Raw genomic sequence first — 57,289 nt, 5'->3', positions numbered from 1 at the left:
GCTTCGCCGGAAGATCTCCTTTCGACTTCCATCGAACTCGTGCTGCCTGCCTTGTGCCGAAAGGACATCATGTTCCGATCTGGTGACTTGCGGTGCCGATTATGTGGAGATGTCGATTACCAATCTGTTAATGGCACGGCATGGCTGTCATGCAGGCTTCCCACGACCGTTTTCGCTCCGTATGACAATGGAGGTGAGGTGCCCGACGCGCTGGCGGGTGGTTCCTTTTCCGGCGGGAGTGTGATGGATTGACCGGTGGTGATGACGGGCACGAGGCCGAAGCTCTCGTTGCGCTGGAGATCGAGGCGGCAGCAGCGCTGTTCTGTCAGTCGCGGGCCGCTGCCATTGCACTCGCTGCGGCTTCGCTGTCGCATGCCCCCACTGGCCATGGACATGGCGGGCATCGCCGTCATGTCGTGATGCTCAGGGCCCACGATCACGACCGCGGAGCACCCACGCGCAGCCTGTTGCGCCTCGGTGGAGGCGGGGTCAGGGAGGTGGGATCGCTGGACAGGGTCGGAAGGGACGAACTCGAAGGGGCGCTGGCCGATCGTTCTTCAATAGGACTCTATCTCACGACTGATAGTTTCGCCGAAGGGCGTTCGATACCTCCTGTCTATGAAATGATCCACGCTGCCCGCCGTCATGGCCTGCCGTCGATCGTCGATGTCCGTGGGCCCGCGGACGCGGTGGCGATGCTCGACGCCGGGGCCGGCCTGGTGATGACCGGAGTGGCGGGGGCGGCCGGCGTCATCGCCGGCGATGACGCGCGCATTGCCGCCTGCAGGGCGCTGTTCTCCGGCATCGGTGCCGTGATGACGGCGCACCCCGCAGGCGTCAGGCAGCTTCTGGACCAGTGGTTGCCGAGAACGGACGGCCAGCGCCCCACCTTGCGCTTCGTGCCGCTGGCCGTCCGGACCTACACGGCCCACGCCGATGGTACGCTGCTGTCGGCCTGCGAGCGCGGTTTCCTCGGGCCTGCGTCGTAGGACGCCCTATTCCAGGGTTTCCATCAAACGCTTCATCAATTGCATTCTGGGGACAATCGACGAGATGAGAAGGTGCTCATGGTAGGTATGTGCACCATCGCCATCGACGCCGATGCCATCCAGGACCGGCAGGCGGCCGGCAAGGAAGTTGCCGTCCGAACCGCCGCCGGACATGGTGTCGTCCAGTTCGAATCCCAGTTCGGCCGCAAGCACGCGCGCATGCTCGAACAGCGCGGCGGTGGCCGGGCTCTTCTCGTAGGGCGGCCGGTCGACGCCGCCCTCGATGCGGATCGAGACATCGGGGTCATGGCTGACGCGGTTCCTGACGGCGGCAAGCGCGGTGTTCATCGCCGCCTCGCTCGGAAAGCGCAGGTCGAGATCGAGCCGGGCCTGCTCGGGTATGGTGTTCACCGCCGTGCCACCGCTGACGATGCCGACATTGGTGGTGATGCCGACCTCGTAATCGGTGATGGCCTCCAGTTCGAGAATATGTCGGGCCATCTCGCGAATGGCACTTCGTCCGGCGGCGTGACGGGATCCGGAATGGGCCGGGCGGCCGGTGAAGTGGATCGCGTGGCGGGCCGTTCCCTTGCGTGCGGTGACGCATTTGCCGCCGTCGCGGCCGGGTTCCGTCACCAGCACGTACCGGGCCAGGTCTCCCGCCTTGCGGATATGATCCCGCGATGTAGGGCTTCCGACCTCCTCATCGGACGTGAACAGCCAGCGCAGGGGCAGCGGTGTCGGCTTGCCCTCGCGCACCAGTTCGCGAAAGGCGGCAAAGCCGAGGAATGCTCCGCCCTTCATGTCGTAGATGCCGGGGCCGTAGGCGCGGTCGCCTTCGATGCGGAAGGGCAGGCGGTCGGCCAGCGTACCGACCGGATGGACGGTGTCGAGGTGACTGAGGATGAGAATCCCGGGTCCGTCGCCGCCCCATGGGCTGCGGACCTCAAGGTGCTTGCCCCGGCCGTTGATGCCCTCGATCCAGGAAACCGGGGCTCCCAGCGTGGAAAAACCGGCCGCGACCCGGTCCATCAGTCGCTCGACGGCCTGCGGCGCGCTGGTCGGGGTCTCGATCTCGACCCAGGCCCTGATCTCTTCGAGAAGTTTCACGGCGTCTGGCATGGTCTTTCTTCCTCCCCGTCGGATGCCTGTCTGTCTCTCTCCACTCGTAGTGTCTTTTCCGTCCAGGTGGAACGGCCTGAACGGTCCGGAAATGCATCCGATCAGCGAACGGGATCGCATGTCGTTGCAACCGCGGCGCTTTTCGTGGCATAGGCAGGGCGACCAGCGTGGGTTCCGCAAGCAAGGGAACAGGATCCGATGAGCAAACAGCTTCTGCATCTCGTCTTCGGCGGCGAGGTGTCCGATCCGGGCAAGCTCGAATTCGCCGATCTCGACAAGCTCGATATCGTCGGCATCTATCCCAGTTACGCCAAGGCGGAAGCGGCGTGGCGGGCCCGGGCGCAGGCCACCGTCGACAATGCGCAGATGCGCTATGTGGTCGTTCATCTCCACCGCCTGCTCGATCCCGATGAGGAATCCGGGAAGGGCTAGTCGCGGCGGCCGTCAGGGCCGGGCGGTTGCCGATGGGCGAATTGTGCCGCATTGAGCCGGATACGGGTTTGCTGTAGATCACGGCCAATCGCCCCCGGATTGTCGTCCGGCAGATGGGTCCATTTGCCTGGATGAGACATTCCCAACCCAGCGGAAAGCCCATGTCAGGTCATTATCGTCACCTCTTCGCCCTTCCCGTGCTGGCCGTGGCCCTTGCCGCCTGCCAGGGCGACACCCAGCCGGACACGATGGCGCATTCGGTCACGGCTGCCAGCGTGCGTCAGGAAGATACTTCCAGCGCCACCATCACGGCCATCGATCCGGCCACCCGTGAAATCACGCTCCAGACGGAGGACGGCCGCCAGAACAGGATCGTCGCCGGCGACGACGTGCGCAATTTCGACGAACTGAGGGTCGGCGATGTCGTCCGCGCCAGCTATGAGTCAGCGGTCGTGGCGGTGCTTGCAGGTTCGGACGCCGAACTGTCGACGGATGCCGAAGCCAGGGTGATCACGGCACCGGAGGGGGCGATGCCCGCCGGGCTCGGCGGTACGGCCATCCACGAAGTCGTGCAGTTCGTGTCGTACGATGCCAAGGCCCACAACGTCACCATTCGCCGTGTCGACGGGTCTGTCTCGACCTTCACCCTGACCGACGCGAGCATGCAGAACTTTGCCGCCTCGCTGGTCGAGGGGGACAAGGTCGAGATCGGTTACACCGAGGCCATCGCGGTCACGGTCGAACCGCAAAGCTGAGGCAAGGGGCGGGCGGGCCTGCCGGCGATGGTGGTGGGCCATTCACGATGAACCGGGACGACCGGCCGGAAAAGTCGCTCGAATGCGGGGGTTTCCGGCCATGTCGCCATGCGATCCTGTCGTCCCGGACGATCAGGTCAGCGTCGCGCCGGTAAGCTGGCCGAACTGGCCGAGCACCGTCAGATTCGAGCCGTCGAGCGCCGAACGATAGAGTTTCCCGGAGATGTCGTTGACAAAGAGATAATTGTGCTCGCGGTCGATGACGAAGCCGATGGCTTCTCCAACCCCCTCGATCACGATTTCGGGCTTGCCGATGACCTTGCCGTCGGCGGAAACCGACGCGCGGGAAACGGAATTGCCGCCGGGCAGGTTGCCGCGATCCGACCAGTAGAGATAGCCGCCGACCAGTTCCAGGTCGATGGGCTCGGGAAGGTTGTCGAAGAGCACCTCGATATCGCTCCGGTCTTCGGGACTCTCCCCGCCGGGGAGGTCGAGGCCGGCGCGGCGGACGCTGCCCTTGCCGCCGTCGGCATCGCCCTTCTGGGTCCAGTAGACGAGCCGGTTGTCGAAATCGATGGCGATGCCGACGCACCAGCGGCTCTCGTCCCTTTCGTCATCCGGTACCTTGCCGGTGCTGACCAGGACTTCGAGGTCGCTGCCGTCGAGATTGGCGCGCTTGACCTTGAGCCCCTCACGGTCGCACCAGTACATCTTGCCGCCGTCAACATCGAGCTTGAGCTGCTTGGGCGTGCGGGTGCGGTCGCTGCCGACCAGTTCGATGAAGTCGGAACCGTCCATGTCCATCCGCCAGATCGATCCGTCGAAGCCGAACGATGTCCCGGTTTTCTGATCGTATTCACCCATGCGGGTCATGTAGATATGGCCGTTGGGGTGATCGATGCATACGCCGTCGGGAAACTTGTCGAGATCGTCGCGCAGGACCCGGATCACTTTTCCGTTTTCATCGCAACGCAGGATTTTCTTCGATCCGGGATCAAGGATGATCAGATCGTGACCTTGTGACATGAGATTGTCCCAGTCTGGGGTTGTCGGACAGCCGGCAGGAGTTTCCATCTTGCGGAAATCCATTGCCAGCGATGTGAAACCGTGCCGAGCAACAACGCCCCAGTCCGGGAGAGGGTTCCATGACCGTGGCCGGAGCGCGGGGGACCTCCGGGCCGGCTGTACTCCGCCTGGTCATCGTAAAACACCTTCCCAATCGGGAATGGTGCGGGCACGATGACGTCCATCGGATATCCAAGGTGGAGAAGGGAAACATGGGTTCGAACTGGACTCGACGGGCTTTGCTGGTGGCGGCGGCCGCCGTGGGAATGGCGAGCGCTTCGCTATCCCCCGCCTCGGCCGAACCGATCAGGGTTGCAGCCATCTACACCGTGCCGGTCGAACAGCAATGGGTCAGCCGCATTCACAAGGCGCTCAACGCGGCAGCCGAGCGAGGAGACATTGCCTACACCTACTCGGAAAATGTCAAGAACACCGACTATGAACGGGTGATGCGCGAATATGCCGAGGCGGGCAACCAGCTGATCATGGGCGAGGTCTTCGGGGTGGAACGCGCGGCGCGCCAGGTGGCCGGCGACTATCCCGGCACCTCCTTCCTGATGGGGTCGAGCTTCGAACCGCAGGCGCCCAATTTCTCGGTATTCGACAACTATATCCAGGAATGTTCCTATCTCACCGGGCTGGTGGCGGGAGCGAAGACCGCGAGCGGCCGGATCGGCATGGTCGGCGGCTATCCGATCCCCGAGGTCAACCGCCTCATGAACGCCTTCATGGACGGCGTGAGGGAGGTCCGGCCGGATGCCGAGTTCATGGTGACGTTCATCGGTTCGTGGTACGATCCGCCGAAGGCCAAGGAGGCGGCCTTCGCGATGATCGATGGCGGTGCGGACATGATGTACGCCGAGCGTTACGGTGTATCCGATGCCGCGAAGGAGCGCGGCGTGCTGGCCATCGGCAACGTCATCGATACACAGGAAGAATATCCCGGAACGGTGGTGGCCTCCGCTTTGTGGCACATGGAGCCCTCCGTCGATCATGCGATCGAGCGTATCAGGGCCGGCGAGTTCACCGCCGAGAATTACGGGCCGTACAGCAATCTCGGCGCGGGCGGGTGCTCGATAGCGCCGATGGACAAGGTTCTCGTGCCGGAAGACCTGCTGGCGCGGGTCGAAAAGGTGCAAGAGGACATCAGGTCGGGCAGTTTCAAGGTCGGGATCAACGACGAAGAGCCAAAGCCGACACGATGAGACTGCTGCCGCATTCAATGGAATCTGCGGGTGCGGCAGTTTCCCTGTTCGTTCCGGGAGCTTTTCATTGCGGGGAACAATGCCCCTGAATACCGTTCCCCATCTTGAGCTTCGGGGTGTGACCAAGCGCTTCGGCGCGCTGCTGGCCAATGATGCCATCGACCTCGCCCTGGACAGGGGCGAGGTGCTGGCTCTGCTGGGCGAGAACGGGGCCGGCAAGACCACACTCATGAGCATTCTCTTCGGGCATTATGTCGCCGATGAGGGAAGTGTGCTGCTTGACGGCATTCCGCTGATGCCGGGATCGCCCCGGGCTGCTCTCGCTGCCGGGATCGGCATGGTTCACCAGCATTTCACATTGGCGGACAATCTCAGTGTGATGGACAACATCATATTGGGAACAGAACCTCTTTTTGCTTTTCGCCAGAAACGGCGCGATGCCCGGGCGAGGATCGACGCACTGATCGCCGAGACCGGGTTGGAGGTGCCTGTGGACGAGATGGTCGGCCATCTGTCGATCGGCGAGCAGCAGCGGGTAGAGCTGCTCAAGGCCCTCTATCGCAATGCCAGCGTGCTGATCCTGGACGAGCCGACGGCGGTGCTCACCCCGCAGCAGGCCGATCGCCTGTTCGTCACCCTGCGCAAGCTGGCCGCAGGTGGCCTCGGGATCATCTTCATCAGCCACAAGCTCGACGAGGTCATGGCCCTGTCGAGCCGGGTGGCGGTTCTCAGGCACGGGCGCAAGGTGATGGAGGCGCGCACGGCCGATGTCACCAAGGCGGTTCTCGCACGTTCCATGGTTGATCGCGAGGTGGCGATGCCCCTGCCGATGTCGCGTGTGGCAGGCGCTCCGGTGCTGGAGATGCGCGGGGTCAGCATCGCATCGGCGCGTGAGCCCCTCGTCGAGGTCGATCTCGTCCTGCACTCGGGTCGTGTCCTCGGGATCGCGGGGGTATCCGGCAATGGCCAGCGGGCGTTGCAGGGGCTCGTGGGCGGTGCATTGCGGCCCGATCGGGGTATCATGCGGCTCGATGGCCGGGCGTGGCCCGGCGCCGATCCGCGGGCGCTCATGCGCAACGGGGTGGGCAGGATACCGGAGGACCGGCATGCCCAGGGCGTGGTTGGCGACATGGCCGTCTGGGAGAACATGGTCCTTGAAGACTATGATTCACCCAGGTGGCGCCGCTTCGGCCTGCTGAGGATCGCGGCGATGCGCGAACGGGCCGGTATGCTGGTGCAGACCTACGATGTGCGTTGCGACGGCATCGATACCCCGACCCGCCTGCTGTCCGGCGGTAACATGCAGAAACTGATCCTCGGCCGCGTGCTCGACCGTGCCCCGCAATTGATCCTCGCGGCTCAGCCGACGCGCGGACTCGATGTCGGTGCCGTGGCGCAGGTCCATGCGCATCTGCTGCAGGCGCGAGAACATGGTGCGGCCATCCTGCTCATTTCCGAGGATCTGGACGAGATCCTTGCCATCAGCGACGAGATTGCCGTCATCCACCGCGGCCGCTTGAGCCCGCCCGTCAGCCGGGAGGAGGCCGATCTCGGGAGACTGGGTCTGATGATGGCCGGAGCGGTCGACCATGCGGCTTGAGCCCCGGAGCCATGTTCCCTGGCCACTGGCCATCGGTGCGCCGGTTGCCGCCGCGGCGCTGGCACTGGCGCTGTGCGCCCTGCCTCTGGCACTTGCCGGAGCCGATGTGCCCGCCGCCTATCGCCTCATCTTCGAGGGTGCGGCGGGAACGCGCTTCGCCCTGAGCGAAACGCTGACCCGCGCCGCCCCGCTGATGCTGACCGGCCTTGCCGCGGCCGTCGCATTTCGTGCCCGGTTGTGGAACATCGGAGCCGAGGGGCAGCTCTACATGGGTGCGCTGGCGGCGACGGCGATCGGTACCGGGGTCGTCGACGTTCCCCCCATGTTGATGATGCCGCTCGTCCTGATCGCCGGGGCGCTGGCCGGTGCTCTGTGGATGCTGGGGCCGGCATGGCTGAAGGTAAGGCTGGGCGTGGACGAGGTGGTGACGACGTTGTTGCTGAATTTCGTCGTCCTGCTGCTGGTGGGAATGATGCTCGAAGGGCCGCTGCAGGACCCCATGAGCCTGGGCTGGCCGCAATCGCCGCCGATCGTCGAAACGGCGCTGTTGCCGCGACTGATCGAACGTACCCGATTGCATGCGGGACTGCTGCTCGCCGTGTTTCTCGCCCTGGCCATGTGGATTCTCGTCCAGCGCACGCGTACCGGCTTCGAATTGCGGGCCGTCGGTGCGAACGCCGATGCGGCCCGCCATGCGGGCATTCCGGTCGAGCGGGTGATGTTCAAGGTCGCCATCATCTCGGGAGCCCTTGCCGGACTTGCAGGGGTGGGCGAGGTGGCCGGTCTCAAGGGCTACCTTACCCAGGACCTGTCACCGGGCTACGGCTATGCGGGGATCGTCGTGGCGACCCTGGCGCAGCTGCATCCGCTCGGTGTCCTGGTTTCCGCGCTGTTCGTCGCCGGCATCTTCGTCGGGGCCGACAGCATGAGCCGGGCCATCGGCATTTCGAGCTACATTGCCAATCTCATTGTCGCGACCTCGTTGCTGACCATGCTGCTGGCCGGTCTTGTCACCCGCTACCGGATCCGCCGATGACCTCGTCTTCGATTCCATCGGCGACTGTCGCTGCCCCTCCCGCCCGGCCCGACAACATCAGGGGGGCCATGTTGATGGTGGGCTCGTCGGCGTTCTTCACCGCCAATGATGCCACGATCAAGTTCCTGAGTGACACCGTTCCCATCGGACAGCTTCTCGCCATGCGGGGATTTGTGGTGGTCGTGTTATTGTTCCTCATCATGCGCTGGCGCGGCGAGCGTCCGTGCCGCTCCGACCTGTTCGAGCGGGCCAACGTGCTGCGGGCCGTCATCGACCTTGCGGTGACGTTCGTCTTCCTGACCGCCATCATCCTGCTGCCGCTGGCCATAGCAACGGTGCTTGTCTTCACCACGCCCGTTTTCCTGACCATCATCGCGGCGCTTTTCCTCGGTGAACGGGTGGGGTTGCCGCGCTGGCTGGCGGTACTGGCGGGGTTTGCCGGCGTGGTCCTCGTCGCCGACCCGGGCGGCGATTTCGACCCGTTGATGCTGCTTCCCGTCGCCGGAGCCCTGATGATGGCCTGTCGGGACGTTGTCACCCGGATGATTCCGCCGCGACTGCCGGCAAGGGCGGTGGCCCTGACCTCGGCATTGTTCGTGGCTGTCGCCGGTCTCCTGACCGCGCCGCTGGGGGACTGGGTGGTGCCGACCGCCACCGACTGGATCGGCAGCGTGATCTGCGCCGGCTTCGTGGCGACAGCGCATACCCTGCTGGTGAGCTCCGTGCGGACCGGCGAGATATCCTTCGTCGCCGCCTTCCGCTACACGGCGATCCTGCTGGCACTGACGCTTGGCTATCTCGTCTGGGGGGATGTGCCGACGGTCAACGGGGTCGCCGGCGGTCTCGTCATCATTACCTCCGGTGTCGTCATCTTCTATCGTGAACATCGCCGGGCATCTCTTGTCCAGCCGGAGGGCGGCGCATGAACGAGGCGCTCGAGATCTTCCTGCAGGCGAGCTTCTGGGCGGCCACGCTGCGGATCGCCACCCCGCTCATCATGGGCACGCTGGGGGAGCTCATCTGCGAGCGGGCCGGTGTGCTCAATCTCGGTATCGAGGGGATCATGACCATCGGCGCCATGAGCGGCTGGCTGTTCGTCCACCTTGGCGCCGACCTGTGGACGGGGCTGCTCCTTGCCGCTCTCATCGGCATGGCCTTCGGTCTGCTGCACGGCCTGCTCACGGTGCCGCTCGGGCTGTCGCAACATGTCACCGGCATCGGCATCACCCTGCTGGCCTCGTCGACCGCCTATTTCACCTATCGCGTCGTGCTGCCCGACGTATCGAGCCCGCCGCGTATCGAGGCTTTCCAGCCCTGGACGTTCCTGTCGCCGATTCCCGTGATCGGCCCGGTGCTCGCCGAGCAGACCGCGTTGACCTTCCTCGCCCTGCTGCTGGTGCCGGTCATAGCCTTCGTCCTGTACCGGACGCCGCTTGGGCTCGCCATGCGCACGGTGGGCGAGAATCCGTCAGCGGTGGAGGCGCAGGGGCTCGACGTCTATCGGTTGCGCATCGGCGCGCTCATGGCCGGCAGCGCGCTCATGGCCATGAGCGGTGCGTTCCTCACCATGTCAGCCTTCAACGCCTTCTTCTTCGAGATGGTCAACGGCAGGGGATGGATCTGCATCGCCCTTGTCGTCTTCGCTTCATGGAATCCGGGAAAGGCGCTGCTCGGGGCCTTGCTGTTCGGCGCCTTCGATGCCTATCAGGTGCGCCTGCAACAGGTGGTGGGCGGCAATGTGCCCTACCAGCTTTTCCTGATGATGCCCTATCTTCTCAGCATTGCCGCACTGGTGTTGATGTCGCGCCGTGCAGCCTGTCCGCGTGCTCTCATGCGGGCCTATGTCAAGGGACAGAGGTAAGATGCAGCCCGATCTGGTCATCCGTCGTGCCAACCTTCCGAGCGGCGAAGTGGGGGTCGATCTCATCATATCGGACGGGCTGATCCAGGTGGTGGGGCCGGGCATCGAGGCACGGGGGACACGCGAGATCGACGCCGACGGCTGCCTCGTCAGCCCGCCTTTCGTCGACTGTCACTTCCACATGGATGCGACGCTTTCCCTCGGGCTGCCGCGGTTGAACCATTCAGGCACCTTGCTGGAGGGCATAGCCCTGTGGGGCGAGCTGAAGCCGCTCTTGACCCATGACGCGGTGATCGACCGGGCGCTGACCTACTGCGACATGGCGATCGCCCAGGGGATCCAGGCGATCCGCAGCCATGTCGATGTCTGTGACGACCGGTTGCTTGGGGTGGAGGCGCTGCTCGATGTCAGGGCACGCGTGGCGCCCTATATCGACCTCCAGCTCGTCGCCTTCCCGCAGGACGGGTTCTACCGCTCGCCGACCGCGCGGGCCAATCTCATGCGTGCGCTCGACATGGGTGTCGATGTGGTTGGCGGCATTCCCCATTTCGAGCGGACCATGGCCGACGGTGCGCGTTCGGTCACCGAATTGTGTGAAATCGCCGCAGAGCGCGGGCTGATGGTCGACATGCATTGCGACGAGACCGACGATCCGATGTCGCGGCATATCGAGACACTGGCGTTCGAGACGCAAAGGCTGGGTCTTGGCGGGCGTGTGGCGGGATCGCATCTGACCTCGATGCATTCGATGGACAATTACTACGTATCCAAGCTGATTCCGCTCATCGCCGAGGCGGGGGTGGCCGCGATCGCCAATCCGCTCATCAACATCTGCATTCAAGGACGCCATGACACCTATCCCAGGAGGCGCGGCCTTACCCGTATCGGGGAAATGCACGAGGCGGGAATTCCTGTCGCCTTCGGCCATGACTGCGTGATGGACCCATGGTACTCGCTCGGCTCCGGCGACATGCTCGAAGTCGCGCACATGGCCGTGCACGCGGCCCATCTGACGTCCATCGACGCCATGCACGACTGTTTCGATGCCGTCACGCGCATACCGGCCGCAATCATGGGCATTCCCGCCTATGGGCTGGAGCCGGGTTGTGCGGCCAATCTCGTCATCCTCGATGCGGCCGATCCGGTGGAGGCGATCCGTCTCAAGGCGACGCGGCTGGCGGTCCTGCGTGGCGGACGGGTCGTGGCCGAGACGCCGCGCCGCCAGACCCGCCTCGATCTCGAAGGGCGGCCCGCGTCGGTCGGCCTGCGACGGCGGCATGCCGGTTGACCGGATCGGCCTGTCGTCAACGGTTTGTTAACTCCTCGTGTCTACACTCCCTGATTGGACAGGAAAGGGGGGAGTGCGTCTGGTGGTTTCCAGGGCGAGGAGGAATCATGGGTTCGCTTGAAGACGACGAAGTGCATCGCAATCTGGCCAACGAAATCGCGTTGCGACGATTTGCATGGATATTCGGCATCATTCTCATGGTGGCACTAACCTTCCCTCAGGTACTTTTTGCGGCGACCATAAGTTCCTTCCTGAGTTTTGCTGCCGGAGTGATTGCAACGGTCGCCCTGTTCTCCCGCGAGCCGGTGCATATGTCGTACTTCACGTGGTGGGACGTTGCCGCAGCATTGTACATCACCAGCGCGTTCTCGGGATTCTTCGTCGACGTCGATGCCGTGCACACCTTCCTCATGGAACAGCAGGCCATGGGCTATTGATGCGGGCGAGCATTTTCGAGCCTTTCTGATCGGAATCGAAAATATCGGACGCATTGAGCGCGAAAACACGCTTGGCTTCATGAACATTCTCTGTCATGTAGCGAGATTGGTACGTGTGCGTATATGAAAACGCATCGACGTGCCGGCGAATGACAAACAAAAACTGTCCGAAGTGCTCTTGCCTGATGCTGCCATATAGTAGAACCGATCTGGAACGTCTCTTTGCCGAATCCATCTGGCGCAAAGCCGAGGGATTGGTGATGGACGGTGCTGTCCTCGACGTGAATGTCGAGCGCGACGGCAAATCGATCACGGGGCGTGTCCGCGGCCAGCGGAGAAACCCCTATCTCACGCGGATCAAGATCGCCAACGGCCGCGGTGGCCGGGTGCGGCTTTCGAGTACCTGCACCTGTCTCGTCTATTCCGAGTGCGAACACGCGGCGGCAACGCTGCTGGGCCTGCTCGACGAGACGGCCGCGCGCGATCCCGAGGACGGGACCGTGGCGATCGAGCCGGAACTTGAAGGCTGGATCGCCGCCGTCAACGGTGCCAACCGGTCCGATCAGGCTCCGGCGAGTTCGGATGTCGTCCTCTACCTGCTGGAACCGGCGCAGCGCTCGTGGCGCGAGGGCGGGCTTGCCCAGCCGATCTGCGTTTCGACCGTGCGGGCCAAGCGCATGCGGTCGAACATCTATGGCCGCGAGCATCCGGTCGCGATCGCCAATCTCGTCGGTGACGCCATTCCGCCTTATGTCGGCCTGGACGACCAGGTGATCGGCCGCATGCTCGGCGGTGCCAATGTTCCGGGCCGGCGGCTCGCGGGACTGGCCGATTCCGTTCTCCTCGAACACATGGTGGCAACGGGCCGCTGTCACTGGCGTAACGCCCAGGGCGACGCATTGCGGATGATCGAGTCGCGCCGCGGTCACTTCTCGTGGAAGTTCGACGGCGAGGGGCAGCAACGCATCGTCTGCGAACTCGACGACGACAGCGAGGAGACGATCATCGTCGGTCTCGGCGAACCGTGGTTCATCGACACCAGGAATGCCACCTGCGGTCGTGTGGATACCGGACTGAGCCAGTCCGTTGCCGGCCGCCTCGTGGATGCCCCGCCCGTGCCGCCGGCGGCTGCCACCATCGTGCGCCAGCGCCTGCAGCAAAGCGGCGACAAGCTTCCGCTTCCCGAGCCGCTTCGCCAGCGCGAGCGGCTCGAGGTCGTTCCGGTTCCGGTTCTCTACCTCCACTGTCCCTCGGTGACGGTGGTGCGTGGCACCGGCTGGCGGCGCGAGGAGAGCGAGATCGACCTGCCGCTGGCCCGGCTGAGCTTCAACTATGCCGGGGCCGTCGTCGGCTGGCAGAATGGCCGGACCGAGCTCAATCATGTCGCCGACAATCGCCTTCTCATCATCTCCCGCGATGCCTTGAACGAGGTTCAGGCCGTGGAGCGGCTGAACGCCCTTGGGCTCCAGCCGCTGGGGCCGACCGGCCTCGGGCGCTTTGCTGCCGAAGACGTGAGGCAGGACTTCACGTTCGAGGAAGACGATGACGATGACGTCAGTGTCCGCTGGGTCGAGTTCAACCAGATCGATCTTCCGGGGCTGGAAAAGGACGGCTGGCAGATCGAGATCAGCGAGTCCTACCCCTATCAGGTCGTCCGCGACCCGCCGCCATGGGATATCGAGATCAGCGATTCCGGTACGGGCTGGTTCGAACTCGACCTGGGAATCGAGATCGACGGCGAACGGGTTCCGTTGCTTCCGGTGCTGCTGGACCTGTTCGAACGCGCGCCGGAGGACATGACGCCGGCGGCGCTCGATTCCTATGGCGAGGAACTGGTCTACGGCACGCTGCCGGACGGGCGGCTGCTGCCGATCCCCGCCGCCCGGCTCAAGGCCATGCTGGAAGCGCTCTACGAGCAGTTCTCCCGGGGCAAGAAGCTCGACGAGGACGGACGCCTGCGGTTGCGCTCGGCCGATGTGTCGCGGCTGGCCATCATGGACAGTTCGCTCACCGAGGACGACGTGCGCTGGCACGGTGGCGACAAGCTGCTGGAACTGAGCCGCCGGCTGGCCAATCCTGACGGAATTGCCGAGGTGACGCCGCCCGGATCCCTCCAGGCGACGTTGCGGCCCTACCAGCTTCAGGGCGTGAGCTGGCTCCAGTTCCTGTCCGAGACGGGCTTTTCGGGTGTCCTCGCCGATGACATGGGGCTCGGCAAGACGCTGCAGACGCTCACCCATCTGCTGGCGCTCAAGGAGACCGGAAGGCTGGACAAGCCGGCACTGGTCGTCGCTCCCACCAGTCTCATTCCCACATGGCGCAACGAGGCCCGGCGCTTCGCGCCGAAGTTGCAGATCCTTGTATTGCACGGCAACAGCCGCGGGCATCTCTACAAGAAGCTCGACAACGCGGAAATCATCCTCACGAGCTACGCCCTCATGTTGCGCGACCGCGACGAGCTGATCAAGCGGTCCTACCGGGTGGTCATCCTCGACGAGGCCCAGGCCATCAAGAACCCCACGACCAAGCTGGCCAAGGTGGCCTGCGAACTCGAGGCCGACTATCGCCTCGCATTGTCCGGCACGCCCATGGAAAACCATCTGGGCGAACTCTGGTCGGTCTTCCACTATCTGATGCCGGGCTTCCTCGGCGAGCGCGAGTTCTTCCGCCGCACCTTCCGCAATCCGATCGAGAAGGATGCCGATGCCGACCGGCAGGCGTTGCTGGCCAGCAGGGTGCGTCCGTTCCTCATGCGCCGGACCAAGGAGCAGGTCGCCTCGGAACTGCCGCCCAAGAGCGAGTTCGTGCGCGAGATCGAACTCTCCGACGAGCAGCGCGATCTCTACGAGAGCGTGCGCCTCGCGATGCATACCCGCATCCGCGACGAGATCAAGGAGCGCGGACTGGCACGCAGCAACATCGCCATCCTCGAAGCCCTGCTGAAGCTCCGGCAGATCTGCTGCGATCCCCGCCTGCTGAAGGGCGATGACGGCGAGAAGGGCAGTGCCGGCCCCGGTGCCGATGTCAGTTCGGCGAAGTTCGACCTGCTGTTGTCGATGCTTGAGGGCATGGTCCAGAATGGCCGCCGGGTCATCATCTTCTCGCAGTTCGTCGAGATGCTCGAACTCGTCGAGGCGGGACTGAAGCAGCACAAGCTTGGCTACACCATGCTGACGGGCCGTACACGCGATCGTGAAACGCCGGTCAAGCGGTTCCAGGACGGCGAGGTGCCGATCTTCCTCATCAGCCTGAAGGCCGGCGGCACCGGCCTGACGCTGACCCGGGCGGACACGGTCATTCACTACGATCCGTGGTGGAATCCGGCCGTCGAGGCGCAGGCTACCGACCGCGCACACCGTATCGGGCAGGACAAGCAGGTATTCGTCTACAAGCTTGTCGCGAGCGGGACCGTCGAGGAGAAGATGCTCGAATTGCAGGAGCGCAAGAAGGCACTGGTGCAGGGCATCATGGGCGGGGTGAAGAGCAGCCTGAGCTTTACCGAGGAGGATGTCGAAGCGCTGTTTGCGCCCTTGCCGGGCTGAGGGTCACGGAATCGTGACCACGGTGCGCTACAGGAGGCGTGGCGGTTGTCCCGCCATCCTGCGAGGAGGCGGGCGTCAATGCCTGCTGCCTGCGGGAGTGGCCGGTCGTGACGGGATGCGAGGGTCTGGCGACCGGTGTCAGGCCCGCATTCAACACTATAGATAAATTGAGAAATTCTTGAAAACAAATCGTTCTCAAGGTGTGGCGGGTAGCCGCGACCGGGGTGCGGGCTTCGCCCTTTCGTGCCCATGCTGCTATCATGTCCGGCAGTCGGACGATACGGGATCCATGCATGCCTTCCTTGCGTAGCCTTGCCAAGTTCCTCCTGCCGGTCGCGGTGATCGCGGTGGCGCTGGGCGGTGCCGGCCTGCTGCAGGCTACCCGGCCTGTCGTGGAGCCGGTGACGCTGGGAGAACGCGTCTTCACCGTTCGCACGGTGCCGGTGAACTTCGAGAAACACCAGCCCGAGCTGCATCTGTTCGGCGAACTGGTTGCAACGCATGAGGTCGTCCTTCAGGCACCGGTCGAGGGTCGGGTGATCGAGGTTGCGCCGGAGCTGGTCGATGGCGGAACGGTCCGCAAGGGGCAGGTGCTCCTGCGCCTCGATCCGTTCGATCACGTGACCGAGATGCGCGATCTTGAGGCGGGTCTCGACGAGGCCCGTGCCCGGCAGCGTGAGCTGGAACTGATGCTGGAAGCCGAACGGGACATGCTCGCCCTGAGCGATCAGCGTCTGGCCATCGCCAGTCGTGACCTCGATCGCCAGAAGAAGCTGCAGTCCAGCAGTTTCGCGTCGAAGAAGAATCTCGACGATGCACAATTGCGGTTGACGAACGAGGAGACGGCGAGGCGGCAGAGCGAGCGCGAGATCGCAGCGTTGGGTGCGCGCATGGATCAGCAAAAGGCCGTCGAGGCCAAACTGCTGGTGTCCATCGATCGTGTCGGGCGGGATATTGCCGAGACCACCGTCACCGCTCCCTTCGATGCCCTGGTTGGGGAGGTCGATGTCGCGCCCGGCAAGGAGATCCGGGCTTACGACCGTTTGGTCGCGCTCACCGAAATCCCGTCGATCGAGGTCCGCTTCACGCTCAACGATGCCGATTTCGGCAGGCTTTGGGACGATGGACTGATCGGCCGCGAGGTTGCGGCGAACTGGCGGCTGGGCAGCGAGACATATCCGATCGAGGCCCGGATCGACCGGATCCAGAGCCGGATCGAGGCTCGTCGCGGCGGTATCAGCGTATTCGCCACGATCACCGCCAATCCGCGCGATGCTCCCCTGCGCCCGGGCGCATTCCTCGATATCGCCATGAAGGACAGGGCCTACGACCATGTGGTCCTCCTGCCGCGCTCGGCATTGTTCGATCCGGCGACGGTATATGGCGTGATCGACGGAAGATTGGTGGGGTATGACGTCGAGGTCGTCGATCGTGGCGCGGATGATGTGCTTGTGCGGGGGGCGTTGGAGGAAGGGGTGCCACTGGTGACGACGCGACTGGCCGAGATGGCGCCGGGGCTCAAGGTCGAGATGGTACCCTGAGCGATGGCGGGCGCGGCGGCGGCAGTCCGATGAGCGGAGAAAACGGCGCTGGTGTCGTCGGCGACGTGACCGCTCGTTCCCGTGGCGGTCTGGTGGGCCTGTTTGCGCGACATTCGACAGCCGGCAATCTTCTCATGATTGTCATGTTGTTGGTGGGTGCCGTCAGTCTCGCCAAGCTCAAGCGGCAGTTCTTTCCCGACTTCGGCATCGATGTGATCACGATCAGTGTCGCCTGGCCCGGTGCCACGGCGCAGGATGTCGAAGGCTCGGTGCTGCAGGCGATCGAACCTGAGGTGCGGTTCCTCGACAACGTCAAGCGGGTCAATGCCACGGCCCAGGAGGGACTTGGCACCATCGGGGTGGAGATGGAGTCCGGCAGTGACATGCAGGAGGCCCTTTCCAATGTCGAGCAGGCGGTCGCCCAGATCACGACCCTTCCCGAGGACAGCGAACGGCCGGTGATCCGCCGGGTGGTGCGCTATGACACCATTTCGCGGCTGGTCCTTTCGGGGCCGTTCGACGAGGCGACGCTCAAGACGCTGGCCAAGACCGTGCGCGAGGAGCTGTTGCGTTCGGGTGTCGATCGCGTGACGCTTTTCGGTGCGCGCGATGAGACCATCGATGTCGGGATGTCGCCGGCGACATTGCGCCAGCTGGATCGGACACCCTCAGATATTGCCGCCATCATCCGGCAAAGTTCCCAGGATGTTCCGGCCGGTGATGTCGAGGGTGCGGTCGAGCTCCAGCCGCGGGCCATGGGGCTGGCGGAAACCGCGGCGGAGGTGGGGGCGATCGCCGTTCTCGCCGAGCCCGACGGGCGACGGTTGCTGTTGAACGACGTCGCCACGATCGAGGACGGTTTCGACGAGGATGCGCCCGAGGGGCGGCGAATGGGCAATCTCGCCATCGAGCTTCATGTCCAGCGTGCCCTGAGTTCTGATGCGCTCGAAATTGCGGCACGGGTCGACGACTACCTTGCCACCGCCGGCTCGCGTTTTCCTCCGGATCTCAGGATCGAGCGGTACGGCATTGCCTCCGACCTGATCGAGGGGCGTATCTGGCTGTTGGTGGAAAACGGCGTGCAGGGGCTGGTGCTCGTGATCGTGGTGCTGTTCCTGTTCCTCAACGCGCGGGTGGCGTTCTGGGTGGCCATGGGCATTCCCGTGTCGCTGGCGGCGATGCTGGGCGTCCTCTGGCTGTTCGGCATGACGATCAACATGATCAGCCTGTTCGCCATGCTCCTGGCCATCGGGATCGTGGTCGACGACGCGATTGTCGTGGGCGAGCACTCGACGACGTTGCGCGAGCAGGGCATGTCGCCGGCCGATGCTGCCGAACTGGGTGCTATCCGCATGATGGCACCGGTGACCAGTGCCACTCTTACCACGATTGCGGCTTTTCTTCCGTTGATGGTAATTGGCGACATCATTGGTTCGATAATTCGCGAAATTCCCATTGTGGTGATTTTTGTGTTGTTGGCCAGTCTGGTCGAATGTCTCCTCGTGTTGCCCACCCACATGCGTGGAGCATTGGCGATCGGCCACGACCGCGACAGCCGCTTTCGCCGGCGCTTCAACGATGGCTTCGACCGCTTTCGCAACGGGGTCTTTCGCCGGTTGCTGGAGCGGGCCATCGCGTGGCGCTACGTCACCCTGGCGATTGCCGTCGGCATGCTCATCCTTGCCATGGCGTTGATGTTCACCGGTCGTGTACCTTTCGTCTTCTTCGACGGACCGGAGGCCGACCGCATCGAGGCCAATGTCACGATGGCGCCCGGAACGTCGCGCGGGCAGACGATCGCGGCACTGGAGCGGATCGAGGATGCCCTCTACGCGACGGCGGATGATATTTCGGCCAGGGGACGCGATCTGGTCGCCATGTCGCTGACCCGCATCGGCCAGTCGGTCAGCGAGACGCCGGGCGTTCCCCAGTCGAACGGAAACAACAATGGCGGGATCGATGTCGAGCTGGTCGCCTCGGATACCCGCGACGTGCGCACACCCGATCTGATCGCCGCGTGGCGCGAGCGGATCCCGCCGATCGCCGGCCTCGACACCCTGACGATCAAGGAGCGGCGCGGCGGTCCCCCGGGCCGCGAACTCGACATCCGCCTGCGCGGCGGCATCGATGTCGCACGGCTCAAGCGTGCCGCCCTCGACGTGGAAGCGGCCCTCCAGCGGCTGCCTGGCATCAGTCAACTGGAAGACGATTTCACCTATGGCAAGCAGGAGGTGCTGATCGAACTCCTGCCACGCGGCGAGGCCATGGGGTTCACCACCGAAAGCGTCGGCCGCCAACTGCGCGACGCCTTCGAGGGAGCGATCGCGAGGCGGTTCGCCCGGGGTGACGAGGAAGTCGAGATTTCCGTGCGGCTGGACGATGCCGCCCGTGCCGACCCCACGCTCGAACGCTTCCAGCTGCGCGGCCCCACCGGCGAGGAAGTGGCCCTGGGCGAGGTCGCCAGCCTGCAGGACCAGCGCGGTTTCTCCCGTATCCAGCGGCGGGACGGATCTCGGGAGGTGTCCATCACCGGCGAGCTCGATGAAGCGGTCATCCGCCTCGACATGGTGCAGGAAGCCATGGCCGGCGATCTCGACGAGATCGCACGGCACTACGGCATCGAGTACTATTACGCCGGGCGGGCGGAAGAGCAGACCAACACGCTCAAGGACATCAGCCTCGGGGCCATGGTCGGCCTGGCGCTCATCTACATCATCCTCGCCTGGGTGTTCGGCAGCTTTTCCCGCCCCCTGGCGGTAATGGCCGTCATCCCCTTCGGCCTCGTCGGCGCGGTGCTGGGCCATCTGGCGATGGGCTTCAACATGTCGATCCTTAGCCTGGTGACGCTCCTCGGTCTCTCGGGCATCCTCGTCAACGACAGCATCATCCTCGTGTCCACCATCGACGAGCGACTGGCCCTCGGCGGCGATCCGGTGAAGGCGATCATCGACGGTGCGACCGCGCGCGTCCGCGCCGTCCTGCTCACCTCGCTCACGACGGTGGGCGGCCTGGCGCCTTTGCTGTTCGAGACCAGTTTCCAGGCCCTGTTCCTGCAACCCATGGCGGTGACGCTGTGCTTCGGCCTTGCCGTCACCACCCTGCTCGTGCTGCTGCTGGTCCCGTGCCTGGTCGCCGTGCAGCTCGATTTCGCCCGGATCTCCGGTGCGTGGCGATCATCGTTGCACCGGCAGGCCATCGGATCCGGATCATGACCCTCGCCGCCGGCGAACCATGCCCCTGCGGCAAGGCGCGCACCTATGGCCGCTGCTGCGGCCCGCTCCATCAGGGGCGCATCCCCGCCCAGACCGCCGAGCAACTCATGCGCTCGCGCTATTCCGCCTTCGCCGCCGGCAGGCCGTCCTACCTTCGCGACACGCTCCACCCCTCCCGGCGCCCGGCCTTCGACCTCAAGGATACGCGCGAGTGGATCGAACGCACCCGCTGGACCGGCCTCGTCATCATCGGCACCACCGGCGGCAGCCCCGTCGAAACCAGCGGCACCGTCCGTTTCGAGGCCCGCTATGTCGAAGACGGACAACCCCGGATCCACCACGAGCACAGCCTGTTCGAAAAACACAAGGGACGCTGGTATTATGTCCGGGCGCTGGATTGAGGGGAAGGCAGGGGCCGACCGCTTAATTCCGCAATTTCCACTGTAGAATAACCCCGTGCGAAGGCGTCAGGGGATGCCGGAGAGCGATTTTCCGAATACCGGGTGGGGTTTGCAGACCGGCAACGGCCGCCTCGCCGACACGGGCCGCACGGGTGGCGGCGGCAGGTCGGGGAAATCGCCGGGCGGGAGCGCGCGGATCAGGCGCAATTCGTCCGGCGCGAAGATGGCGAAGGCACCCGCCTGCGGGGTCGTCATCATCGCGTCGAGGATATGCTCGTGGAGACTTTTCAACAGGCGGGACCGTCCCCTGGCGCGGAGCCTTTCCTCCTCGCCGCGGGATTTCCTCGCCCTTGCGGGTTTCGCCGCCGCGGGAGTGTCCTTCGTGAGCGACCATGGCACCGGGCAGACATCCGGCACGTCGATCCCTCTGGCCACCGACTTCAGCAGCGAGGTGATGACATTCCCCATTCCCCTGCGTCCGGCACGATCCAGCCATGCCCTTTCGGCACCATCCGCCGATGCGACGGATTGCGCCAGGGAGTTGTCCTGCAACTGGCGGAACCAGTCGCGGGAGTGGAACAGCAGCAGGCGGTGGAGGATCGCCCGGAGGCCATGACCACCATGTGGGGATAGTCCCGCCCGCATCGCCGACAGGACACCCGCCACATGCGGCAGATGTTCCAGCCCGTCGACCTCCGCCATATCAAGCCGGACCGTCGACCCCGCCAGCACCCCGCGCCGCCCGGTCGCCACCAGCCAGCACACCTTCAGGAAACGAGGCGCGCCCCAGCGAAAGACCCGGCCGGCGAGTTTGCGCGGCAATATGGGGGGTGTGGGAGAGGTGGGGGACATGGGGGGAGGTTATGATGGAAAGGCAGTGCGAGAGTCAAGGAATATTTTCCGATATCGTCACGACAAGGCACCATCCCGCCATGAGTTCCCACATCCCTTCTCCGGACGCCTTTCAGTAGACAATATCCCCATGCAGTGACATGGTATGTCAGAAGCCTCGTCAGGCAGGAAAGAATCATGCACCGCAGAATCACACCATATCGACCGCGCGAGCTTGCCGCGTTTTCGTCAGTGGAGCATGATTCATAGATTCTGAAACACGAGGCAAGCAGGTATCCGCGCGGAAGTTGCCATGATAAGCCCCTTTACGAAAAATCATAGTTCATCAATAAATTTCATTGATATTGAATGAACCGTATTCCAATCCGCAATCAGTTGTGCGTGAAAAACAACTTGTTTGGATTGTTCAGAGAATGAATGCATCATACATGGAATAAAAGTGCCGATTGATTCTATTTCCTCATCAATCCGTTCATAATCATCAAATCTATGTTGCCGTAGCATTTGACGTTTTTCTTCCTCTAGCTCAGCAAGCTTTTTAGCCTCTTCGTCGGTTACATTGAATGGCGGCACATAAAGCGGAATACGATGAGCAACAGCATGTCGAAAATCACCAATCTCTCTAAACCAATCATCAAATCCAGAAATAAATTCTTGGAATTTTTCTGAAAAAGTATTTCGAAAATCCTCACAGTTTTTCGATAACCCAATCTTGGTGCGAGAAAAATCTTTTCCATCTTTTTGTTTTATTTGTTCTCATGAAGCCAAATCCAAGCAATATTGTCCATGCATCCGAATGTATTGAATATGAAACTTTGTAAATAGATCACCAAATCAGTTAGTTCATATGAAGATAGTTTTGTGCTTCTTTCAGGTGGGCACAATTCATAAACATTGGAAATACATCGTCGCAGCGTTTTAGCTCTTCGGAGAAAACCGTGATGTGCAAATTCATAAGATTTATTGTTAGCGTAGCTTCGCAGAGCGAATGCATCCATCATTTCACGGTGCTTGGGGTCAATGGTTTTGTAACCGTCTTTTAAGGAATCTAGATTTTCATGAGAAAAATACATCGGCATCGCCTTCATATTCGCGTAAAAGCAGAAGCGATAATATTCATTATAACAAGAAAATCAAAGTCTTGAATGGCGGTTATCGGAAAACGGGAAGCCATATTCTCACATCGCGTGATTTATACTGAAAAACGCACCCTCGCGCTGCACGTTCAGTACTTCGAGTTCGCACACGCAGCACAATATTCAACGCGGCCAACGCTGCCGCGAAAACGGGCGGCGTTCTCGTCACGGTTGTGCGAAAGCAAAGAGGTTGATCTATACGGCAATGCCGGATACAATAGCTTCAATGCAGACTGTTGTTGAAACTGGAGAATTTTTACGTTGCGCCAAAAAGATTGGCATGGCGGATGATGAACGGTCGGATCTCGTTTCGATGTTGGCGAAGAATCCGCAAGCCGGGGACGAAATCAGCGGTACAGGCGGGATGCGCAAATTACGGGTTGCCGCCAAAGGAAAGGGAAAAAGCGGCGGATATCGCGTCATCACATTTTTTTCAGGCACGAACATTCCCGTATTCTTGATTACGGCCTACGCGAAAAGCCAGAAGGAAAACATAACCGACAAGGAAAAGAATATTTTGAAATCCCTTTCCGGCAGCCTTGTCAAACTCTACAGGAGCAAAGGACCATGAGCGAATTAGGCGAAAGCATGATCAGGGGCATGGAAGAGGCTTTGGCTTTTTCCGGCGGTTCGGAAACGGATGCGGTTGTTCACATCCCCGAAGACATCGACGTGCAGCGCATTCGCGCCAAGATGAACATGAGCCAGGGCGACTTCGCCAAGATGTTCGGATTTTCGGCGCGGACGGTGCAGGATTGGGAGCAGGGTCGGCGGGTGCCGACAGGGCCGACCAAGCTTTTCCTGCATGTCATCGACCACGAGCCCGAAGCGGTGCGGCGTGCTTTGACGCGCTTGGAGGCCAATAACGAAGAGGCGTCTATGCGGCCACCTCGACCTTGCCCGTGATGCGTTAACTGGTATTATCGCCAGTTTGCGATGTCGCCCCCGTCGGGAAATGTTCCGGGGAGGATGGGCGCGGGCCTCCGGGGGCTGCCAGTGTGGCGGGGAGGCAAGGGGACGTCGTTTCCCCCTGCCTTGAAGCCTTCGCCCGTGTTCCCGCCGATGGGCCGGACGGTCAGTTGTCGAGGAGCTGGCGCATCGAGCTGTCCACGGCGTTGATGAGCAGGCCGTGGGGGTCGACGCGGCAGTGGGCCTTGATCAGCTCGCCATAGGCCGCGGACAGGTCGTCGTCGTTCCCGTTCCCTGGCACGGTCACGTTGCGCTTCTCGACCAGGAACTCGGTGAGCCGTTGCACCATGTCGATCACCTGCTGGTCATCGTCCTTCGCCAGCGCGGCGGCCTGGGCGCAGCTCGTGGCGACCAGGTCCTCGAAACCCGGCTCCGCGTCCGCGGCCATGGCACCCGTGGTGCAGGCAAGGCCCGTGGCCAGCAGGGTTGCGGCCATCCATCTGGTCATCATCGTCCCCTTTTCTCGGATGCGGAAAATCATTGCGGTCAGTCGGTCAGCTTGCCGATGAGGGCGCCGCCCGCACCGCCATAGAGCCCACCCTTGAGTGCGCCGTCGAGCCCGTCGGTGAGCAGGCCGACCCCCGCACCCACGGCGGCACCGGTCACCGCGTCCTTGCGTGCCTTCTTGCTCTCGATGGCCGCCCCGGCGCCGCCGCCGAGCAGCCCGCCCTTGAGAGCGCCCCTGGCACCCTTGCCCATCAGCAGTCCGGCCCCGGCGCCGATCGCGGCACCCGCTGCGGTCTGTGCGTGGGCGACGCCGGCCATGACCGGTGCCGCGGCCAGCACAATTGCGAGCCCGACTGCGGTCCGGCCATGACGCCACCGCGAAGTCCGTCGTTTTCCTGTCATGTCGTCGCTTCCTCCGTCGCCCTGTCCCGCAAGGACCCCGTGTCCGCCGGGCGCCCGCGGCCGAGACCGGGAGGTAAGCGGGTTGGAAGCGGATCGGCAAGCCCCGATTCCTCAAAGGTGCCGTTCATGATGCCGCAACGGGGCGGTGCATCCCGGACGAATGCGGCAGTTCGGGGTTCGTCGCCGCCAGATGCGAACGGCCGGCACCGGCAGGGCGAGGAAACGCCCGGACTGCCGATGCCAGCCGGATGTCTTCGGCGGCAGAAAAGGTGAAGGACCGGATTCAGCCGGTCACAGGCGCTTGCCGGTCTTCTTGTCGAAGATGTGGGTCGTGCCGAGATCGGGCAGGAGGTGGATGGTATCGCCATGCCTGAGGGCGTGCCGCTCCTTGAACACCGCCTGGACCTCGGCACCGGCGAACTGGACGATGACGAGGATTTCGGCACCCGTCGGCTCGACGACATTGACCTTCGCGGGCAGTCCCGTATCGGCATCGGCCATCGAGAGATGTTCGGGCCGGATGCCGTAGACCACGTCCTGCCCGTCGACGACGCCGACACCGGCCGGCACGGGCAGCCGGGTTCCGTCCCCGGCGACCGCGGTCGCACTGTCTCCCTGGCGGCTGATCTTCGCGTCGATGAAGTTCATCGAGGGCGAGCCGATGAAGCCGGCGACGAACAGGTTGGCCGGATTGTCGTAGAGGTCGAGCGGGGCGCCGACCTGTTCGACATAGCCGCCCTGCATGACGACGATGCGATCGGCCATGGTCATCGCCTCGATCTGGTCATGGGTGACGTAGACCGAGGTCGTCTTGAGGCGCTGGTGCAGTTCCTTGATCTCGGTGCGCATCTGCACGCGCAGCTTGGCGTCGAGATTGGAGAGCGGCTCGTCGAACAGGAACACCTGCGGATCGCGGACGATGGCGCGGCCCATGGCGACACGCTGGCGCTGGCCGCCGGAAAGCTGGCGCGGATAGCGGGCGAGATAGTCTTTCAGGCCGAGGATCTCGGCCGCCTTGCCGACGCGTTCGTCGATGACGTTCCTGGGGGCCTTGGCGAGTTTCAGCGAGAACGCCATGTTCTGCTCCACCGTCATGTGCGGGTAGAGCGCGTAGTTCTGGAACACCATGGCGATGTCGCGATCCTTCGGCGGAACGCTGTTGACGACACGACCGCCGATGGCGATGTCGCCCTTGCTGATCTCCTCGAGTCCGGCGATCATGCGCAGCAGCGTGGACTTGCCGCAGCCCGACGGGCCGACCAGGACGACGAACTCGCCGTCGGGAATGTCGATGGACACACCGTGAAGGATCTGGACCGAACCGTAGAACTTGTCCACGGAGCGAATGTCGACTGATGCCATGAGGCTTTTCCCCGATCTTGCAGCTGCCTCCTCGCCAGTTTCCACTCCGGAAGGAATGGCCGCGCTTCCGGGAGGCCAGTTGGGCGCTTGAGGGCGATCATGCCCACGATCGGGGAATTCCGCAACTCAGGAACCGAAAGATTTCCGCACGGGGGAAACGGGGTAGACTCCGAGCATTTCGACCTGCTGGGCAAAGAAGCGCAATTCCTCCAGCGCCATGCGCAGGCCGGGCTCGTCCGGATGCCCCAGGACGTCGGCATAGAACTGGGCCTGGCCGAAGCTGGGATCGATGTAGCTTTCCAGCTTGATCATGTTGACGCCGTTGGTGGCGAAGCCGCCCATCGCCTTGTACAGCGCGGCGGGAACGTTGCGCACGCGGAACAGGAAGCTGGTGATGACCTCGCCCGGGCGGATCTCCGGGACCTGCGGTTCCCGGGAGAGAATGATGAAGCGGGTGGTGTTGTGCTCGGCATCCTCGATGTCGGAAGCCAGCACGTCCAGCCCGTAGATCTCCGCGGCCAGCAGCGGCGAGATGGCGGCATGGGCGGGATCGCCGCGCTGGGCGATCTCGGCGGCGGCTCCGGCGGTATCGCCGGACACCCGCGAGGCGAAGCCGTGCTTCTTGATGAAGTCGCGGGTCTGGCCCAGCGCGTGGACGTGCGAATGCACCATCCGGATGTCGTCGAGCGTCGTGCCCTTCAGCCCCAGCAGGTGGAAATTGATGCGCAGGAAGTGTTCGCCGATGATATGCAGGCCGCAATGCGGCATCAGGTGATGGACGTCGGCAACGCGGCCGGCGATCGTGTTGTCCACCGGGATCATCGCCAGGCGGGCCTGCGAGCCGCGCACCGCGTCGAAGGCTTCCTCGAACGACTCGCATGGCAAAGGTGTCATCGAGGGGAACATCTCGGAGCAGGCGATATGCGAATTGGCGCCGGGCTGCCCCTGGTAGGCAATGCGGTTCTCGGGGTCGTCGCCTGCGGTTCCGCTCATGATGGCCGTCATTCCCTTTTCATGTTCGTTTCATGTTCGTTGTCCAGGGCGGTGCCGATGCGGCGCCACTCACGCCCCTTCCAGTATCCGCCTTGCGCGTTCCAGGTCATGCGGCGTGTCGACGCCGAAGGGAACACTGTCGACGAGGCACACCCCGATGCTCATCCCGTTTTCCAGCGCGCGCAGCTGTTCGAGCTTCTCGCGCTGTTCCAGCGGGCTCGGCGACAGGTGGGCGAAGCGGTCCAGGGCACCGCGCGTGAAGGCATAGATGCCGATGTGGTGCCACACCGGGCCCGGCCCCCAGGGTGCTGTGGCGCGGGTGAAATAGAGCGCGCGGCCGAGCTCCGGCCTCGACCACGAGACCACGGCCTTCACGGTGTTGGGATCGGTGCGCTCCTCCTCGTCATCGGTCGCGTTGACCAGTGTGGCCATGTCGCATCCGAGTTCGTCGAGCGGTTCGAGCACGCGCGCCAGGCTTGCGGGGTCGAGTGTCGGCATGTCGCCCTGGAGATTGATGACATGGTGGTGGTGGCCATCGGGATCGACCGAGCGCAGGGCCTCGTAAACGCGGTCGGTACCGCTGGCGTGTCCGGGCGCTGTCATGATCGCCTCGCCGCCGGCTGCCTCGATCGCCTGGGCGATCTCGTCCTCGGCGCAGGCCACCACCACCCTGCCGACACCGGCCTCCATGGCCCGGCGCCAGACATGGACGATCATCGGCTCGCCGGCGATCAGCGCCAGCGGCTTGCCTGGCAGGCGCGTGCTGGCCATGCGGGCGGGTATGAGGACGATGGCACGCGAGGTCAGGTCCGTCGAAGCCGGCGTGGCAGGCACGTTCATTCTCCCAAAGCTGCCGGTTGGCACATGTCCGACCCGCCTCGGGCACTCGGACCGTGGAAAAAGTGGGACAAAACGCCCGCGGGACAAGCTGTCCGCTTGACGCCATCCATCACCTTGCGATACCGACTGCCTCCGGCCCGTCGACCCGACGCAGGAGCCCTGCGGGCTGTCGCTCGGGCTCCCGGGTGGACGAAGGCCGCTCTACCCTCTTGGCTGGGCAGGCACAAGGATTTCCGATGTCGTCATCTCTCGAAGGTAACAAGGTACTGGCCGCGATTCTCACCGCAGGGATCATGGCGTCCGGCGCAGGTGCGATTGCCTCCATGATCTATGGCGGTCATGAGCTCGAAGAGCCTGCCTACATGGTCGAGGCGACGGAAGGCGGGGCCGCTGCCGCCGATAACGGGGGAGGCGAGCAGCAGGTCGCCGAACTCGTGGTTCCGGATGATGGCGATGTGGCCGCGGGTGAGAAATACGCCAAGAAGTGTGCCGCCTGCCACAGCTTCGATTCCGGCGGGCCCAACAAGGTCGGGCCGAACCTGTTCGGTGTCGTCGACCGTCCGATTGCCAGCCACGAGGGCTTTTCCTACTCCGGCGCCCTGGCCGATCATGGCGGGGACTGGACCCGCGACAACCTGATTCACTTCCTGCACAAGCCCAAGGATTGGGCACCCGGCACCAAGATGACCTTTGCCGGGGTCGGCAAGGAGAAGGATCTGGCGGATCTTCTGGCCTATCTTGAGAGCCTGCACTGAAATCGGCCAGCGGGGACGATCGTGTCGGTTCCCGTTTCAGGCGAGTTGAATTGGCAAGGCCGGACAGGGATTTGTCCGGCTTTTTGCTTGAATGAACACAAATTCACTTCAATGTTCATGTCGAGCGTTCTACCTTGTGGTTGTGTTTGACAAGACGCGACCAACTCCAATCGTGTCGTCTGCTCCGTTTCCGTGACGGTCCGTCGGGACAGGTTCGATGGCGTCTTCGGATGCGGGACGAGGAACGAGGATCGAATGCTCGATAGACGCACAGTGCTCTTCATGGGTGTTGCCGCCGCTTCTCCCGTTGTCTTCCGTTCCCTGCCGGTACGGGCGCAGGACCCGCTGCATGGCATCGCCATGCATGGTGATCCGGAATATCCGGCAGGTTTCAGCCATTTCGACTATGTCAATCCCGATGCGCCGAAGGCTGGTCATGTCCGTTATTCGGCCCAGGGCACCTTTGACAGTTTCAATCCGTTCATCATCAAGGGAACACCGTCGGCCGGCATCGGTCTCATCTACGATACATTGATGACGGACGGGGCCGATGAGCCGTTCACCGAATACGGCCATATCGCCGAAAGCGTCGAACTGCCGGACGACCGCAGCCATGTCCGCTTCAATCTGCGGCCCGAAGCCCGGTGGCACGATGGTGAGCCCCTGACCGTCGAGGATGTGATCTGGACCTTCAACATCCTCCGCGAGAAGGGGAATCCCTTCTATCGCCAGTATTATGCCAATGTGACGAAGGTCGAGGCCACGGGCGACCGTCAGGTGACCTTTACCTTCGACGGCAGCAACAACCGTGAATTGCCGCTGATCCTGGGGCAACTCATGGTCCTGCCCAGGCACTATTACGACGGCGTGCCATTCGAGGAAACCTCGCTCAAGCCGCCGCTCGGCAGCGGTCCCTACAAGGTGAAATCCTTCGAAGCGGGACGATTTATCGAATATGAACGGGTCGAGGATTACTGGGGCACCGATCTGCCAGTCAATCGCGGCCGCAACAATTTCAACAGCATTCGCTACGATTACTATCGCGACCGCGACGTGATGCTTGAGGCGTTCAAGTCCGGCGAATTCGATTTCTTTGCCGAGAACAGTGCCAAGCGCTGGGCGACGGGCTATGACATTCCCCAGATCGCCGACGGCCGGATCGTCAGGGAAGAGATTCCCGACCATTCCTCTTCCCGGATGCAGGGCTTCGTTTTCAACCTGCGCAGGCCGGTCTTCCAGGACGTCCGTGTGCGCGAGGCCATCGGTTACGCGTTCGATTTCGAGTGGATGAACAAGAACCTGTTCTACGGCCAGTACAAGCGCATCAACAGCTATTTCTCCGGCAGCGAGACCTTCGCCGCCCGCGAATTGCCCGGTGCGATGGAACTGGCTATTCTCGAACCGTGGCGCGACCGGCTTCCCGCGGAGGTGTTCACAAAGGTGTTCGAACCTCCCGCAACCGACGGTTCCGGCAATAACCGCCGGCAGCTGCGTGATGCGCTCAACATGCTCAAGGAGGCAGGCTACGAGCTTGCGGACGGTGTCATGACCCACGGCGGCACCGGGCAGAAGCTCGAATTCGAATATCTCTACTACGACCCGTCGAGCGAGCGCATAGCAGCACCCTATGCGCAGTCGCTGGACAAGATCGGGGTGAAGATGACCCTGCGCCGGGTCGACACCTCGCAATATGTGGAAAGGCTCCAGAACTTCGACTTCGACATGACGACCTCCGTCTGGGGGCAGAGCCTGTCGCCGGGCAACGAACAGCGCGAGTTCTGGGGCAGCGAGGCGGCGGACCAGCCCGGTTCGCGCAACCTGATCGGCATCAAGGATCCGGTGATCGATGCGATCGTGAACAAGGTGATCGAGGCCGGGTCCGCCGAGGAACTGGCGGCGGCCTGCCGGGCGCTGGATCGCGTGCTCACCTGGCAGTATTTCGTCGTTCCGCAATTCTACAATGACGTCGACCGTATCGCCTACTGGGCCTATCTCGTGCGGCCGGAGACCGTGCCGCTACGCGGGCTGGACCTGAACTGCTGGTGGTTCGACGAGGAAAAGGCCGCCCAGATCAAGGCCCGCTGATGGCCGCCTATCTCCTTCGCCGCCTGCTGCTGGTGATCCCCACGCTGCTGGGGATCATGGTGCTCAACTTCGTCATCATCCAGGCCGCCCCGGGCGGTCCGGTGGAACAGATGATCGCCCGGTTGCAGGGCACGAGCATTTCGGCGACGGCACGGCTGGAAGGCGACCGCGGCGATCTTGGCGCGCAGGGGCAGGAGGCGCAACAGCGAAGCCAGTCGTCCGGCAATGTGCAGGGCAAATATCGCGGTGCGCGCGGCCTTCCGCCGGAGTTCATCGCCGAACTTGAGCGCATGTACGGATTCGACAAGCCGCTCTGGCAGCAGTTCACCGGGATGATCGGCCGCTATCTGAGGTTCGATTTCGGCAAGAGCTTCTTTCGTGACACCTCTGTCATCGATCTCATCGTCGAGAAACTCCCGGTTTCGATTTCTCTGGGGATCTGGACGACGCTGCTCACCTACCTGATTTCCATCCCGCTGGGCATCCGCAAGGCGGTGCGCGACGGCTCGACCTTCGATATCTGGACCAGTGCCGTCATCATCGTTGGCAACGCCATTCCCGGGTTCCTCTTCGCCATCCTGCTCATCGTCGTCTTTGCCGGCGGCACCTATCTCGACTGGTTTCCGCTGCGCGGTCTGGTATCGGAGAACTGGAGGCAGATGGGCTGGGGTCAGCTCATTGCCGATTATCTCTGGCACATGGTCCTGCCGATCACCTCGCTGATGATCGGCGCCTTCGCCGGGCTGACGATGCTGACCAAGAACAGCTTCGTCGAGGAGATCAACAAGCAGTATGTCATCACCGCCCGGGCCAAGGGGCTCAGCGAGCGGCAGGTGCTCTACGGCCATGTCTTCCGCAACGCCATGCTCATCGTCATCGCCGGCTTTCCCGCCGCCTTCATCGGCATCCTGTTCACCGGATCGCTGCTGGTCGAGGTGATCTTCTCGCTCGACGGGCTGGGGCTGCTCGGATACGAGGCCGCGATCAACCGCGACTACCCGGTGATGTTCGCCACGCTGTACATCTTCACCCTCATCGGCCTTCTGCTGAAGATCATCTCCGATTTCACCTATGTGCTGGTCGATCCGCGTATCGACTTCGACAGCAGGGGGGCGCAGTGAGCGCCGCATCGAGAGCGGGCAGCCTGAAGCCCGCACGGGAAACGCAGCGGCTGCTGGGCATCCCCTTGCGCCTGTCACCGCTGAATGCGCGAAGGCTCGCCAATTTCAAGGCCAATCGCCGCGGCCATGTTTCGCTGTGGATCTTTGCCGTCGTCTTCGTGCTCACCCTGTTCGCCGAACTGATCGCCAACGACAAGCCGCTGCTTGTCCGCTATGATGGGAGTTTCTACACTCCCTTTCTCGTCTCCTATCCGGAAACGACTTTCGGCGGGGATTTCCCCACCGAGGCGGATTACAACGATCCGTTCGTCATGGAACTGATCGACGAGAAGGGCTGGGCGGTCTGGCCGGTCATTCCCTACAGCTACGACACCATCATCAAGGATCTCGACCGCCCGTCCCCCGCGCCGCCCTCGTGGAGGAACTGGCTGGGTACCGACGACCAGGCCCGCGATGTCATGGCGCGGGTGATCTACGGCTTCCGCATCTCGGTCCTGTTCGGGCTCGTGCTCACCCTCGTCTCCTCGATGGTCGGCATCGCGGCCGGTGCGGTGCAGGGCTATTTCGGCGGCTGGGTCGACCTCGGCATGCAGCGCTTCATGGAGGTCTGGTCGGGGCTGCCGACCCTCTATCTGCTCATCATCATGTCGAGCGTCATCATTCCGGGTTTCTGGTCGCTGCTCATCCTCATGCTGCTGTTCAGCTGGATGTCGCTGGTCGATGTCGTCCGTGCGGAATTCCTGCGCGCGCGGAATCTCGATTTCGTGCGGGCGGCGCGGGCGCTGGGCGTGGGCAATGTCACCATCATGATCCGCCATGTGCTCCCCAATGCGATGGTTTCCACGCTGACGTTCATGCCCTTCATCCTCAATGGCTCCATCACCACGCTCACCTCGCTCGATTTCCTCGGTTTCGGCATGCCGCCGGGTTCGCCGTCGCTGGGCGAGCTGCTGGCGCAGGGCAAGTCGAACCTCCACGCGCCCTGGCTTGCCATCACCGGCTTTGCCGTGCTGGCGCTCATGCTGTCGCTGCTGATCTTCATCGGCGAGGCGGTCCGCGATGCCTTCGATCCGCGAAAGACGTTTCAATGAGCCTGCTCGACGTCCGGGACCTGTCCGTCAATTTCGCCGTCGAGGGACGCGAGATCGAGGCGGTCCGCAATGTCTCCTTTTCCATCGACAAGGGCGAGACCGTTGCGCTGGTGGGCGAAAGCGGCTCGGGCAAGTCGGTGACCGCCCTTTCCGTCCTGCAACTGCTGCCCTACCCCCGGGCGCGGCATCCCTCGGGCAGCATCACGATCGACGGTGAGGAACTCATCGGGCGCGACGACCGTTTCCTGCGCACCGTGCGCGGCAACCGCATCGGCATGATCTTCCAGGAGCCGATGACTTCGCTCAACCCCTTGCACACCGTCGAGCGCCAGATTGCCGAGGTCCTGCTGCTGCACCGCGGGCTCGGCGGCCGCGCGGCACGCGACCGAGCGCTGGAGCTGCTGGAACTCGTGCAGATCAAGGATGCGACCAGCCGCCTTCAGTCCTATCCGCACCAGTTGTCCGGCGGCCAGCGGCAGCGGGTGATGATTGCCATGGCACTGGCCAACGAGCCTGACCTGCTGATCGCCGACGAGCCGACCACCGCACTTGACGTCACCGTTCAGGCGCAGATCCTTCGGCTGATTGCCGATCTGCAGCAGCGCATGGCCATGGCCGTGCTGCTCATCACCCACGATCTTACCATCGTTCGCCGTGTCGCCCACCGCGTCTGTGTCATGACCGATGGCCGGATCGTCGAACACGGTCCCACGGCCGATATCTTCGACCATCCGCGACATGCCTACACGCAGCATCTTCTCGCGGCCGAGCCGAAGGGCCTGCCGCCGACCTTCGACCCAACCGTTCCGCCCATTCTCGAAGGCCGTGACGTGAAGGTCCATTTCCCCATCCAGCGCGGCCTGTTCAGGCGTACGGTCGGCCATGTCAAGGCCGTCGACGGCATCAGCCTCGATGTGCGCCGGGGGCAGACCGTCGGTGTCGTCGGCGAGAGCGGTTCCGGCAAGACCACGCTTGGTCTGGCACTCCTGCGCCTGATCTCCAGTACCGGCCGCATCCGTTTCGACGGCAGGGACATCGAGGACTGGTCATGGAGCCGCATGCGTCCGTTGCGCAGCGAGATGCAGATCGTCTTCCAGGACCCTTATGGCAGCCTGAGCCCGCGGATGTCGGTGGCCCAGATCATCGAGGAGGGGCTCAAGCTGCACGGTATCGGCGAGGGGGCCGATGGCCGCCGCAAGCTGATTGCCGGCATCCTTGAGGAAGTCGGTCTCGATCCGTCCGGCCAGGACCGCTATCCGCACGAGTTCTCCGGCGGCCAGCGCCAGCGCATCTCGATTGCGCGTGCCATGGTCCTCAAGCCGCGTCTGGTGGTCCTCGACGAGCCGACCTCTGCCCTTGACATGTCCGTTCAGGCCCAGATCGTCGACCTTCTTCGCGACCTCCAGCGCAGGCACGACCTTGCCTATATCTTCATCAGCCACGATTTGCGCGTCGTGCGTGCCATGAGCCATGAGGTGCTGGTCATGCGTGGCGGTCGCATCGTGGAACAGGGGGCGGCGCGCCAGATCTTCGAAGCTCCGCAACAGGACTACACACGGGCGCTGATGGCCGCTGCCTTCGAGATCAAGGCAACCGAAGGCGAGATCGTCGCGAACTGAAGGATATCGCGACGGACAGGGCATATCGGCCTGCATTTCTTCGGCCCGCGGCCATGTCCGCATATTGCAACCGGGTCCATTCGCGCAAATATACCGGATTGTCGCGGACGCTGGATCGGCGGACAACAGGGATCGCGAAATGTCTCAATCGAACCTTTCGAAGACGCCCGGGGTCCATTCGGATACCGTACAACGCCTGGTCGGTCTGGCCGGGTTGCTGGATGATCGCTTCCGGGTACCCGGTACCAATTTCCGTTTCGGACTGGACGGCCTGATCGGCCTGGTTCCCGGTATCGGCGACACGATGACGGCGGCGATCGGCGCCTATATCGTCGGCGAGGCGTTGCGGCTCGGCGTGCGCAAGCGGACGCTGGCGAGGATGGTGGGCAATATCGGCCTCGACTGGGCCGTGGGCATCGTTCCGCTGGTGGGCGACCTGCTCGATTTCGGTTTCAGGAGTCATCGCCGCAACATCCACCTGCTGCTCGCCGAACTGCACGGGCAGGGCAAGGTCGAAAGGCCGATAGGGATCGGTGGAGCCGTTATGCAGGGCTGAGGATTTCATCATGCCGCAAACCCGCACATCCAGGGATCGGGATCGCACGTGTCTCCTGCTCGTCAATCCGGCGGCGCGGTCGGGGCAGGCGGGAGCCGCGCGGGCTGCTGATCTGCTGAAACGGGAACGGCTGATCGTCGATGAACCGTCGATCGACAGTCCCGACGCGATGCGGGCCGCGATCGCGGCGAGCAAACACGACATCATCGTTGTCGGCGGTGGCGATGGGACGATTGCAACGGTTGCGCAGTCTCTCCTGGATGCGAAACGCACGGTGGGGTTGTTGCCGCTGGGCACGGCCAACGATCTCGCCCGGTCGCTGGGCATACCGGCCAATCTCGATGATGCCGTGGCGGTGATCGCGCATGGCGTCGCCCGGCCCATCGATATGGGGGTGGTCAATGGCCGCCTGTACTTCAACGCGGTGACGCTCGGCCTGGGGCCGCAGGTGCGCAGGACCCATGAAGCGACCGACAAGCAGCTTCTGGGCGTGTTCAACTATCCTCGTGCCATCATCCAGACGATGCTCGATCGCGAGTACTTTCAGGCCGAGATCACCTGTGACGGCAAGCGCGCGAGCGCTCGACTGCTGCATATCGGCGTGGTCAACGGTCGATACCATGGTGGCGGACTTCCGGCCCACGAGGACGCCACGATCGACGACGGGCTGCTGCATCTCTATGCAGTGCGCGCGGCGACGCCGCTTCGCTATCTCAGGCTCCTGCCGTCGCTGATGCTGGGACGGGACGACAATCCCGACATTCTCCGGATCGCGGGCGCCTCCATCCGCATCGAGACAAAAAAGCCGATGCCGGCCACGGCCGATGGCGAGGAGGTGGAGAGCACACCGCTCGACCTGTCATGCCGTCCGGGCGCGCTGACCATGATGGTGCCGGCCGATTCGGCGGTACTGGACGTTTCCGGCCCGGATCAGATCGCCGCCGCGTGACGGTCGCCAGAGGGATCGAGAAAGCGGTCGAACGATGCCGCGACCAGCCTCAGAAGCGGGCGGCATTCCCGGGTAACCTCAAGGCGGGTTCCCTCCCGCCGGACAATACCCAGTTCGTGGAGACGGCCCATGACGGCGGCATTCGGCTCAGCGGCATGGTCGGGCAGGCCGGAGCCTTCCGCCAGTTGTCGAAGATCGACAGCGCCATCGCACATGATTCGCTCGATGATCGCCCGGTCGAGGCGCATCTGCGCATCAAGACGCAGGCCGCGCGCCACCGGCAGGCGACCGGCCTCGATGGACTGACGATACTCGTCCGTGCGCACATGGTTCTGCACGTAACCTTGCGGAAGGCTGCCGATGGACGACGCCCCGACTCCGATCAGTGCATCGGCCGCATCGGTGGTGTAGCCCTGAAAATTGCGGTGGAGCGTGCCGTTCCGTGCGGCGATGGCCATGCTGTCGCCCGGCAGGGCGAAATGGTCGAGACCGATGGCCACGTAACCGGCCCGTGACAGCATATCGCCCACGGCCTCGTATTGGGCGGCGCGACCGGTCGGGTCCGCAAGCGCGCTTTCGTCGATCATGCGCTGGTGACGGATCCGAGCGGGCAGGTGGGCATATCCGAAAAGGGCGATCCGATCCGGGCGAAATTCGAGCACGCGGGAAACGGTCCGCTCCAGCGTGTCCACGGTCTGATGCGGAAGGCCATAGAGCAGGTCCATGGAAATGCGCCCTATGCCCGCCGAGCGCAGGCCGTCGACCGCCGTCTTCACGCAGGCGAAATCCTGCATGCGGTTGATTGCCTGCTGGACCGTGGAATCGAAGGTCTGGACACCGATGCTGACCCGATTGAAGCCCGACTGAGCGAGCATTCCGATATCGTCGGCGGAAAACGACCGCGGGTCGATCTCTATGGCGATTTCGGCATCGTTGTCGAAGTCGAAGATCTCGCGCGCCCTGGTCATCAGGCTAAGGATGCCTTCGGCACCGGCGGTGGTTGGCGTTCCCCCGCCCCAGTGCAGATGGGTGAGCTTCAGGCGGCTGTGCAGCCTTGCTTCGAGGAGGTCGAGTTCGCGGGCCATCCGGTCCGTATAGTCGATGATCCGCTCGCGGTTATGGGTGACCGTGGTGTTGCATCCGCAATACCAGCATAACTGGTGACAGAACGGTACGTGAAAATAGAGCGACACGCGGTGTCGCGCGTCCAACTCTTCCAGCCACCGCCCGTAGTCTTCCGCTCCGACATCGCCGCTGAAATGCGGTGCGGTCGGATAGCTCGTATAACGCGGAACACGGGCATTCTCGAACAGGCGAACGAGTTCCTCGCGCATGGACTGCTTCCGCTCCTGACCGGTTGACCCCTGCATGATCTGCCGGACGGCGGGCAGGCCGTGCATTGATCGGGATCAACTTTCCGGACGATCCCGGTCAATGCATCCCGCGGTGCCGGGCGCCCGTTCAGGCCCCTTTCTGCTGGCGCATGTCGGCGGGATCGATCCCGGCCACGACCGTGGGCTTCTTCATGGCATCCCGGCGGAAGGGCTCCCCCAATTCCTGATTGAGAATGACCTCGATGAGGGTGGTCTTCCCGTCGTTCATCTGCGCTTCGACCGCCTTGCGCAGGGCCTGCGAGAGATCCTCCATGGTCTGGACCCTGACGCCTTCGAAGCCGCAGGACCGCGCAATTCCCGCATAGGTCACGTTCAGGTTCAGCTCGGTGCCAACGAAATTGTCATCGTACCATAATGTCGTGTTGCGCTTTTCCGCTCCCCACTGGAAGTTGCGGAAGACAACCATGGTGACGGCGGGCCAGCCTTCGCGGCCACAGGAGGTCATCTCGTTCATCGAGATGCCGAACGCGCCATCGCCGGCAAAGCCCACCACCGGCATGTCGGGCCGGCCGATCTTCGCGCCGATGATCGAGGGGAAACCGTAGCCGCAGGGGCCGAACAGGCCGGGCGCCAGATATTTGCGGCCCTCCTCGAACGTCGGGTAGGCGTTCCCGATAGCGCAATTGTTGCCGATGTCGGAGGAAATGATGGCGTCGGCCGGCAGTGCCGACTGGATGGCACGCCAGGCCATGCGCGGGCTCATCAGTTCCGGCTGACGGCCGCGTGAACGCTCGTTCCAGCTGGTGCCGGGATCGTCGTCTTCATGGTCGAGCGAGGTAAGTTCCTGTGCCCAGGCCGATTTCGTGTGGGCGACGAGATGACGGCGCTCGTCGCGCCCTGCATCGCCGGCATCCGCCGCCAGGCGGTCGAGGATCTGCTCCGCCACCATGCGCGCATCGCCGATGATGCCGATATCGACGGGCTTGGTCAGGCCGATCCGGTCGGGGTTGATGTCCACCTGGATCAGTTTCGCATCCACCGGCCAGTAGTCGATTCCATAGCCCGGAAGGGTCGAGAACGGGTTGAGCCGCGTCCCCAGCGCCAGCACGACATCCGCCTTCGAGATGAGCTGCATGCCGGCCTTCGAGCCGTTGTAGCCCAGCGGTCCCGCGAACAACGGATGCGAGCCGGGGAAGGCGTCATTGTGCTGGTAATTGCAGCAGACCGGTGCATCAAGCCGCTCGGCCAGCTTGCGCGAGGCTTCGATACCGCCCGCGAGCACGACGCCCGCACCGTTGAGGATGACGGGGAATTTCGCCTTCGAGAGCAGTTCCGCCGCCCTTGCGATGGCTTCCGGACCTCCTGCGGGGCGCTCGAATTCGATGATGGCCGGGAGCTTGATGTCGATCACCTGCGTCCAGAAGTCTCGCGGGACGTTGATCTGGGCAGGGGCTGAAAGACGCCGCGCCTTCATGATGACGCGGTTGAGCACCTCGGCGATCCGCGATGCGTCCCGGACTTCTTCCTGATAGCAGACCATGTCGCGGAACAGTGCCATCTGCTCGACTTCCTGGAAGCCGCCCTGGCCGATGGTCTTGTTGGCCGCCTGGGGTGTCACCACCAGCATCGGCGTATGGTTCCAGTATGCGGTCTTGACGGCGGTGACGAAGCCGGTGATGCCCGGGCCGTTCTGGGCAATGGCCATGCCCATCCTGCCGGTGGCGCGGCTGTAGCCGTCGCACATCAGCCCGCCATTGGTCTCGTGGGCCACGTCCCAGAACCTGATACCGGCCTTGGGAAAGAGATCGGAAATGGGCATGAAGGCCGAACCGATGATGCCGAAGGCATGCTCGATGCCGTGCATCTGCAAAACCTTCACAAAGGCTTCTTCCGTCGTCATCTTCATGGCTTGCATCCCTGCGATCTTGTCGTTCCGACCACCGGATCGGCCACGTCGGCCGGACCGAACCCGTTGTGCGTTCGTCCTAATACAAACTGTCGGTTCCCGTCACCCGTTCACTCATGCGGCGGAGGCGATATTGCACCATACGGGAATGTGGTCGGATACCCCCTTTCCGGCGCGGACCGTCGGGTCGGCGTCCGCGTCATCCAGCCGATCAACGGCTTCGGGCGACAGCAGCAGGTGATCGATGCGCATGCCCTCGTCGCGGTCCCACGAACCCCCGCGCATGTCCCACCAGGAGAATTGCCTGCGGGTCGGGTGGACGGCCCGGAAGGCATCGGTGATGCCGAGCCCGAGCAGGCGGCGGAATGCCCTGCGCTCGTCCATGTGGTAACAGATGTCGCCTGCGCATGCGTCGGGGTCGTAGACATCGACGGGATCGGGAGCGACGTTGTAGTCGCCGCCGAGGACGAAAGCCTCCTCGTTGTCCATGAGTTCCCTGAAACGGGTTTCCATGCGCGTGAAGAAGCGCATCTTGTAGTCGAATTTATCACTATCGATACTTGTACCATTCGGCACATAGATCGAGGCCACGCGCAGCCCGCCGCATCTTGCCTCGATGTAACGGGCCTGGTCATCGCCGGGCTCGCCGTCGAGACCGCACCGCACGTCGTCAATGGCATGACGGCTGAGGATGGCCACGCCGTTGAGACCGGGCTGGCCGTGAATGGCGAGATTATATCCCAGGGCTTCAATTCGCTCCCTGGGGAATTTGTCGTCAATGACCTTGGTTTCCTGCAGCAGTACGACGTCGGGCCGATGCAACCGCAGCCAATCGGCAACGATATCCTCGCGCTTGCGGATCGAATTGACGTTCCAGGTGACGACCCGCATGACCTTGTCCGTATCCATCCATTGTCCGCAAATTGAATCAGATCGAGAAAGACGTTCCGCAGCCGCAGGACGAACTGGCGTTGGGATTGACGACGCTGAAATAGGAGCCGGTCAGATCCTCGACGAAATCGAGCGTCGAACCGAGCAGGTACATGAGCGACATGCTGTCGACGACGACCTTGATGCCGTCACGCTCGACGATGACATCGCCGTCCTCATCGCCTTCATCGAGATCGAAATGATACTGGAAGCCGGAGCAACCGCCGCCACTGACGCTGACCCGCAGTTTCAGGCCGGGCCGTCCCTCCGCTTCGATGATCGAACGTATGCGCCGGAACGCCCCATCGGTAACGACCAGCGGAGCCGGACGACCCGACTGGCTGGCAGCGGACGTGACATCGACACTCATGGGCCGGTACCCTCCCGAATTGCGCTTGTGCGCTCCCGCTCCGCAGGCAATGGCTCTTGCCCGGAAGCGCACACATCAACATATGTATGCCATTGACGGGTCTTGTCAAACCCGCCTGTGCGGGCCATGCAGCGCCATCACCCCGAACCGGTCAGATTTCGCCCATGCCGCTTCTTGCCCGATTTGCCTGCGATCCCGACGCCAGTGCCGGACGGCATGTCGCCGAGGAGGAGAGCCCCCATCGTTCGGTGTTCCAGCGTGATCGCGACCGGGTCGTGCATGCCACCGCCTTCAGGCGGCTGGAACACAAGACGCAGGTGCTGGTCAATTTCGAGGGCGATCACTACCGCACGCGGCTGACCCATTCGCTCGAGGTCGCCCAGATCGCCCGCACGATCGCCCGTGCGCTTCATGTCGACGAGGACCTGGCCGAGACCATCGCCCTTGCGCACGACCTCGGGCACAGCCCGTTCGGGCATGCCGGCGAAGCCGCACTCAACGAGGCGGCCCGCGATGCCGGCGGGTTCGACCACAATCTCCAGTCCTTCCGCGTGCTGACGCGTCTCGAACAGCGTTATGCCGGATTTGACGGGCTCAACCTGTCGGTCGAGACCCTGGAAGGGGTGATCAAGCACAACGGTCCGCTGCCACGGCCGTGGCCCGGGCCGATTGCCGACCATCCCCAGGCCGACCTGATGCATCTGGAACTGTTCGCGCCGCTTGAGGCGCAGATCGCGGGCATTGCGGATGATGTGGCCTATTGCAGCCATGATCTCGACGACGGGTTGCGCGCCTCGTTCTTCGCGCTCGACGACTTGCTCGGACTGCCGGTATTCGGCGAAATGGTAGGTTCGGTGCTGGCCCGCTATCCCGATGTGCGCCGTGAGCGGCTGATCCACGAATCGATCCGCCGGATCATCGATTCGCTGGTCAGCGACCTGATCGTCACGGCACGAGGGCGGATTGCCGGACATGATCCTCAGTCGCCCATGGATATCCGTACCGCGGGCCGGCCGCTCATCGCCTTTTGCGACGAGTACCGGGACGCGGTCGATGTCCTGCGATCATTCTTGCATGGACGCATGTATCGCCACTACAAGGTGTGCCGCATGGCCCTCAAGGCAACCCGCCTCGTGCGGGGCCTGTACGAGGTTCTGGTCGACGATCCGCGCTGCCTGCCTGACCGCTGGCGGGATGCGGCTGGTGCGCCCCGCAGCGAAGCCGCTCAGGCGGCCGTTCGCGACTACATCGCCGGCATGACCGATCGCTATGCGATCGAGGAGCATGAGCGGCTTTTCGACATGACGAGTTGGCATCCATGAATTCGTTCACGACGCTTCACGACAAGGTGATCACGGCCATCGCGGGCCTGCAGCAGCGCGGCGTCCTGCCGACCGGACTCGACCTTGCGCGTGTCGGTATCGATCCGCCGCGCGACCCCACCCATGGCGACGCTGCCACCAATGCCGCCATGGTCCTGGCGAGGCCGGTACGAATGAAGCCCATGGATATCGCGATCCCGCTGGCTGAAGCGCTTCTGGCGGACGAGGATGTCGAAGTGGCGGAAGTGGCACCGCCGGGCTTCGTCAACCTGAGGCTGGCGCCATCCTTCTGGCACCGCCAGATCGCCAGCATTCTCGCGGCCGGGGAGGACTATGGCCGTTCGGACATGGGGCAGGGCGAAAAGGTCAATGTCGAGTTCTGCTCGGCCAATCCGACCGGGCCGCTGCATGTCGGGCATGCGCGCGGGACAGTGATCGGCGATGCCCTGGCCAGCCTGTTGAGCCATGCCGGCTTCGCCGTCACGCGCGAATACTACGTCAATGACGGGGGTGCCCAGATCGAGGCTCTCGGCCGCTCGATCCACCACCGCTACCGGGAGGTGTTGGGAGACGATCCGGGACCGTTGCCGGACGGGTTCTATCCACTGGTGGAACTGGTCGATGTGGCGAGAAAGCTGGCCGGTGAATATGGCGACCGCTATCTGAGTGCTCCGGAGAGCGAATGGCTGGAACTGTTCGGGCTCGCCGGTGCCGATGCCATGCTGGAGCGGATCAGGGACGATCTGGCCGCTGCCGGAGTGCATCACGACCGGTTCTCGTCCGAACGCGAGCTGATTTCGCAAGGCAAGGTCGATGCGGCGCTGGCACATCTCGACAGGCTGGGCCTGATCTATGAGGGAACCCTGCCGCCGCCCAAGGGCAAGCCCGACGATGACTGGGAGCCGGTCCCGCAATTGCTGTTCCGTTCGACCGAGTTCGGGGATGACATCGACCGGCCGCTCAAGCGGTCGACCGGCGCCTGGACCTATTTCGCCGCCGATTTCGCCTATCATCTCGACAAGTACAATCGGGGCTTTGCCCGTCAGATCGATGTCTGGGGTGCCGATCACGGGGGCTACGTGAAGCGCATGCAGGCGGCTGTCCGTGCCCTGAGCGAGGGCAAGGCATCGCTGGAAGTGCTGCTCTGCCGGCTGGTGAACCTGTTCGACGGCGGTGAGCCGTTGAGGATGTCGAAACGTGCGGGACGCATCGTCTGGATGCGGGACGTGGTCGACGAGGTCGGCAAGGACGCCTTCCGCTTCATGATGCTCACGCGCAAGAGCGATGCGCCGCTCGATTTCGACCTGCAGAAGGTGATCGAACAATCCAGGGATAATCCGGTTTTCTACGTGCAGTATGCCCATGCACGCATCTGCTCCGTCTTCCGCAATGCCGAAGGTGACGGGTTGGGCGAATGGCTCGATGCGCCGCTGGACGATTCGGCGCTGGCGGGGCTCGCGGACGATGCCGAGATGGCGCTGTTGCGCCGTCTGGCCCTTTTCCCGCGGACGGTGGAAAGTGCGGCGGCGCATCTTGAGCCGCACCGGGTCGCCTTTTACTTGCATGATGTGGCAAGTGACTTTCATACACTATGGACGAGAGGCAAGGAGCAGCCGGAGCTGCGTTTCCTTCGTCCGGATGACAGGTCCCTGACGGTCGCCCGCCTGGCCCTGCTGAAGGCGACGCAACTGGTCTTGCGAGTGGGTATGGGGCTCATGGGCGTCACCCCCGTGGAAGAGATGCATTGAGGTGATGTCGAGGCGGCGGGCTCAGTTCGAAAGGTTGTCGGTTTGATGCGGATCGTGCGCTGGATCATCGGTGGATTGTTGCTGCTGGTATTCAGCGCCTTCACCGGCATCGTATGGCTCGCCTATCACGAGGACCGCAGTAGCGTGGGTGAAGCGCCATTGGTCCGGGCCGATGCGGAACCCTATCGGCAGGCTCCCGACAAGCGTGGCGGCCTTGCCGTACTGAACGAGGGGTCCTCCATCGTCCAGGCGCTGGATCGCGGACCCGAGCCGGCCATCGTCGAGCGAATCCTGCCGCCGCCCCGACCCGCGCCGAAATCGCCGGCCGACATATCCCGGCATCAGTTCGCCATCACACCCGACGTCAAGCCCGATCCGGTGAGGGCCAATGACGGCGATGTCGCCCGGCCGACGGTGGTCGCGCGCGAGGTGACCGACGGGCCTGCGACGGGGGCAGCAGGTGGCGGTGACGATTCGGCCACACTGCCCGAGGCGCTGGCCAGCCCCGATATCGTGTCTCAGGAGACTCTGCCGGTGCCTGCCGACATGGCCACGTCCGATGTCGGGCGTGCCGATGCGGGCAATGTCGTTCCGTCGGTGCAGTCATCGCCTGCGCCGACATCGACAGGCGACGTGGCGGTGTCGCCGCCCGCAACGGTCCGGACCGTTACCCTGGGCAATGACGAACTGCCGGTGGTCGATGCCCCGGTGCGCGATGCCGACCTCCCGCCCGCCGTGGACGGCGGGCGCAGGTTTGGCGACGAGGATGCCCAGGGAGGCCCGATCATCATCGACCCGACCACCGGACGTGACCTCGCACCCTCGGCCGCTCCCAGCGATCCCGATCTCGTGGCGCTGCTGGCCGAGCCTGGTCCCTATCGCCTGCAACTGGCGGCATTCCATACCGAGGAGCAGGCGAGGCAGGCCGGTGAAGCACTACAGCGGCGCATGGAGGCCGTCATGCCGGGATTGCCGCTGCGCATTGTCCGTGCCGAAACCGACAAGGGGATATTCTACAGGATCCAGACGGCCGATGCGGTTGGCCGGGCCGGAGCCGATCGGCTCTGCCAGGCGTTCAAGTCGGCGGGCGGTGATTGCTTCATGATGTCAGGGGAGCGGTAGGTCATGAAGGCGATGGAACGGTGAGCCGGGCGAGATCGGCCATTGTCGGTATCTCCGGCGAGGCACTGACCGACCAGGAACGAAGGTTGTTCCTGACACATGCGCCGGCGGGCTTCATCCTGTTCCAGCGCAATTGCTGTTCGCGCGGGCAATTGCAGGCGCTGACCGCCGAGCTCAAGGGGTTGTTCCCGGACAGGTGGGTGCCGGTCCTGATCGATCATGAAGGCGGCCGGGTCCAGCGCATGAAGGCGCCGGCATGGGAACCGCGCCTTCCGGCCCAGGCCATCGGCGACATGCCGCTCGAGGCGCGCGAGGAGGCCGTCCGGTTGTGGGCGGCATTGCTGGCCGGCGATCTTGTCGATGTCGGCATCGATGTCGACTGCCTGCCCGTGCTCGATGTCCTGCGTCCGGAGACGACCGGTGCCATCGGCAACAGGTCATTCTCGGCAGACCCCGGAACTGTCGCGACGTTGGGAAAGCTGACCATCGACACATTCACCGAATTGGGGGTGGCGACGGTCATGAAACACCTGCCGGGCCACGGCAGGGCCACGGTCGACAGCCATCTCGCCATGCCGAGGCTCAAGGCAAGTTACGGCCAGCTTGCGGCCTTCGATTTCCTGCCGTTCAACATCTGTGCGTCCAAGGTTCCGTTTGCCATCACTGCCCATATCGTTTTCGAAGCCGTGGACCCGGATCGCCCGGCGACCGAATCGCCCAAGGTCATCCAGGAGATCATCCGCGGTTACATCGGCTTCGAGGGCATTCTGATCAGCGATGATCTGAGCATGAAGGCGCTTGAGGGACCGCTTGAGGACCGGGCCCGCCGGGCTCTGGCCGCGGGCTGCGACCTTCCGCTGCTCTGCGACGGGCATTTCGACGAGACCGAGACCCTGTTGCGTTGTCTTCCGCCCATGCCCGAAGACCGTTTTGCGCTGCTACAGGAAGCGCGTCCGGTTGCGCTCAAGACTCCCGTCAAGCCTGCGGCACTGGCCGCAAGGCTGGATCAGCTCATATCCCGATACGCGTGAAATGGAGCAACTTGCGGAAATCGGCCAGCTTCTGTCGGTCTGGCTCCTGCCCGTCATCACGGCCATCACGCTTCATGAGGCGGCCCATGGGTGGGCGGCCGAAAAGCTTGGGGATGACACCGCCCGGCGACTGGGGCGGGTCAGCTTCAATCCCCTGCGCCACATCGACCCGTTCGGCACACTCGTCCTGCCCGGCCTGCTCTTGCTGGGTTCGATCATGGGCGGGCCGAAGCTGATCTTCGGCTGGGCAAAGCCGGTACCGGTCGCCTTTCATCGGCTGAACAACCCCAAGCGCGACATGATCTGGGTCGCACTTGCGGGTCCGGGGATCAATATCGCGCTCGCAACCGGGATCTCGCTTGCCATGCACCTGGTCCATCTCATGCCCGGGGGCAATCCGGCATTGTGGATCTGGGCCAATTTCGACAATGCCCTGCTGGTCAACGTCGTCCTTGCGTGTTTCAACATGCTGCCCATCCCGCCCCTCGACGGAGGGCGGGTCGTGACCGGGCTGCTGCCCGATGCCCTGGCCCGGCGATTTGCACGCATGGAACGCTGGGGGCTCGTCATCCTCCTGGGAATCATCTTCGCTGTACCGCTCCTGGCGGAACAGGTGGGGATCGCGATCAATCCGCTGGCGCTGGTCCTGCTGCCGATGATCGACGTGGTGCACGCATCGATTCTGTTCGTGACGGGCTGGTAGGCCGTGGAGGCCGGGCGGAGCGCGGATACCTTTGTCGTCGATCTCGACGGTTTCGAGGGACCGCTCGACCTGCTGATCGACCTGGCACGCTCCCAAAAGGTCGATCTGGCGAAGATCTCGGTCCTGGCGCTGGCCGAACAATATCTGGACTATCTGAAACGGGCGCACGAACTACAGCTCGATATCGCTGCCGAATACCTCGTGATGGCTGCTTGGCTCACGTTCCTCAAGTCGCAGCTGCTGCTGCCGAAGGAGGAACGCGAGGAGCCTGATGCTGAGGAAATGGCGGTGCAGCTTGCCGAGAGGCTGAAGTTGCTGGATGCCCTGCGTCAGGCCGGCGAGGAGCTTGTGAGCCGTCCGAGCCTGGGTGTCGATCGTCTGCCGCGTGGGATGCCCGAGCCCGTTACCGTCGATGTCGACCCGCGTTACATCGCCAGGCTGGCCGATCTGCTTGCTGCCTACAGTCGGGTGATGACGCGGCAGCGAACCGGCAGGTTTGTCGTTCAAAAGCGCAAGCTGGTCAGTGTGGAGGATCAGCTCACCCGGCTCAGTCGCATGCTTACCGGCCAGGAGTGGGCCGATATCCGTTCGTTCCTGCCCGAGCGGCTCGATCCGGGGACACATACCCGATCGGCCATTGCCTCCTCGCTGATAGCCGGTCTCGAACTGGCCAAGCGCGGTGAGGTGGAGATCCAGCAGGAAAGGCCATTCGGGCCGATCCTGATCAAGAGGCGATCATGAACGATGCGAATCCTCGGCAAAAGTCTCCTCGTTCTACTGCAGATCCTCGTGGATTGGCTGTGGTGGACGGGACAACAGCGATGGTTCCGGCGATTGTTCGGGCTGCGCGAGCATCAACGGCATTTTCCCGCACCGCCACCGCCACCGACGGCGATGCATCGTCACGCGCCCACAGAAGGACGAGCGATGTCTGAAGACAAGTTCCCGGCCGAGCGGTCGACAGGTCAGCCGGAGCCGCCGCGGGAGGATGGCTGCACCCAGGCTCCCGCAGCGGAAGTTGGGCGACCTGACCGAAGCAGGGAGCCGGACGGCGAGACGGCAGGATCTCCGGGGAACGATGATGCGGGTGGGCGGGGGACTGTCGAGGAGTCCTCCCGACCCGTGGCGAACGGAGAAGGGGGGCCGGAGCTTTTGTCCGAGGCAAAGGAACAAACCGAAGACGGGAAAGCGGATATCGAGCCCAGATTCATCCTCGAAGCGCTGTTGTTCCAGTCTGATGAACCGCTTGAGGAAAAAGTGATCCAGGCCCATCTCGGGCCTTCCGTGGCGATCCTGCCGCTGCTGGAACAGCTGCGCAAGGAGTATGAGGGGCGGGGTATCCGGCTCGAACGCAGCGAGCGCCGATGGGCATTCCGCACCTGTGCCGAGGTGGCACCTTTCATGACCCGTAGTGAGGAACGGCCCAAGCGGCTGTCACGGGCGGCGCTTGAGACGCTGGCCATCATCGCCTACCAGCAACCGGTGACGCGAGCCGAGGTCGAGGCCGTGCGTGGAGTCCCGGTTTCGAGCGGTACACTCGATCTGCTGGTCGATGCGGGCTGGGTGACGCCCAAGGGCCGCAAGGAAGCGCCCGGGCGCCCGGTGATGTGGGGGACGACACCGGATTTTCTGGACTATTTTGCCCTGAGCGCTCTTGAAGATCTGCCAAGGCTCGACGAACTTGAAGGGGCGGGCCTGTTCAAACCCCTACGTGAGGATAGCGCCTGAACCGTTTGCGTCGTTGCGCCGGGTTTTGTTTTTTGCCAAATTCCGCCGCAACGTCCCATGTGTTGTCTGGCCCGGTTGTTTGGCTTCCGGGTTGGCGGCATTCAAGCAATGAGGATCTTTCCATGAGCATCGGTATCTGGCAGGTCGTGCTGATCCTGATGATTGTCCTGATTCTTTTCGGCGCTGGCAAGTTGCCGAAGGTGATGGGCGATGTCGCCAAGGGTGTGAAGAGTTTCAAGTCCGGTCTCAAGGACGATGACGACGACGATGACAAGGCATCGATCACCGTCGAGCGTTCGGCCGAAGCGCCGAAGACAGGTGTCAAGGACGAGGTTGCCAAGGGCTGATTGTCCTGTTCGGACGACAGCTGGCTTGAGGAGCCCCCTTCATGTTCGATCTCGGTTGGTCCGAGATGGCCGTCATCATGCTGGTGGCCATAATTGTCATCGGTCCTAAGGATTTGCCCCGCGTTGCACGTACCGTCGGCAAGTGGACGGGCAAGGCGCGGGCGATGGCTCGCGATTTCCAGCGTTCGCTGGACGACATGGCCCGCGAGGCTGAACTGGACGAGATCAAGAAGGCTGTCGAAAAGGCGGGGCCCAACAAGCTCAAGGGTACGATCACGAATGCGCTCGAAAGCGCCATCGATCTCGACGACAGGAACTCCGCCGGCAAGCAATCGCCGCGGGTTTCATCGCCCGGGCGTGCCGGCGATGTGAACGAGGGTGCGGGTGACAAGCCGGCCGCCGGATCCCCGATGGCCGTGGCGGCGGCTGGTGCAGGTGACGTGACGGACAAGGACGGGCCGCGCGAAGACAAGTCGTCCGGCAATGCGGCGACAACGGACGGAAAGCCCTAGGTGCTCAAGGACATCGACGATCGCGAGATGCCGCTGCTCGATCATCTGATCGAGTTGCGCAACCGGCTGATGTACTCGTCGGCAGCCATTCTCATTGCGTTTGTTGTCTGTTATTTCTTCGCTCAGGACATCTACGTATTCCTCACGCAGCCTCTGGCGGACATATGCCTTCAGAGCGCGACTTCGGGGCAGGAGGGGGCGGCCTGTTCCCGGATGATCTACACGGCTCTGACCGAGGTTTTCTTCACCTACCTGAAGATCGCGTTCTTTGCCGCCCTGTTCATCACCTTTCCCTTCATCGCCATGCAACTCTGGTTGTTCATCGCACCGGGGCTCTATCGAAACGAGAAGCGGGCCTTCCTGCCGTTCCTGGTGGCGACACCCGTGCTGTTCTTTGCCGGCGGGGCGATGGTCTACTATGTGATCTTTCCTCTCGCCTGGCGGTTCTTCCTCAGTTTTGCCACGCCCGGCGGAGAAGGCGTGCTGCCGATCCAGCTTGAGGCCCGTGTCGGGGAATATCTCGATCTGGTCATGAAGCTGATCTTCGCGTTCGGTCTGTGCTTCCAGTTGCCGGTTGCCCTCACCTTGATGGGCAGGGTCGGGCTGGTGACGTCGGAGGGACTTTCGCGCAATCGCAAATATGCCATTGTCATCACCTTCGTCGTGGCGGCCATCCTGACCCCGCCCGATATCATCAGCCAGATCGGGCTCGGCATACCGATCCTGATGCTCTATGAAATCTCGATCATCATGGTCCGCATGGCCGAACGCAAGCGCGAGGCCGCTGAAATGGAGGAAGACGATGACGATGGTGCGGGGACCGATTTGAGCACCTGAGGGCACTCTGCCTCCGGCCGCCCGGTTTCAGCGTCCGTACTCGACATGACAAAGGCCCGGCAGTACCGAACTGCCGGGCCTCGTCAATTCCGCTTCGATCCTACCAGGTTCCGGTATTGGGCATTGAAGCCCAGGGCTCTTCCACGGGAAGGTTGCCGTCCTTTTGCAGGATCTCGAAGGAGATGCCATCGGGTGACTTGATGAACGCCATCCGGCCTTCGCGGGGCGGACGATTGATCGTGACGCCCATGTCCATCATCCGCCGGCAGAATTCGTAGACATTGTCGACCTCATAGGCCAGATGGCCGAAATTGCGGCCGCCGGTGTACTCCTCGGGATCCCAGTTGTAGGTCAACTCCAGCAACGGCGCCCGGTGTTCCCCGGCGGCGGCTTCATCATCCGTCGCACTGAGGAATACGAGCGTGAAGCGACCGCCTTCATTCTCGATGCGGCGAACTTCCTTCATGCCCATCTTGTTGCAATAGAAGTCGAGTGAGTCGTCCAGATTCTTTACGCGAACCATCGTGTGCAGATAGCGCATCCTCGTCCCCTGTCAGTTTCGTTCAACGCGAGTTCAATTGTTGCTGTGGTATTTCTACGCGGTACCGGGACCCGATGCCAGAGGCCGGCTGCCCGCGATATGGGAAACGAACCCGGGCAGACTGAGCGAGGCCAGGAAAACCACCAGGGACGCACCCGCAAGGATCAGGAACAGCATCGCCGTCGATCCGGTCTGCTCGTAAACACCGGAGATCAGCGGTATGATCCCGGCGTTTACACCCAGCGCCAGGAGAAACTGCATCGAATAGGCACGGCTCCGCCATGCCCGGGACACGTAGTGGCTTAGCAGCCAGCTCGTCACCGGGACGGCACCGAAGATGACCAGCATGAGCGGTACCGCCAGCGGCAAGACGCCGTAGCCCGGCAGGAGCGCCAGCGCCACCAGCAACGGTCCCGTGCTTCCACTGGCAAACAGGAGGATGGGCCTGGCTCCGATACGATCGATGAGGCGGCCGGTGAACAATTGTGTAAATGACGCGGAAAAGAACACGGTCGTGGTGATGGCACCGATGCCGCCGATCCCGAGGCCGGTGTCATGCAGGCGTTCCTCGAACAGCTTGGGCATTGAAACCGTCACTCCCGCGAAGACGAGTCCGCTGAAGAGCGCTGTCACTCCAACGACGATAAAGACCCGGAGCTGCTCGCGGCTGTCCGGCCGGGGTTCCGGGTGTGGAGCCTTTTCACCCGCACCCTGACGGGTGGTCGGTCGGGATTGCCGCAGGTAGAATGCTCCCGTCACCAAGGCCACGATACCCGGCACGATGAACGCCGCCCGCCAGCTGGCGAAGGCGACAAGACCTCCCGTGATCGCTGCCGCGAGGGCCACACCGAGGTTGCCATAGACACCATTGATGCCGAGAGCCCGGCCGCGCTCCGGGGTAAGGGCCACGATCATGGCTGTCGCCACCGGATGATAGATTGCTGCGAACAACCCGATTCCGGCCATGCCGGCCATGAACATGACGGGCCCGCCTGCGAAACCGACGGCGATGGCCGACGATCCCATGCCGAAAAAGAACAGCCGCATCATCGGCACACCACCGAAACGGTCCCCGAGCCAGCCGAAGGGCAGCGTTGCGGCGGCAAACAGCACAAAGGCCGGCGTTCCCAACTTCAACGCTTCGGCATAGCTCATGCCCCATCGTTCGCTCAGCGCCAGTACCGCAGTGGGGAATATGAGCATGAAGTAGTGATCTATGAAATGCGCGAGATTGAGAAACCTCATCGCCGACCGATTATCCATCGCGTGACCCCGGGTGAAAGCCGTCATCCTACGGCAACACCGATGAAAAGGCGAGAATGGGTGTGCCCGAACGCACGGACGTCATTTGACATTCATCACCGTATGCCCACAGCCTTGCGAAGCCCTGCACGGTCTGTTGTCGGGGCATCCAATATCGGTATCGGGGCGTTTTCCGGCTGCGATGATCGCGCAGCATGTCTATGCAGGGCCTTGTCTGATCGAAAGGAGGACGGATGAGGTACATTTGTCGAACGATCCTTGTCACCATCGTTGTCAGCCTGATCGCGGTTGCTCCTTCCCGCGCAGCTGCACCGGTCAAGGTCGGCGCGCTTCTGGGGGTTACGGGACTGCTGGCCGATTTCGTTCCGCCCATGCTCGATTCGATGAGGCTCGCGATCAGGCAGATCAACGAACAGGGCGGAGTGCTCGACGGGCGAACCCTTGAACTCGTCATTGCCGACTCGATGGCCACGAGCGGAGGTGCGGTCGCCGCTGCCAACAGACTGGTGGAGGAAGAGAAGGTCGTCGCCGTGCTTGGCGCGCTATCCTCGGCCGCGACCATGGCATCCGCGACCGCCGTGACCATACCGAACAGGGTGGTCATGATCTCACCAACAGCAACTGCACCGGAGCTGACCAGTCTCGTCGACGATGATTATGTCTTCAGGGTGCTCCCGGGAATTGACAGTCAAGGGAAGACCCTGGCGAGGATCGTCTACTCGCAGGATATCGCCAGCGTGGCTGTCACCTACGTCAACAATGACTACGGCGTCGGTATTGCCGACGGGTTCAGACAGGGATTTGAAGCGCTTGGCGGCGAGATCACGGGAATTCTGGCGCACGAGGAGCGACGGGACAGCTATCGCGCGCCACTGGCGGCGCTTGGCGGCAAGGGAAGCGATAGCCTGGTGGTCATCGCCCGGGCCGGGAGTTCGGGTATCGCGATTATTCGCAGCGCTCTCGAAAATGGCACCTTCAAGCGCTTTATCGGTACGGACGGATTGCTGGACGATCGTTTGCCGGAACAGATCGATCCTGCCGACATCGGGGCGTCGTTCGTTGCCGCGCCGGTGCGTGCGGCAGGGGGCAAGTCGGCGGCCCTGTTCGATCAGGCCTATGAAAAGACCTACGGCAGCACCGAGGACAAGTTCTTCATCGAACATGCCTATGATGCGGCCTTCCTCATTGGTCTTGCCATTGAACGAGCCGGATCTGGCGACCGTACGGCGATACGCGATGCGTTGCGGGAGGTTGCCAATCCACCCGGCTCCAAGGTGCTGCCCGGCGAATGGGAGAAGGCGAAAAAGCTCATCGCCGCGGGAGAGGACATCGACTACGAAGGGGCGGGTGGCCCGGTCGATTTCGATGAGGCAGGCAACGTTCCCGGCTTGACAGGCCGGTTCGTCATCGAGAATGGAGCGTTTGTCGAAACGGGCGTATTTCGTTAGGTTTCCGGGGCATGGCCGGCTTCGTCCTCGCCCTGGTTCAGTTCCTGTCCTTGTTCCTGCCGCCGATCGCCCGCATGACGAAGAACAACAGCCAGACCGGCACGACGATCACGGCTCCGAGCAGGATATAGGTGAGGGCCCACTGGACGTGCTTGCTGGCATTTCCGGCGAATTCGGTGAAGGATTGCTGGGCCCATACGATCAAGTCGGCGGGCGAAACCTCGAAATAGGCCAGTGCCATGCCGACGATGAACGAAGCCAGCAACAGCTTGACGACAGTACCGATCGTGATCTTGGGCAAGGAAGCTCTCTTTTGCGACAGGGCATGAATGCGATTTCACCAGGGTGCGGACGGTATACCAGCGTGCTTGCGAATTGACGACCGTTGCGACGACCGAGCCGCTGTCATCGTGCCGTTGCAAATGGACCCTGTGTCTCATGGTGGCAAGGATGGGAATGATTGAAGCAACGGACATCGGGCCATGGTGATGGGGTCCGGGCAGGGATGGAGTGCCGAGAGTTGTGGAAAGCGGCATGATGTGAATCGGGCGGGTGATGATGCCGGGGCTTCCGGCGATGAATTGCCCGGACGCGGAATCTATATCCACTGGCCATTCTGCAAGGCCAAGTGTCCCTATTGTGATTTCAACAGTCATGTCCGTGGGGGCGTCGATCATGACCGCTGGCGCCGCGCGCTCGTCCGCGAGCTGGAACATGGCCATGCGAGCGGTTTTGCCGGGCCGGTTCAGTCCGTCTTCTTCGGCGGGGGAACGCCGTCCCTGATGCAGCCTGAAACGGTGGCGGCCATTGTTGCCCGCATTGGGAAATTGTGGACGGTCGCATCGAATGTCGAGATCACATTGGAGGCCAATCCGACCTCCGTGGAGGCCGGCAAGTTTCGGGGCTTTCGCGATGCCGGTGTGAACAGGGTATCCCTTGGCGTCCAGTCGCTGAACGACGCGGCCTTGCGCTTTCTCGGCCGCGAGCATGATGCGCGGGAAGCCATTCGCGCAGTCGAGCTCGCCCTGGCCACCTTCGACAGGGTGAGCATTGACCTGATCTACGCCAGAGCGGGACAGTCACGATCCGAGTGGCTCGCGGAGCTGGATGCCGCGACAGCCCTGGGGACCCGTCATCTCTCGCTGTATCAGCTCACCATCGAACCCGGCACGCGGTTTCATGCGCTGCATGGGCGGGGGGTCCTGCCGGTCATGGGCGACGAGGAGCAGGCGGCCCTGTTCGAGGCTACCCGACACCATATGCGTGACCGGGGCTTTAGCGCGTATGAGGTTTCGAACTTCGCGCAGGCTGGCGAAGAGTCGCGGCACAATCTGGTGTATTGGCGTTACGGGGATTATCTCGGCATCGGTCCCGGTGCCCATGGTCGTCTGAGCCTGGGAAATACCCGTCTCGCGACCCGGACCATTCGCCAGCCCGATGCATGGCTATCTGCTGTGGAGGCATCCGGGCATGGTGAAGAACCGCGCGACCGGCTCGACAGGGATGTCATGGCGATGGAAGCATTGATGATGGGGCTGCGGCTGGATGAAGGTATACCGCTGGAACGGCTGGAGCGACTGGCCGGGCGCCCACGGGACGAACTCTTTGATCGCAGCGCGCTGGACCGCGCCTTTCGTTCGGGCTGGGTCACCCTGTGCCGGGACGGGAAGGGGGACGACCGGTTACGGGCAACGGATAGCGGAATTCTCATCCTTGACCGGTTACTTGCCGATATCAGTCGGTGACCAGGCATGCGGGAAGGAAGATTCGGCGCTGGGCTTCCCTGATACCGGTATTTTTCCAGCATGAGCACGGGAATTAGGGTTTCATTAACCGGGTTTGGCTAGACTGGAGTCCAGTCGGATTGGAGCAACGCCCATGCAGATTTCCGCGACCGGCAATGCGCCGGTTACCTATCGTTCGCCCGCGGCCGAGAACAACCGTCGTGCGGAATTCGACCTTGGCGACAGTGCAGCCCAGACGCGGTCCGGTGCCGATCAGGCAGCCGACAGGCGTGGTCAGGCCGACAAGGTTCGCGCGGATGAGGTCCGAGTTGCCCAGGCACAGATGGTCAGAGCGGTTGAAGCTACCAATCGCGCCAATACGCCCGAACCTGCCACGGATGTCATCGCTGAAAGTGGCGGCGAAGGCCAGCTTCGAGGATCGCGCCTCGACATTTCCATCTGATCGGGAACGGCAACAGGATTGTCGAGTCAGGCGGTATTGTGCCTGCCTGCCCGGTCAGGCGATGGCACTCCATGAAAAAAGCGGCCTCACCATTGTCGTGATGCCGCTTTTCCCTTTCAAATTCGATCTCGGATGGGTGTGAAGCCACTGGAGTACATCCCGATCAGACATGACCGGCCTGATGCTCCATCTCGTTGCTTGACCATATGTCCTTGTCGTTCATGCATTCCACATGAACGGGAAGGGTTCTAGTGCAGGTCCGCCCAGATCCGACGCTTGTAGGCATAGAAAATGCCACTGAATATCACCAGGAAGATCATCGCCTTGATGCCGGTACGCTTGCGCTCCTCCATCTTGGGCTCGGCAAGCCAGTGCAGGAAGGACACGACATCATGAGCTTCCTGATGGATGTCGGAACTCGTGTTGTCCTGATAGGTGACGTCATCGCCGTACAGCGGCTGCGGCATCTTGATCTGATGACCCGGGAAGTAGGCATTGTAGGACATGCCCTCGCCGACTTCGACGTCGGCGGGAGCCTCTTCATAGCCCAGTAGCAGGCTGTATGTGTAGTCCTCGCCGCCTTCGCGAGCCTTCGTGATCAGGGAAAGATCCGGCGGTAGACCCCCTCCATTGGCGGCGCGGGCGGCATTGTCATTGGGGAAGGGGTGCGGGAAATAGTCGAAGGGGGCCGCAGGCCGCTCGAACATCTCTCCGTCATCATTCGGACCATCGGTAACCGTGTATTCGGCCGCGATCGCCTTCACCTGGTCTTCCGTGTAACCGAGATCCTCCAGGTCGCGGAACGCCAGATACTTGGCCGAGTGACAGGTCGCGCAGACGGTCTTGAAGACCTGAAACCCGCGCTGTACCGCGGCCTTGTCAAAGGTACCGAACGGGCCCTGATGCTGGAAATTTCCATCGAGGAGCTCGACTTCCTCGCCCGCTGCCAGTGCCGCGGTCGATGTCAGGCCGAATGCGACGAGGGCGGCACCGAGGAAGGTCTTTATCTCATGGGCAGTCATGGTCCGCTCACTCCGCCGGCTGGGTCTGCGCCTGTCCGAGGACGGGCTTGTTGATACTGTCGGGCAGGGCAAGCGGCCGCTCGATCTTGCCCAGGATCGGCATGAGAATGAGGAAGTGGAAGAAGTAGTAGGCGGTACCGACCTGGCCGATATAGACGATCGTTGTGTCGGGAACCTGTCCGCCAACCCAGGTCAGAACCACCACGTCCACGAACAGCAGCCAGTAGACCCACTTGTAGATCGGGCGGAACCGGGCGCTGCGGACCCGGGAGGTGTCGAGCCACGGCAAGAACAGGAGCACCGCGATCGAGGCGAACATGAACAGGACGCCCATCAGTTTCGCGGTGATGCCGAACCAGCCGAAGACAGCCAGAGGCGTGAACAACTGCTCGTACACCGTGGAACGCAGGATCGCGTAGAATGGCAGGAAATACCATTCAGGCACGATGTGTGGCGGAGTGGAGAGAGGATTGGCCGGGATATAGTTATCCGGATGACCGAGCATGTTCGGGGCGAAGAACACGAAGGCAGCGAAGAAGATGAGGAAGACACCGATGCCGAACAGGTCCTTCACCGTGTAATACGGGTGGAAGGGGATCATGTCCTTGTCGGTGACATCGATCCCTACCGGGTTGTTCGAGCCGAACTGATGCAATGCCCACACATGCAGGATCACGACACCTGCGATGATGAAGGGCAGCAGGTAATGCAGGGCGAAGAACCGGTTCAGTGTCGGCGCACCCACATTGAAGCCGCCCCACAGCCAGGTGACGATGCTCTCGCCGAAGAAGGGGATGGCCGAGAACAGATTGGTGATCACCTTGGCACCCCAGAAGCTCATCTGGCCCCAGGGAAGCACATAACCCATGAACGCGGTGGCCATCATCAACAGCAGGATGACGACGCCGATCATCCACAACAGCTCACGAGGAGCCTTGTATGAGCCGTAATAGAGGCCCCGGAAGATGTGGATATAGACCACGATGAAGAACATCGATGCACCGTTGGCATGTGCGTAGCGCAGCAGCCATCCGAAATTCACGTCCCGCATGATGTGCTCGACCGAATCGAACGCCTGGGCGGCGTTCGGATCGTAGTGCATCGCCAGCACGATGCCGGTGATGATCTGCAGGCCGAGCATAAGGCCGGCAAGCGACCCGAAATTCCACCAGTAACTCAGGTTTTTCGGTGTGGGATGTCCCGGACCGATGGCATTGTACATGACGGTGACGACGGGCAGGCGATCATCCACCCACCGCAGCATGCCGTTCTTGA

General features: G+C 62.9%; 54 protein-coding genes (1 of these 54 only partly in view). 36 read left to right on the top strand and 18 right to left on the bottom strand.

Annotation, left to right across the window (positions count from 1 at the left end):
* The first annotated feature begins 248 nt into the window (after positions 1-248).
* The gene (locus H6851_19145) at positions 249-989 is read left to right on the top strand and encodes a hypothetical protein (GenBank protein MCB9945727.1); all 741 of its coding nucleotides are present in this window, start codon (positions 249-251) and stop codon (positions 987-989) included.
* Positions 990-995: 6 nt separating this feature from the next.
* Here H6851_19145 and H6851_19140 read toward each other — a convergent pair whose 3' ends face one another.
* Positions 996-2,111 (bottom strand): M20 family metallopeptidase, encoded by a 1,116-nt coding sequence (locus H6851_19140; protein ID MCB9945726.1) that lies wholly within the window; start codon positions 2,109-2,111, stop codon positions 996-998.
* Positions 2,112-2,309: 198 nt separating this feature from the next.
* Here H6851_19140 and H6851_19135 point away from each other — a divergent pair, with 198 nt between their 5' ends.
* Positions 2,310-2,543 (top strand): DUF4170 domain-containing protein, encoded by a 234-nt coding sequence (locus H6851_19135; GenBank protein ID MCB9945725.1) that lies wholly within the window; start codon positions 2,310-2,312, stop codon positions 2,541-2,543.
* A 161-nt stretch (positions 2,544-2,704) separates the two neighbouring features.
* Positions 2,705-3,298, top strand: a complete 594-nt coding sequence (locus tag H6851_19130; protein MCB9945724.1) for a hypothetical protein — start codon at positions 2,705-2,707, stop codon at positions 3,296-3,298.
* 132 nt (positions 3,299-3,430) lie between these two features.
* Here H6851_19130 and H6851_19125 read toward each other — a convergent pair whose 3' ends face one another.
* Positions 3,431-4,324: a 3-hydroxyacyl-CoA dehydrogenase gene (locus tag H6851_19125; GenBank protein MCB9945723.1), complete on the bottom strand. Its 894-nt coding sequence runs from the start codon at positions 4,322-4,324 to the stop codon at positions 3,431-3,433.
* A gap of 251 nt (positions 4,325-4,575) precedes the next feature.
* On the opposite strand from H6851_19125, the gene H6851_19120 reads away from it, so the two are divergent.
* The 11 genes from H6851_19120 (at position 4,576) to H6851_19070 (ending at position 20,486) form a co-directional block, all read left to right on the top strand.
* Positions 4,576-5,568: a BMP family protein gene (locus H6851_19120; protein ID MCB9945722.1), complete on the top strand. Its 993-nt coding sequence runs from the start codon at positions 4,576-4,578 to the stop codon at positions 5,566-5,568.
* 79 nt (positions 5,569-5,647) lie between these two features.
* Positions 5,648-7,168, top strand: a complete 1,521-nt coding sequence (locus H6851_19115; protein ID MCB9945721.1) for an ABC transporter ATP-binding protein — start codon at positions 5,648-5,650, stop codon at positions 7,166-7,168.
* Positions 7,158-8,204 (top strand): ABC transporter permease, encoded by a 1,047-nt coding sequence (locus H6851_19110; GenBank protein ID MCB9945720.1) that lies wholly within the window; start codon positions 7,158-7,160, stop codon positions 8,202-8,204. Before H6851_19115 ends, H6851_19110 begins: the two co-directional genes overlap by 11 nt.
* Positions 8,201-9,130, top strand: coding sequence for a DMT family transporter (locus H6851_19105; GenBank protein ID MCB9945719.1), 930 nt, complete (start codon positions 8,201-8,203; stop codon positions 9,128-9,130). The genes H6851_19110 and H6851_19105 overlap by 4 nt, the downstream gene beginning before the upstream one ends.
* Positions 9,127-10,065: an ABC transporter permease gene (locus tag H6851_19100; protein MCB9945718.1), complete on the top strand. Its 939-nt coding sequence runs from the start codon at positions 9,127-9,129 to the stop codon at positions 10,063-10,065. The genes H6851_19105 and H6851_19100 overlap by 4 nt, the downstream gene beginning before the upstream one ends.
* A 1-nt stretch (position 10,066) precedes the next feature.
* Positions 10,067-11,353 (top strand): amidohydrolase family protein, encoded by a 1,287-nt coding sequence (locus H6851_19095; GenBank protein ID MCB9945717.1) that lies wholly within the window; start codon positions 10,067-10,069, stop codon positions 11,351-11,353.
* Positions 11,354-11,460: 107 nt separating this feature from the next.
* The gene (locus tag H6851_19090) at positions 11,461-11,790 is read left to right on the top strand and encodes a hypothetical protein (protein MCB9945716.1); all 330 of its coding nucleotides are present in this window, start codon (positions 11,461-11,463) and stop codon (positions 11,788-11,790) included.
* A gap of 185 nt (positions 11,791-11,975) precedes the next feature.
* Entirely contained in the window at positions 11,976-15,332 is a 3,357-nt protein-coding gene (locus tag H6851_19085) for a DEAD/DEAH box helicase (GenBank protein MCB9945715.1), read from the top strand.
* Positions 15,333-15,625: 293 nt separating this feature from the next.
* Complete coding sequence (locus tag H6851_19080) at positions 15,626-16,873, top strand: HlyD family efflux transporter periplasmic adaptor subunit (protein ID MCB9945714.1); 1,248 nt, start codon at positions 15,626-15,628, stop codon at positions 16,871-16,873.
* 29 nt (positions 16,874-16,902) lie between these two features.
* Positions 16,903-20,085 (top strand): efflux RND transporter permease subunit, encoded by a 3,183-nt coding sequence (locus tag H6851_19075; GenBank protein ID MCB9945713.1) that lies wholly within the window; start codon positions 16,903-16,905, stop codon positions 20,083-20,085.
* A complete protein-coding gene (locus H6851_19070; protein ID MCB9945712.1) occupies positions 20,082-20,486 on the top strand; it encodes a YchJ family protein in 405 nt (134 codons plus the stop codon). The genes H6851_19075 and H6851_19070 overlap by 4 nt, the downstream gene beginning before the upstream one ends.
* A gap of 66 nt (positions 20,487-20,552) precedes the next feature.
* On the opposite strand, the gene H6851_19065 is transcribed toward H6851_19070, so the two are convergent.
* A complete protein-coding gene (locus tag H6851_19065) occupies positions 20,553-21,338 on the bottom strand; it encodes a hypothetical protein (protein ID MCB9945711.1) in 786 nt (261 codons plus the stop codon).
* A gap of 315 nt (positions 21,339-21,653) precedes the next feature.
* Positions 21,654-21,911 carry a hypothetical protein gene (locus H6851_19060; protein ID MCB9945710.1) on the bottom strand — a complete coding sequence of 86 codons (258 nt, stop codon included), beginning with the start codon at positions 21,909-21,911 and terminating at the stop codon, positions 21,654-21,656.
* Between the two features lie 789 nt (positions 21,912-22,700).
* On the opposite strand from H6851_19060, the gene H6851_19055 reads away from it, so the two are divergent.
* The gene (locus H6851_19055; GenBank protein ID MCB9945709.1) at positions 22,701-23,045 is read left to right on the top strand and encodes a type II toxin-antitoxin system RelE/ParE family toxin; all 345 of its coding nucleotides are present in this window, start codon (positions 22,701-22,703) and stop codon (positions 23,043-23,045) included.
* Positions 23,042-23,380, top strand: a complete 339-nt coding sequence (locus tag H6851_19050; GenBank protein MCB9945708.1) for a helix-turn-helix domain-containing protein — start codon at positions 23,042-23,044, stop codon at positions 23,378-23,380. Before H6851_19055 ends, H6851_19050 begins: the two co-directional genes overlap by 4 nt.
* A 169-nt stretch (positions 23,381-23,549) precedes the next feature.
* On the opposite strand, the gene H6851_19045 is transcribed toward H6851_19050, so the two are convergent.
* The 5 genes from H6851_19045 to H6851_19025 all read right to left on the bottom strand — a co-directional run bounded on the left by H6851_19045 (position 23,550) and on the right by H6851_19025 (position 27,487).
* A complete protein-coding gene (locus H6851_19045; protein ID MCB9945707.1) occupies positions 23,550-23,894 on the bottom strand; it encodes a YmgD family protein in 345 nt (114 codons plus the stop codon).
* Between the two features lie 35 nt (positions 23,895-23,929).
* On the bottom strand, positions 23,930-24,208 hold the full coding sequence (locus H6851_19040) for a glycine zipper family protein (protein ID MCB9945706.1): 279 nt from the start codon (positions 24,206-24,208) through the stop codon (positions 23,930-23,932).
* A gap of 375 nt (positions 24,209-24,583) precedes the next feature.
* The gene (gene ugpC, locus H6851_19035; GenBank protein MCB9945705.1) at positions 24,584-25,654 is read right to left on the bottom strand and encodes a sn-glycerol-3-phosphate ABC transporter ATP-binding protein UgpC; all 1,071 of its coding nucleotides are present in this window, start codon (positions 25,652-25,654) and stop codon (positions 24,584-24,586) included.
* A gap of 126 nt (positions 25,655-25,780) precedes the next feature.
* Positions 25,781-26,647, bottom strand: a complete 867-nt coding sequence (locus tag H6851_19030; GenBank protein MCB9945704.1) for a prephenate dehydratase — start codon at positions 26,645-26,647, stop codon at positions 25,781-25,783.
* Positions 26,648-26,716: 69 nt separating this feature from the next.
* Entirely contained in the window at positions 26,717-27,487 is a 771-nt protein-coding gene (locus tag H6851_19025) for a 3-deoxy-manno-octulosonate cytidylyltransferase (GenBank protein MCB9945703.1), read from the bottom strand.
* Positions 27,488-27,723: 236 nt separating this feature from the next.
* On the opposite strand from H6851_19025, the gene H6851_19020 reads away from it, so the two are divergent.
* From H6851_19020 to H6851_18990, 7 genes are all read left to right on the top strand, one after another.
* The gene (locus tag H6851_19020) at positions 27,724-28,242 is read left to right on the top strand and encodes a cytochrome c family protein (protein MCB9945702.1); all 519 of its coding nucleotides are present in this window, start codon (positions 27,724-27,726) and stop codon (positions 28,240-28,242) included.
* Positions 28,243-28,497: 255 nt separating this feature from the next.
* Complete coding sequence (locus H6851_19015) at positions 28,498-30,327, top strand: ABC transporter substrate-binding protein (protein MCB9945701.1); 1,830 nt, start codon at positions 28,498-28,500, stop codon at positions 30,325-30,327.
* Positions 30,327-31,448 carry a microcin C ABC transporter permease YejB gene (locus H6851_19010; GenBank protein ID MCB9945700.1) on the top strand — a complete coding sequence of 374 codons (1,122 nt, stop codon included), beginning with the start codon at positions 30,327-30,329 and terminating at the stop codon, positions 31,446-31,448. The genes H6851_19015 and H6851_19010 overlap by 1 nt, the downstream gene beginning before the upstream one ends.
* Positions 31,449-31,513: 65 nt before the next feature.
* Positions 31,514-32,539: an ABC transporter permease gene (locus tag H6851_19005; GenBank protein MCB9945699.1), complete on the top strand. Its 1,026-nt coding sequence runs from the start codon at positions 31,514-31,516 to the stop codon at positions 32,537-32,539.
* The gene (locus H6851_19000; GenBank protein ID MCB9945698.1) at positions 32,536-34,158 is read left to right on the top strand and encodes an ABC transporter ATP-binding protein; all 1,623 of its coding nucleotides are present in this window, start codon (positions 32,536-32,538) and stop codon (positions 34,156-34,158) included. Before H6851_19005 ends, H6851_19000 begins: the two co-directional genes overlap by 4 nt.
* Before the next feature lie 139 nt (positions 34,159-34,297).
* Entirely contained in the window at positions 34,298-34,714 is a 417-nt protein-coding gene (locus tag H6851_18995; protein ID MCB9945697.1) for a DUF4112 domain-containing protein, read from the top strand.
* Positions 34,715-34,724: 10 nt separating this feature from the next.
* Complete coding sequence (locus H6851_18990) at positions 34,725-35,663, top strand: YegS/Rv2252/BmrU family lipid kinase (GenBank protein ID MCB9945696.1); 939 nt, start codon at positions 34,725-34,727, stop codon at positions 35,661-35,663.
* Here the strand turns inward: H6851_18990 and hemN are convergent.
* From hemN to erpA, 4 genes are all read right to left on the bottom strand, one after another.
* Positions 35,645-36,997, bottom strand: coding sequence for an oxygen-independent coproporphyrinogen III oxidase (hemN, locus tag H6851_18985; protein ID MCB9945695.1), 1,353 nt, complete (start codon positions 36,995-36,997; stop codon positions 35,645-35,647). The genes H6851_18990 and hemN overlap by 19 nt on opposite strands.
* 127 nt (positions 36,998-37,124) lie before the next feature.
* The gene (gene xsc, locus H6851_18980; GenBank protein ID MCB9945694.1) at positions 37,125-38,903 is read right to left on the bottom strand and encodes a sulfoacetaldehyde acetyltransferase; all 1,779 of its coding nucleotides are present in this window, start codon (positions 38,901-38,903) and stop codon (positions 37,125-37,127) included.
* A gap of 114 nt (positions 38,904-39,017) precedes the next feature.
* Positions 39,018-39,794: an exodeoxyribonuclease III gene (xth, locus tag H6851_18975; protein MCB9945693.1), complete on the bottom strand. Its 777-nt coding sequence runs from the start codon at positions 39,792-39,794 to the stop codon at positions 39,018-39,020.
* A gap of 37 nt (positions 39,795-39,831) precedes the next feature.
* Positions 39,832-40,203, bottom strand: coding sequence for an iron-sulfur cluster insertion protein ErpA (gene erpA, locus H6851_18970; protein ID MCB9945692.1), 372 nt, complete (start codon positions 40,201-40,203; stop codon positions 39,832-39,834).
* A 164-nt stretch (positions 40,204-40,367) separates the two neighbouring features.
* Between erpA and H6851_18965 the strand changes: the two genes are divergently transcribed.
* The 10 genes from H6851_18965 (at position 40,368) to tatC (ending at position 49,553) form a co-directional block, all read left to right on the top strand.
* Positions 40,368-41,525, top strand: coding sequence for a deoxyguanosinetriphosphate triphosphohydrolase (locus H6851_18965; protein MCB9945691.1), 1,158 nt, complete (start codon positions 40,368-40,370; stop codon positions 41,523-41,525).
* Positions 41,522-43,273 carry an arginine--tRNA ligase gene (locus tag H6851_18960; GenBank protein ID MCB9945690.1) on the top strand — a complete coding sequence of 584 codons (1,752 nt, stop codon included), beginning with the start codon at positions 41,522-41,524 and terminating at the stop codon, positions 43,271-43,273. The genes H6851_18965 and H6851_18960 overlap by 4 nt, the downstream gene beginning before the upstream one ends.
* 54 nt (positions 43,274-43,327) lie before the next feature.
* Positions 43,328-44,395, top strand: a complete 1,068-nt coding sequence (locus H6851_18955; GenBank protein ID MCB9945689.1) for an SPOR domain-containing protein — start codon at positions 43,328-43,330, stop codon at positions 44,393-44,395.
* A gap of 20 nt (positions 44,396-44,415) precedes the next feature.
* On the top strand, positions 44,416-45,426 hold the full coding sequence (nagZ, locus tag H6851_18950; protein MCB9945688.1) for a beta-N-acetylhexosaminidase: 1,011 nt from the start codon (positions 44,416-44,418) through the stop codon (positions 45,424-45,426).
* A 1-nt stretch (position 45,427) separates the two neighbouring features.
* Complete coding sequence (locus H6851_18945) at positions 45,428-46,129, top strand: site-2 protease family protein (GenBank protein ID MCB9945687.1); 702 nt, start codon at positions 45,428-45,430, stop codon at positions 46,127-46,129.
* A gap of 3 nt (positions 46,130-46,132) precedes the next feature.
* Positions 46,133-46,870: a segregation/condensation protein A gene (locus H6851_18940; GenBank protein ID MCB9945686.1), complete on the top strand. Its 738-nt coding sequence runs from the start codon at positions 46,133-46,135 to the stop codon at positions 46,868-46,870.
* Positions 46,871-47,056: 186 nt separating this feature from the next.
* The gene (gene scpB, locus H6851_18935) at positions 47,057-47,857 is read left to right on the top strand and encodes an SMC-Scp complex subunit ScpB (protein ID MCB9945685.1); all 801 of its coding nucleotides are present in this window, start codon (positions 47,057-47,059) and stop codon (positions 47,855-47,857) included.
* Between the two features lie 122 nt (positions 47,858-47,979).
* Positions 47,980-48,204, top strand: a complete 225-nt coding sequence (gene tatA, locus H6851_18930; protein ID MCB9945684.1) for a twin-arginine translocase TatA/TatE family subunit — start codon at positions 47,980-47,982, stop codon at positions 48,202-48,204.
* A 41-nt stretch (positions 48,205-48,245) separates the two neighbouring features.
* A complete protein-coding gene (tatB, locus tag H6851_18925) occupies positions 48,246-48,716 on the top strand; it encodes a twin-arginine translocase subunit TatB (protein ID MCB9945683.1) in 471 nt (156 codons plus the stop codon).
* A 27-nt stretch (positions 48,717-48,743) separates the two neighbouring features.
* Entirely contained in the window at positions 48,744-49,553 is an 810-nt protein-coding gene (gene tatC, locus H6851_18920) for a twin-arginine translocase subunit TatC (protein MCB9945682.1), read from the top strand.
* Between the two features lie 100 nt (positions 49,554-49,653).
* On the opposite strand, the gene H6851_18915 is transcribed toward tatC, so the two are convergent.
* Entirely contained in the window at positions 49,654-50,094 is a 441-nt protein-coding gene (locus H6851_18915; GenBank protein MCB9945681.1) for a VOC family protein, read from the bottom strand.
* A gap of 54 nt (positions 50,095-50,148) precedes the next feature.
* A complete protein-coding gene (locus H6851_18910; GenBank protein ID MCB9945680.1) occupies positions 50,149-51,339 on the bottom strand; it encodes an MFS transporter in 1,191 nt (396 codons plus the stop codon).
* Between the two features lie 251 nt (positions 51,340-51,590).
* Between H6851_18910 and H6851_18905 the strand changes: the two genes are divergently transcribed.
* Positions 51,591-52,805, top strand: coding sequence for an ABC transporter substrate-binding protein (locus H6851_18905; protein MCB9945679.1), 1,215 nt, complete (start codon positions 51,591-51,593; stop codon positions 52,803-52,805).
* Between the two features lie 37 nt (positions 52,806-52,842).
* On the opposite strand, the gene H6851_18900 is transcribed toward H6851_18905, so the two are convergent.
* Positions 52,843-53,106, bottom strand: a complete 264-nt coding sequence (locus H6851_18900; GenBank protein ID MCB9945678.1) for a hypothetical protein — start codon at positions 53,104-53,106, stop codon at positions 52,843-52,845.
* A 187-nt stretch (positions 53,107-53,293) separates the two neighbouring features.
* Here H6851_18900 and H6851_18895 point away from each other — a divergent pair, with 187 nt between their 5' ends.
* Positions 53,294-54,550, top strand: a complete 1,257-nt coding sequence (locus tag H6851_18895; GenBank protein ID MCB9945677.1) for a coproporphyrinogen III oxidase — start codon at positions 53,294-53,296, stop codon at positions 54,548-54,550.
* 133 nt (positions 54,551-54,683) lie between these two features.
* Positions 54,684-54,992, top strand: coding sequence for a hypothetical protein (locus H6851_18890; protein ID MCB9945676.1), 309 nt, complete (start codon positions 54,684-54,686; stop codon positions 54,990-54,992).
* A 248-nt stretch (positions 54,993-55,240) separates the two neighbouring features.
* Here H6851_18890 and H6851_18885 read toward each other — a convergent pair whose 3' ends face one another.
* Positions 55,241-56,014 (bottom strand): cytochrome c1, encoded by a 774-nt coding sequence (locus H6851_18885; protein MCB9945675.1) that lies wholly within the window; start codon positions 56,012-56,014, stop codon positions 55,241-55,243.
* A 7-nt stretch (positions 56,015-56,021) separates the two neighbouring features.
* On the bottom strand, positions 56,022-57,289 hold the 3' portion of the coding sequence (locus H6851_18880; GenBank protein ID MCB9945674.1) for a cytochrome b N-terminal domain-containing protein. The gene runs 28 nt beyond the window's last position; 1,268 of the gene's 1,296 nt are visible here — the last part of the coding sequence; its start codon lies beyond the right edge, outside the window; the stop codon is at positions 56,022-56,024.

The organism is Geminicoccaceae bacterium (genome assembly GCA_020638465.1).
Taxonomy (GTDB): domain Bacteria; phylum Pseudomonadota; class Alphaproteobacteria; order Geminicoccales; family Geminicoccaceae; genus JAGREO01.
The sequence above is the reverse complement of the archived record's forward strand: the minus strand, read 5'-3'. Positions and strand labels throughout refer to the sequence as shown.

Excerpts from the sequence above, each read along its gene's own strand:
- H6851_19140 (MCB9945726.1), bottom strand. The coding sequence starts at position 2,111 with ATGCCAGACGCCGTGAAACTTCTCGAAGAGATCAGGGCCTGGGTCGAG.
- H6851_19135 (MCB9945725.1), top strand. The coding sequence starts at position 2,310 with ATGAGCAAACAGCTTCTGCATCTCGTCTTCGGCGGCGAGGTGTCCGAT.
- H6851_19130 (MCB9945724.1), top strand. The coding sequence starts at position 2,705 with ATGTCAGGTCATTATCGTCACCTCTTCGCCCTTCCCGTGCTGGCCGTG.
- H6851_19125 (MCB9945723.1), bottom strand. The coding sequence starts at position 4,324 with ATGTCACAAGGTCACGATCTGATCATCCTTGATCCCGGATCGAAGAAA.
- H6851_19120 (MCB9945722.1), top strand. The coding sequence starts at position 4,576 with ATGGGTTCGAACTGGACTCGACGGGCTTTGCTGGTGGCGGCGGCCGCC.
- H6851_19115 (MCB9945721.1), top strand. The coding sequence starts at position 5,648 with ATGCCCCTGAATACCGTTCCCCATCTTGAGCTTCGGGGTGTGACCAAG.
- H6851_19110 (MCB9945720.1), top strand. The coding sequence starts at position 7,158 with ATGCGGCTTGAGCCCCGGAGCCATGTTCCCTGGCCACTGGCCATCGGT.
- H6851_19105 (MCB9945719.1), top strand. The coding sequence starts at position 8,201 with ATGACCTCGTCTTCGATTCCATCGGCGACTGTCGCTGCCCCTCCCGCC.
- H6851_19100 (MCB9945718.1), top strand. The coding sequence starts at position 9,127 with ATGAACGAGGCGCTCGAGATCTTCCTGCAGGCGAGCTTCTGGGCGGCC.
- H6851_19095 (MCB9945717.1), top strand. The coding sequence starts at position 10,067 with ATGCAGCCCGATCTGGTCATCCGTCGTGCCAACCTTCCGAGCGGCGAA.
- H6851_19090 (MCB9945716.1), top strand. The coding sequence starts at position 11,461 with ATGGGTTCGCTTGAAGACGACGAAGTGCATCGCAATCTGGCCAACGAA.
- H6851_19085 (MCB9945715.1), top strand. The coding sequence starts at position 11,976 with ATGCTGCCATATAGTAGAACCGATCTGGAACGTCTCTTTGCCGAATCC.
- H6851_19080 (MCB9945714.1), top strand. The coding sequence starts at position 15,626 with ATGCCTTCCTTGCGTAGCCTTGCCAAGTTCCTCCTGCCGGTCGCGGTG.
- H6851_19075 (MCB9945713.1), top strand. The coding sequence starts at position 16,903 with ATGAGCGGAGAAAACGGCGCTGGTGTCGTCGGCGACGTGACCGCTCGT.
- H6851_19070 (MCB9945712.1), top strand. The coding sequence starts at position 20,082 with ATGACCCTCGCCGCCGGCGAACCATGCCCCTGCGGCAAGGCGCGCACC.
- H6851_19065 (MCB9945711.1), bottom strand. The coding sequence starts at position 21,338 with ATGTCCCCCACCTCTCCCACACCCCCCATATTGCCGCGCAAACTCGCC.
- H6851_19055 (MCB9945709.1), top strand. The coding sequence starts at position 22,701 with ATGCAGACTGTTGTTGAAACTGGAGAATTTTTACGTTGCGCCAAAAAG.
- H6851_19050 (MCB9945708.1), top strand. The coding sequence starts at position 23,042 with ATGAGCGAATTAGGCGAAAGCATGATCAGGGGCATGGAAGAGGCTTTG.
- H6851_19045 (MCB9945707.1), bottom strand. The coding sequence starts at position 23,894 with ATGATGACCAGATGGATGGCCGCAACCCTGCTGGCCACGGGCCTTGCC.
- H6851_19040 (MCB9945706.1), bottom strand. The coding sequence starts at position 24,208 with ATGGCCGGCGTCGCCCACGCACAGACCGCAGCGGGTGCCGCGATCGGC.
- ugpC (MCB9945705.1), bottom strand. The coding sequence starts at position 25,654 with ATGGCATCAGTCGACATTCGCTCCGTGGACAAGTTCTACGGTTCGGTC.
- H6851_19030 (MCB9945704.1), bottom strand. The coding sequence starts at position 26,647 with ATGAGCGGAACCGCAGGCGACGACCCCGAGAACCGCATTGCCTACCAG.
- H6851_19025 (MCB9945703.1), bottom strand. The coding sequence starts at position 27,487 with ATGAACGTGCCTGCCACGCCGGCTTCGACGGACCTGACCTCGCGTGCC.
- H6851_19020 (MCB9945702.1), top strand. The coding sequence starts at position 27,724 with ATGTCGTCATCTCTCGAAGGTAACAAGGTACTGGCCGCGATTCTCACC.
- H6851_19015 (MCB9945701.1), top strand. The coding sequence starts at position 28,498 with ATGCTCGATAGACGCACAGTGCTCTTCATGGGTGTTGCCGCCGCTTCT.
- H6851_19010 (MCB9945700.1), top strand. The coding sequence starts at position 30,327 with ATGGCCGCCTATCTCCTTCGCCGCCTGCTGCTGGTGATCCCCACGCTG.
- H6851_19000 (MCB9945698.1), top strand. The coding sequence starts at position 32,536 with ATGAGCCTGCTCGACGTCCGGGACCTGTCCGTCAATTTCGCCGTCGAG.
- H6851_18995 (MCB9945697.1), top strand. The coding sequence starts at position 34,298 with ATGTCTCAATCGAACCTTTCGAAGACGCCCGGGGTCCATTCGGATACC.
- H6851_18990 (MCB9945696.1), top strand. The coding sequence starts at position 34,725 with ATGCCGCAAACCCGCACATCCAGGGATCGGGATCGCACGTGTCTCCTG.
- hemN (MCB9945695.1), bottom strand. The coding sequence starts at position 36,997 with ATGCGCGAGGAACTCGTTCGCCTGTTCGAGAATGCCCGTGTTCCGCGT.
- xsc (MCB9945694.1), bottom strand. The coding sequence starts at position 38,903 with ATGAAGATGACGACGGAAGAAGCCTTTGTGAAGGTTTTGCAGATGCAC.
- xth (MCB9945693.1), bottom strand. The coding sequence starts at position 39,794 with ATGCGGGTCGTCACCTGGAACGTCAATTCGATCCGCAAGCGCGAGGAT.
- erpA (MCB9945692.1), bottom strand. The coding sequence starts at position 40,203 with ATGAGTGTCGATGTCACGTCCGCTGCCAGCCAGTCGGGTCGTCCGGCT.
- H6851_18965 (MCB9945691.1), top strand. The coding sequence starts at position 40,368 with ATGCCGCTTCTTGCCCGATTTGCCTGCGATCCCGACGCCAGTGCCGGA.
- H6851_18960 (MCB9945690.1), top strand. The coding sequence starts at position 41,522 with ATGAATTCGTTCACGACGCTTCACGACAAGGTGATCACGGCCATCGCG.
- H6851_18945 (MCB9945687.1), top strand. The coding sequence starts at position 45,428 with ATGGAGCAACTTGCGGAAATCGGCCAGCTTCTGTCGGTCTGGCTCCTG.
- scpB (MCB9945685.1), top strand. The coding sequence starts at position 47,057 with ATGTCTGAAGACAAGTTCCCGGCCGAGCGGTCGACAGGTCAGCCGGAG.
- tatA (MCB9945684.1), top strand. The coding sequence starts at position 47,980 with ATGAGCATCGGTATCTGGCAGGTCGTGCTGATCCTGATGATTGTCCTG.
- tatB (MCB9945683.1), top strand. The coding sequence starts at position 48,246 with ATGTTCGATCTCGGTTGGTCCGAGATGGCCGTCATCATGCTGGTGGCC.
- tatC (MCB9945682.1), top strand. The coding sequence starts at position 48,744 with ATGCCGCTGCTCGATCATCTGATCGAGTTGCGCAACCGGCTGATGTAC.
- H6851_18915 (MCB9945681.1), bottom strand. The coding sequence starts at position 50,094 with ATGCGCTATCTGCACACGATGGTTCGCGTAAAGAATCTGGACGACTCA.
- H6851_18910 (MCB9945680.1), bottom strand. The coding sequence starts at position 51,339 with ATGAGGTTTCTCAATCTCGCGCATTTCATAGATCACTACTTCATGCTC.
- H6851_18905 (MCB9945679.1), top strand. The coding sequence starts at position 51,591 with ATGAGGTACATTTGTCGAACGATCCTTGTCACCATCGTTGTCAGCCTG.
- H6851_18895 (MCB9945677.1), top strand. The coding sequence starts at position 53,294 with ATGGGGTCCGGGCAGGGATGGAGTGCCGAGAGTTGTGGAAAGCGGCAT.
- H6851_18890 (MCB9945676.1), top strand. The coding sequence starts at position 54,684 with ATGCAGATTTCCGCGACCGGCAATGCGCCGGTTACCTATCGTTCGCCC.
- H6851_18885 (MCB9945675.1), bottom strand. The coding sequence starts at position 56,014 with ATGACTGCCCATGAGATAAAGACCTTCCTCGGTGCCGCCCTCGTCGCA.